Below are 51,320 nucleotides of genomic sequence, written 5' to 3'. Positions count from 1 at the left end.
GGCCGCTTTGATCAAGGCCGCCAAGGAAATGAGCATTACGTCTCCTGCTGGCACCAACTTGCGTTGCCCGCTGGGTGAGTTCCCCGCGATTCGTGAATACGGTTTTGTAGATGAGCCCGGTCGTTGGGACCACTGGCCTAGTGGCTTCGTGCTGACCTGGCCGAACGAGCTGGGCACTAACGGCACCATTGTGATCGACAAGGGCGACATCCTGCTGCCGCAGAAAAAGTATTCCTCCGAGCAGATTATTCTGACTGTGGAGAATGGTTATGCCACGAAGATCGAAGGAGGCATTGAGGCGCAATTATTGGACGAGTACATGAAGTCCTTCAATGACCCCGAAGGCTACGCTATCTCGCATATCGGCTGGGGTCTGCAACCACGTTGCCATTGGTCCACACTGGGTCTGTACTCGCGTGAAAACACCATTGGCATGGATGCGCGTGCGTTCGAGGGTAACTTCCTGTTCTCCCTGGGACCGAACAATGAAGCTGGGGGCAAGCGCACAACCGCATGCCACATTGATATTCCTTTGCGCAATTGCACGGTCAGCCTGGATGGCCGCGCTGTCGTGCGTGATGGCAAAGTACTGGACGGAGGCGTTGGTGAGTACGAATGAAGGAGCGGTGTACGCTCAACAAGGGTTTGGGTCGACGCTGGAGCCTAAAGCTCCTTACGGCTTGTTGATTATTGATCTGGTGAATGGCTTTGCGGATCCTGCCGTGTTTGGTGGCGGCAATATTCCTGAAGCTATCGAGAACACGCAGAAGCTGTTGGCAACGGCGCGTGAACAGAGCTGGCCGGTGGCTCACACCCGCATTGTGTATGCCGACGATGGTGCTGATAACAACATCTTCAGCATCAAAGTGCCCGGCATGCTGGGTCTGACCGAAGACGCGCACAACAGCCACATCGTGCCGGAACTGGCTCCCGCACCTGGTGAGTTCATCGTTCGCAAGAACGTGCCTTCGGCCTTCTTTGGTACGCCCTTGGCGGCGTGGCTAACGCAACGTGGTGTGCAAACACTGCTGGTTGCCGGCGCCGTGACCAGTGGTTGTGTGCGCTCCAGCGTGGTCGATGCGATGCAACTGGGTTTCCGCCCCTTGGTGGTATCGGATTGCGTGGGCGACCGTGCGATTGGCCCTCACGAGGCCAATCTGTTCGATATGCGTCAGAAGTACGCCACCGTGGCAACACGTGAAGAGGCGATGGCGTTGATCGGTCTTTAAAGTTGTTCAAGATTTTGAGCTTTCGAGAAGAACGATGTGTTTCATCACGACCTGGATGGGCGTCCGCGCTTGATGAGACATGATTCGTCGTTAACAAGTCTGTTTTGATAGCCTTGTAATTGAGTATCGATGGTCTGCCGCTTGGGGGCGGGCTATCGTACCTGTGCCCCTGGGAGCCGTATGGCTCTCGGGGGCTTTTTATGTCTGCTAGCCTTGTGGGTTTGCAAGGATTGCGGTGTCAGGGCTTTCTTCTGGACGTGCCGTTTGGGCTTTGCGTAAGAGGGGTGGATAGTTTTCTTGTGAGGCCCGTGTGCGGCTTGTCTTGGCGGGTCCCTTGCCCACGCTGCGCGTGGGTTCCCTTGTCAGAGTACCGGGGCGGGCGGGTCGTGAACTCGGAGCGCGGTTTGTCCCCCGGACAAACCGCAAGCGTGCTCCTCAAACAGCACGACCCTTGCATCCCACCCCGGCACTCTGCCCGCGGCAAGGGCCCCGACTCGCCCGCCAAGCCGCACACGGGCTTCACAAGAAAACAAGCAACATTGTTTAAAGCCCAAACGACACTGGCAGAGGTGGGATGAAAAGTAGGGGTGCAGATTGAATGGGTGGAGAAAGGAAGGGAGGGGGGCTGAAGAGCAGAACGATAGGCGCTTAGGAAATGCAGAAGAGCAAGGCACGAGGCCCTGTTTGTTCAAAGAGTCCGTAAGAGATTGGTAGATAAAAAGCCATTGTGAGCCGTTCAGTCGGCCTGCTGGGGTGTCAGGGCGGATCAGAGTACTTGCCGCGGGCAGGAGATAGCGTAGGGGTGCAAGCATCCTGCTGTTTGAACCCGACGCTTGTACTTGGTCCGGGGGACCAAGTACCGGGTGAGTTCAGGATGCGCCCGTAGCTATCTCCTGACAAGGGCACCGGTGCGCAGCACCGGCAAGTGCTCAGCCCGGACACCCCAGCAGGCCGACTGAATGGCGTTTTCACAGAGACCTTTTATCCCCGATCCTGACTAAGCTGAATGCCCTCCAAACCTGCGCTACCAGCCCTAAAGCCTCATATCTCTGACGTTGCGCCAGGCATCAGCCCTTTGCCCCAATAAATAAGCAAAAAAAAGCACCCCTCAACAAAGAAGGGTGCTCAAAGGAATCAGAAGACCTTCTGACTCAAGTGGCTCGGAAACAGCACACAAAAAACAGTTTTGAAACCAGAAGCAAACCCCGGACTTAGACCGGAAACACCAGATCATTCGCCAGGATGGACGTATCAAAAATCACCTGACGCTCCTTGAGCATCAAACGACCGTCCACACGCGTGAAGGTATCGAAATAATTACCCACCAGATGCACCGTGGAAGGCCCTTCCACCAAGGTCTGCATCAGCATGAAATTGCCTTCAGCCTCAATGTCGCCATTGTCAGCCTCGCTGATCACGCGCACATCCGTGACCAGATGCAGCATGTAGCGCGGGGCATACATCTGCGTGCGGGCAATGGCCACCGCACGATCGTGCATCATGTCGCGCCCTTCGGCATAGACCAGACCTACCGGCAAATTCAGATCCGCGTTCTCGCGAGAAGTGACTCGGTAAACCGCGTCCTCCACAAAAAACATGGGCCAGTCCTCAACATTGCCACGATCCAAAGTGGCACAGTACTCGGCATTGAAAAGCTCAATTTCCGCCTTTAACGCCAAAGCACGCTCAACAGAAACCTGGGCGGGTTTGAAAGAAAAATCCATTTTCATAAGTCAGCTCGTCTTACAGATCCATCACTTGGCGGTAATACTGGTACATGGAGCGAATAGCCGCTTCCGAGATCAGCGTATTGGACGTACCCAGCTTGCTTTCATCCAGCTTGATGATGTTCACCTCGCTGCTGGAACGACGTACCCCTTCCTGCACAAATTTCATGGCCTCGTTGTCTTCCAGACCCAGGAAACCGGCAGGACCCATCAGGTTGCCCTGACGCAGACGGTGACGAGTCATCTCCTCGGTATCGTCCTCATAGCCAAACATGGTCCATTGCATGATCAGACTGTTGGGGCCATTGGGCACGATCTGACGCACACCCAAGGTGTTCATCTCGCGCTGAACAATCAGGTTGGGCCAGATCGTCTGCATGGTCACCGACCACGGCGAATCAAACTCCTTGACGTAGTCCAGAAAACGCTCATCGCGCAAACGCATATCGTCCACAAAGGAACGCATTTCCTTCTTGTTGTCCTCACTGACCTCGGCGTACTTGTCCTCGGACTTGGCCGAAGCCATATAGCCATGACGACCATGCACAGGGTCCACATACATCTGCGACTTGTTGCCCGCTACCAGCAGACCGAACACCACCAGGAAAGAGTGCAGCAAGGTCGCGTGGTAAGGATCTTTCAGGTTCTCGTGGTACATCTTCCAGTTGCAAGGCAACTCGTTACGGTAGTAACCCAGAATCTTCAGCTTCTTGCCGGGAAACACCGCCTCGAAATCCTTCAGAATTTCAGGCGTCAGGTATTCCGTAATAGGCTCGACCTTGTCGCTGTAGGATGCAAAAATGACGCCGTTGTGCGTTGTCACATGCAGCTTTTTCAGACCATGCTCGGAGTTCTTGAAGCTGCGCGGCATGCCGCCTTCTTTATTCGCACCGCGCTTGAAAGGAATCCCTTGCAGATCACCCTTCAGGCTGTAAGACCACTGGTGATACGGGCACACAAATTCATTGGTGTTGCCCTGGTTGTGGCGGCAAAACTCGGCACCACGGTGTGCACAGCGGTTTTCAAACACGTTGATGCTGCCATCTTCCGCACGCGCCACGACTACTGGGGTGGAGCCCACATACGAGCGCTTGTAGTCGCCCGAATCGGGAATTTCCGCTTCCAGGGCCACAAAGTTCCAGGTGTCACCGTGGAAAATGCGCTCCATCTCGCGGTTGTAAATGTCGTTGCTGGTGTAGACCCAATCCGGAATGGTGTTGAGCACATCCTCGGGCCAGGTGCATTCCTCGACAGGGCGGTCTTTGGACCCGACCGTCTGGCCTATCACCGTTTGCGTCTGATACATGGGGTTCTCCTCTGATAACTCTTTAATGATTCGGGATGACGAGGCGGCGCAGGCCGCTTCTCTTTCTTAGACTTGGGCCGTACGAGCCGCTTCTTTCACGTACTGGCGCAGCTTGGTCGCCGGGTCCAGCACGATGGCCGGGTCCACAGGCAAGTTCTGTTCCATGACGCTGCGCAAAGCGCGTAGATCCGCGCCGGCATTGACGCCAATTGCGTGTCGCAAATGCTGGCCTTCAAATGCCAGCAACATGAAGCTGATGGCATCGCCCTGGCTGTCCATGACGCCGCGTACCTGATAGTTCAGATCCGGGCTGCCTTGGCCCAGCATTTGAATGTTGCAACCGAGCACATCCGTCCAGAACCAACTGACAGGTGCAGCAGGAGCATCCTGCCCGGCAATGGCGTGGGCCACCTGACGGGCTTGCTCGTTGGCGTTCTGCCAGGATTCGGTGCGCGTGCGCACGGCGGTATCGGGGCAGATCTGGGTGGCGCAATCGCCAGCGGCATAAATGCCCGCCACACTGGTACGGCCCTGGCGATCCACAATAATCCCGGCCGTCATATCGTCTACCGCGATACCACTGGCCCGCGCCAAGGCGGAGTTCGCGCTCAGACCGGCGGCCACAATGGCCAGATCGCCATTCAGGATCTGGCCATCATTTAGTTCCAGCTGAACGGGGTGCTCGTTTTCTGCCGCAAAGTGGGCCTGACGCACACCCTGACCCAGGCGCACGGTGATGCCTTGCGACTCGAAGCGCTCCAGCAACCATTGCGACAGCAGCGCAGGGGCGTTGCGGGCCAGCAGACGTTCATTCGCTTCAATGACAGTGACCTGTGCGCCGGTTTCGCTGGCGGTAGAAGCCAGTTCCAGACCCATGAAGCCGCCACCAATCACCAGGGCGCGCAAACCGGGATGCAGACGGGCTTGCAGGCTCAGGGCATCGTCCAGCGTGCGCAGATACAGGGCGTTGACCTGGCTGGCGGGCAGCAGAGCCAGTTCGCGGGCCGCGCCGCCTGTGGCCAGCACCGCGTGGTCAAAGCTCCAGGTCTGGCCATTGCTCAGGCTGGCCTGAAGTGTGGCGCAATCCAGAGACTGCACGCTGGTGCCCAACAAGAGTTCAATATTCTGTTCTTGATAGAACTCGGCTTTTTGCAAAAACACGCTGTCAGTGGTCGCGCTGGACTTGAGCACGTCTTTGGACAGGGGCGGACGCTCGTAGGGAAGGTGAGTTTCATCCCCTACCAAGGTGATGCTGCCGCTAAAGCCCAGGCTGCGCAGTTCGCGCGCCAGCACCGAAGCCGCTTGGCCAGCGCCGATGATCAGTACGGAAGTGTGGTGTGCCATGATGTTGCAGGTCTCGTCAGCAGAAAAAAGCTCAGGCCTGACTGAAGTCGGCCAGAATATCGTTGCCTTCAATGCGCAGCGGATAGACCTTGATGTCCACCGTGGCAGGGGCGTTCATGGCCTTGCCGGTGCGCAAACAGAACTTGGCCTGATGCAAAGGGCATTCCACGCAACCGTCCTCCAGATAGCCGTCGGACAGCAGGGCATATTGGTGGGTACAGACGTTGTCGGTCAGGTGGAACTCGTCATCCAGTTTGTGCAGGGCCAGTTTCTTGCCTTCCCACTCGATTGCCAGGGACTCTTCGTTGTCGATGGCATCGGTTTCGGAAATTTTTATCCAGTTCAAAGTTGTCTCCGGGTTGTGCTTTCAATTAGTCAGTATACTGTATAAATTATAAAATCAAATATCGTTTTTATAAGGGATTGCGCTAGTTGAGGCTTAAGCTATTGATGATGCTTTCCTTTATCTCATCAAGGACATGCGTCAGTAGTTTCCCTGCTTGACCAAAAATTAATTAATCAGCACACTTACTATTATCGAAGTGGTGAATGTCAATTTCATAGTGTGCTGACACTGCTTGGAACGTCCGTCTGGCCCCTCGGGGGGGACGGTTTGGCAAGGTTCGGGCAGTTGCTGTCGGGGCTGCAAGCCAGACTGGCGGGCAAACTACCCAGACCCCTATCGAGCAAGGGGTGTAAATACATTAAAAAATACAAAGAGGTGAGTGATGGAGCGTCGTAGTTTTCTGCTGAAATCGGCAACGGTTGCGGGTGCGGGTTTGGCAGCCGTAGCCGCCCCTGCAATTGCGCAGAACAGCCCCACCGTGCGCTGGCGTATGTCTACCGGCTGGCCCAAAAGCCTGGACACCATTTATGGTTCGGCCGAAGCGCTGTGCAAACGTGTCAGCGAACTGACCGAAGGCAAGTTCGAAATCCGCGCTTTCCCCGGTGGCGAGCTGGTGCCTTATGCCCAGAACATGGATGCCATTAGCAACGGCACGGTCGAATGCAACCACGTGCTCAGTACCGCTTTTGTGGGCAAGAACACCGCCGTAACGTTTGATACTGGCTTGTCCTTTGGCATGAATGCCCGTCAGCACAACTCCTGGGTGCACTTTGGTGGTGGCCTGAAACTGCTGCGCGAAATGTACAGCCAGTACAACATCGTCAACTTTGTGGCGGGTAACGTGGGTGTGCAGATGGGGGGCTGGTTCCGCAAGGAAATCAAGGACCTGGACAGCCTGCAAGGTCTGAAGATGCGTATCGGTGGCATCGGCGGCATGGTGCTGTCCAAACTGGGTGCCGTGCCCCAGCAGATTCCTCCTAGCGATATTTACTCCTCGCTGGAAAAGGGCACGATTGATGCGGCCGAGTGGATTGGCCCTTACGACGACGAAAAACTGGGCTTGAACAAAGTCGCTCCCTTCTACTACTCCCCCGGCTGGTTCGAGGGTAGTGCGTCCCTGACCTCTATGGTCAATAAAGACGCCTGGGAAGCCTTGCCTGCGCACTTCAAAGTGGCATTCGAGACGGCCTGTAATGAGCAGACCATGCTCAGCCTGGCCAAGTACGATGCCTTGAATCCCGGCGCTCTGCGCAAGCTGGTGGCCGATGGGGCCAAGCTGCGTTACTTCCCCAAGGACGTCATGAAGGCCGCCTACGACAAGTCCCAGGAACTGTGGAAGGAACTGTCGGACAGCAACGCCGATTTTGCCAAGATTTATCCAAGCTGGAAGGCCTTCCAGGAGCAGGAAGCCAGTTGGTTCCGGGTTGCCGAAAGTGCCCTGGACAACTTCACCTTCAGCGAGTTGGGCAAGCGCAGTTAAGCAGCACATTCTTAAGGTAGTGAAATGAGTCAGCACAGTCACCCGTCAAGCCTGGGTGGCCAAGGAGTGGGTGCGCGTATTCTTCGCAAGGAGGATGCGCGCCATCTCAATGGCCGGGGCAACTTCATCGGAAACATGACCATGCCGGGGCTGCAGGAAGTCGCCTTCCTGCGCAGCCCCATGGCGCATGCCCGGATCCGTCAGATCAGTATTGAAGACAGCGCACGTGCGCAGGTTATTACCCGTGCCGATATGCCGGACTGTCTGGATATTTACGCCGCTTCCACCTTGCCCAGTTATCAGGCCTCCAGCATGCCGCCGCTGGCCTCGGGCAGTGTGCGTTATGTGGGCGAGCCGGTTGCCATGGCCTTTGGTGAAAGCCGCGCCGTGGCCGAGGACGTTCTGGAGGAGATTGAAGCGCTGTACGACGAACTGCCGGTTTACGGCAGTGTGCCGGCCTCGCTGGCCGCGCAGGGTGATCTGTTGCATGAAGGCTGGCAGGATAATGTGTTTGTGACACTGCGCTCGGACGTGGCCTTTGAAGAGCATGCCGCCCGTGCCGATCGCGTGATCGAGCACTCGGTCAGCCTGTCACGTCAGTGCATGTTGCCGATGGAAGGCAAGGCCGTTCTGGCCTATTGGGATTTCCAGGCCGATCAACTGGTGGTGTATTGCGGCAGTCAGATCCCGCATATGCACCGCACTGGCATTGCCCAGTTCCTGGGTATGGATCAGGCGCAGGTTCGTGTGATTTCCCCCGATGTGGGCGGCGCTTTTGGTTATAAATGCGTGCTGCATCAGGAAGAGCTGTGCGTGGCCTGGTTGGCCAAGACCTTCCGCAAGCCCTTTCGTTTCATGGAAGACCGCCGTGAGCACTTGATTGCTGGCGCCAATACCCGTGAACACCAATACCGCCTGAAAGCACACATCAGCAATGAAGGCCGCCTGCTGGCGCTGGATGCTGAAATTGATATTGATGGTGGCGCTTACTCGGTCTGGCCCTTTACCGTGGGTTTGGAAGTAGGCCAGGCCCTGGGCAACTTGCCCGGTCCTTACGATTTTCGTGGCTACCGCTGCCGCACACGCGGTGTGGGCACCAACAAACCAGGCTTCATGCCGTACCGCGGCGTTGCCCGTACGGGTGTCTGCCTGGCCATTGAACAGATGATGGATCAGATCGCCCTGGCGGTCGGCAAGCCCTCCTGGGAAATTCGCTTGATGAACCTGGTGCAAGGCGAGCAAATGCCTTACGTCAACGTGGCCAACAAGCATTACGACTCGGGCAACTATCCAGAAAGCCTGCGCCGCGCTCTGGCTGCGGTGGATGTGGAGGCTGTGCTGGCTCGTCAGGCCAAGGGTGAGCCCGATGGTCGCCTGATTGGTCTGGGTGTGGCTTCTTATACCGAGCAGTCTGCACACGGTACGTCCGTGTTCGCCAGTTGGGGCACTGCGGTGATTCCGGGTTTTGATCAGGCTTTTGTACGCATGACCCCGGACGGTGGGCTGGAAGTGCGTGTGGGTGTGCATTCGCACGGCCAGGGTATGGAAACCTCGTTTGCCCAGATCGCCAGCGAAATTCTGGGTATTCCCGTGGCCAGGATCAAAGTAGTGCACGGTGATACGGGCCGCACGCCATTCTCTACCGGCACGTATGCCTCGCGCTCCCTGGTGATGTCTGGCGGTGCGGTGTCCAAGGCCTGTAAAGAGCTGCTGCCGCGCGTGCGCAAGATTGCCGCGCATATGCTGAAAGCCGATGTGGATAGCATTCAGCATCAAGGCGATATGTTCAGCGCCGAGGGGCGCCAGGTCAGCATCGCCCAAGTGGCGGATGCCTGGTACATCAATCCGCAGCATTTGCCCGAGGACGTGGACCCGCAAGGTCTGGAGCTATCCGTAGGTTACAAACCCAAAGTCGATACCGGCAGCTTCACCTACGCCAGCAATGCCGTGGTGGTGGCTGTCGATCCAAAGACTGGCGGGGTGGAAGTGCTCAAGTACGTGGTGGTGGAAGATTGCGGCGTCATGATCAACCCAATGATTGTGGAAGGCCAGACCATAGGCGGGATTGCCCAGGGGATCGGCACCGCCTTGTACGAAGAAATGCCCTACGACGAGTTTGCTCAGCCGCTGGCATCGACCCTGGCAGACTACGTCATGCCCGGTGCCTGCGAAGTGCCCAATATTCATATCGAACACATGGAAAGCCCATCGCCCAATACCGAGTTTGGTGCCAAGGGCATGGGCGAGGGCGGGGCGATTGCCCCTCCTGCCGCCATCATGTCGGCCATCAATAATGCCTTGCGCTCCACGGGAGCACAGGTCTCACATACCCCCGTGACACCGCATCGACTGCTAAGCGCCATTCGCGCTGCAGCACAGCCCGCCAATCAGCAAGATAAACAGCCCGTGTCGGAGGTTCAGGCATGAAGGCCGCCAAGTTTGAGTATGAACAGGCCCAGAGCCTGAAACAGATCCAGGACGCTTATGGCAGCGACCCTTCCGCAGTGCGCTTGATGGGTGGCAGCCAGTCCCTGGGCCCCATGTTGAATCTGCGTCTGGTGCGCCCTGCTCGAGTGCTGGATGTGTCGGCAGTGCCCGAGCTGCGACAGGTAACGGCCAATAAAGGGCAAGTGCGTATCGGCGCTGCTGTGACTCACGCCCAGATTGAAGATGGCATTCACGAACTGCTGCGCGGCCACATGATGCAGAAAGTGGCAGGCCGCATTGCTTACCGGGGTGTGCGTAATCGCGGCACCTTGGGTGGCAGCCTGGCCCATGCGGACCCGGCGGCAGACTGGGTGCTGACCTGTGCCGCCCTGGGCGCACGCATCAATGTGCGTGGAACCCAAGGCAGCCGTACGGTTCCCATGAGCGAATTCATGCTGGCTGCCTACACCACGGTGCTGGAAGCCGGTGAGTTCATCGAGTCTGTGGATGTACCTGAAGTGTCCGGTTCGGCCCGTTGGGGTTATTACAAATTTACCCGCAAAGTGGGCGAGTTTGCCGATGCCAGTTGTGCCTGCTATTTCGACCCGGCCACCCGCACGGCGCGCGTAGTGATTGGAGCCATGGAAGGCGCCCCGCGCTCCTTGCCCGAGCTGGCCGTGAACGTGGCTGCACAAGGGGCCGCCGTCCTGGAAGGGGACACGATTGCAGCGGCCTTGCAGCCGTATCTGGCACAACGGGATGAAGCTCATCAGGTGCTGTTCCGTACGGTAGTAGAGCGCAGCCTGAAGCAAGCGCTGGGTGTGAAAGGTTAAGACATGGCAGAAATCTCGATTCAAGTTAACGGCCGTCAGCAAAAGCACGAGGCCGAACCGCGCACCCATCTGGGTGATTTCATCCGCGAGAAAAGCCGTTTGACCGGCACCAACCTGAGCTGTGAACACGGTGTGTGCGGCGCATGTACGGTGCTGGTGGATGGCCGTCCAGTGCGCTCCTGCATCACTTTTGCCGGTGCTTGTGATGGCCACGAAGTCACCACCGTAGAAGGCTACGATGACGATCCGATCATGAGCCGTCTGCGTACGGCTTTCTCGGAAAAACACGCCTTGCAATGCGGCTTCTGTACGCCTGGCATGTTGGCGACCAGCCGCGACATCGTGCTGCGTTTGCCCGATGCAGATGAAGCCCGTGTGCGTATTGAGTTGTCCGGCAATATTTGTCGCTGCACCGGCTATCAAGGCATTACAGCCGCCATTCTGTCCGTGCTGCAAGCCCTGCGCGATCAGCCCGATGCCCAGGTAGAAGCCTTGCGCGCTGCCGTGGTGCAGAACGTGCAGCAAGACTGGAACCAGAACGGCTTTACGACTTTTGAAGCGGTACAGGAAGAAGTGCAGACGCCCGCTCCGGTGGCCGCTGCTGCACCTGCCGCGTCCGGCAGTGCCGACAAGGGCAAGGGCAAGGGCCAGGCTATTCAAGGTGGTTTTGATGCCCGTTTCCCGGCCGATCAGGTTTGGGCTTTCATGAAGGATTTGCCCAAAGTGGCGGGCTGTCTGCCCGGCGCGATTATCGAGTCCCAGGAAGGGGCCACGGTACAGGGCAAGATCGCCATCAAATTTGGCCCCATGTCGGCTGCCTTCAAGGGTAATGCCACGTTGGAAGAGGATAACGAACGCCGTGCTGCCGTGCTGCGCGGTGAGGGCGTGGACTCCTTGAGCCAATCGCGTGCCCGTGGCGATGTCAGCTTTCAGGTCAAGCCGGATGGCGAAGCGCGCAGCCGCGTGGAAGTGGAGCTGGTGTATTCGCTGCAAGGGCCGCTGGCGCAGTTTTCGCGCTCCGGGCTGGTTCAGGATTTCGTGCGCCGCATGATTGCGGAGTTCGGCAAGAACGTGAACCTGCGCCTGGAAAAACCGCTGGCCGAAGGCGAAGAGCCGGTGGTGGCCGAGTTCAATCCGGTCAAGATGTTCTTCAGCATTTTGTGGGACCGCTTCAAGGGACTTTTCCGGCGCTCATAAGCGCATAGACGACGCAAGACGATAAATAAAACGGGGGTAAGGAGATGACGGAGCGTAAAGCTTTGGGGGGACGTGTGCGCCTCGCAATCGGGGCCACCTTCTTGTTGAGCACCTGGGGGGCGGCAGCCGAGCCCTTGAATGTAAAGCTGGACTGGACCCCTTGGGCCGTCCATGCACCGTTTCATCTGGCCGTGGAAAAGGGCTGGTTCAAGCAGGCTGGCCTGGATGTACGGCTGGAAGATGGCAACGGTTCTGTCACGGCGGTGCAGATCGTGGGTGGCAGTGATCGCTTTGATGTGGGCCAGGCAGCGTTGGCCTCTATGGTGATTGCACGCAGCAAAGGCTTGCCAGTCAAAGGGCTGGCCACCTTTGCCACGTCCAGCGATATCGGCGTGCTGGTGCCCAAGGATTCGGGCATTAATGGGCCGGAGGGTTTGAAGGGACGCAAGATCGCTTATACCGCCGGCTCTCTGGAAGCGCCTTTTGTCGATGCGTTTCTGGCAGCGGGCGGCTTGCGTCGCAGCGATGTGGATCTGCTGAGTGTGGATGCGGCTGGCAAGGCAGCGACCTATGCGGTGGGGCGGGCTGATGCCGTGATCTCCACCATTCCATTTGTACTGGCTTCGGTGTCGCGTCAGCGCGCCTCCAATGCCATTCCTTTCGCCCAGCACGGCCTGGATATGGTCAGCTTTGGCCTGTTCACCAGCGAAGCCAAGCTAGCCAGCCGGGGACAGGAGCTGGCGACTTTTTCCAATGTGGTGGCCAAGTCCTGGAACTACATTTACAGCGGTCACGAACAAGAAGCGGTGGATGCGATTGTGGCGCAACGCCCCAATGCGCGTTTGGACAAAGCCATTTTGCTGGACCAGCTGAATATTCTTAAAACCTACTTTGGCCCGGCTGTGGAGCAAGGCAGTATCGGCGTGAACCAGCCTGCGGACTGGGACAAGACAGTTGCCACGCTGGAACGGGTAGAGCTGATTCCTGCCGGTCAGAAGGCCACGGACTATTACCAGTCCGGCGTGGTCACCCCGCAATCCCTGAGCAGTCTGGAGCTGAAGTAATGGCGGCGCGGGTACTTTCTCAAGATGTGCGCAAGCGCTTTGAGGGCGCGCGTGATGTGCTGGCGCTGGACGGCATCAATGTCGATATTCAACCAGGCCAGTTCATCAGCATTCTGGGCCCCAGCGGCTGCGGGAAAAGCACCTTCCTGCGTTGCGTGGCCGGGCTGGAAAACATCAGCAGCGGCTCCCTGACGGTAGACCAGCAACCCGTCAGCGGCCCGCCCGACCAGGTGGGCATGGTGTTCCAGCGCGATGCCTTGCTGGAGTGGCGCAGCATACGCGACAACATTCTTTTGCCTTTGGAGTTTGCCGGCAAGCGCACGGCCGATTACCTGGACAAGGTGGACCAATTGTTGGCCTTGACCGGCCTGTCCCAGTTTGCCGACAGCTATCCACGCCAGTTATCCGGCGGCATGCGCCAGCGGGCCTCCATTTGCCGTGCTTTGGTGGATGATCCGCGCCTGCTGCTGATGGATGAGCCTTTCGGTGCGCTGGATGCACTGACGCGCGACAACATGAACGCCGAATTGCAGCGCATCTGGATGAAAACGGGCAACACCACCTTGTTTGTGACGCACGGCATTGCCGAAGCCGTTTTCCTGGGCGATACCGTGCTGGTGTTCTCGTCTCGTCCAGGCCGCATTCTGGAGCAGATCAAGATCGACTTTCCTCGTCCGCGCCCGCTGTCCTTGCGCGAGACCCCGGAGTTCGGCCGGCATGTCGCTCATATCCGTCAATTGTTCGGCATTGCCGATGGTGCAGGAGACAGCCATGAATAAAGCCTTGCGTTCCATGCCCAGCTGGTTGGCGGGCGTGGTCTCTACCGTCGTGGTGCTGTTGGCATGGGAATTAATTTGTTGGCTGGGTCAGGTGCGGGAAGTGATTTTGCCGCGCCCCTCGCTGATTCTGGAGGATTTGTATGGCGAACTGGGTTGGTACATGGGTCAAGCGTTATACACGCTCGGCATCACGCTGGCTGGATTTGTATTGGCCGCCGTAGGCGGCGTGCTGATTGCCGTCGCCCTCGTGGGTTCACCGCTCTTCGAGCGTTTTTGCTATCCCCTGATTGTGGGTTTCAACAGCATTCCCAAAGTGGCTTTGGCACCGCTGTTCGTGGTCTGGATGGGTACCGGCTACGAGCCCAAGGTGGCCATTGCTTTTCTGATCGCCGTCTTTGCCGTGATTGTGGATACGGTGCAAGGCTTGCGCTCGGTCTCGCCCGACATTCTGGACCTGGGCCGGGTTTTGAAAGGCGGGCCGGTTGCCCTGTTTTTCAAAGTGCGCCTGCCCTCTGCGCTGCCATCGATCATGGCGGGCCTGAAAGTGGCTCTGTCCCTGGCTTTGGTAGGGGCCATTGTGGGCGAGTTCGTGTCCTCCCAGCGTGGCCTGGGCTTTGTGATCATGAGCGCCCAAGGGGTGTTCGACACGGTGCGGGTGTTCTCCGCCCTGTTCATTCTGGCCGTCATGGGACTGGCGCTGTACTTCCTGCTGGATGCAGTTGAAAAGCGTGCCACCCGTTTTCGGTCTCATTAGATTCCAACTAACTTCAACGCAGAAAATCTGGGGGATTGATGCAATCTTTACTCAAACTATCCAGGGCGATCGACAGCCTGAATCAGCTATGTGGCCGGGTGGTCATGTGGGTGGTTCTGCTGGTTGTCTTGATCAGCTCCTATAACGCCATCGCACGCAAGTTCTTTGACTCCAGCTCCAATGCCTGGCTGGAGGTGCAGTGGTATCTGTTTGGCGCCTTGTTCCTGCTGACGGGCGGCTATACCTTCTTGCGCAATGAGCACGTGCGTGTGGACGTGCTGGCCTCGCGCCTGTCCGAGCGCAAGCAGATTGTGATCGAAGCCGTGTGTGTGGTGCTGTTCATGCTGCCGGCCTGTATTGCCATCATGGCCTTGTCCTGGCCGGTGTTCATGGACTCCTATCTGACTCAGGAAGTGTCTTCCAACTCCGGTGGTCTGATTCGCTGGCCTGCCAAATTGATTATCCCCATCGGTTTCGCCCTGATTTCCTTGCAGGGGATCTCGCACCTGATCAAGTGCATTGGCTTCTTGCGCGGTGCCAGCCCCAACCCCAACAAGAAGCTGCAGGAAAAATCGCCCGAAGAGCTGCTGGCTGAAGAAATTGCTCGGCAAGCCGAGGCCAAGTTAGCGCATCAACACAAAGGCTGAACCAGATCATGATGGATTTATTTGTCGCCAATATGGCGCCAGTGATGTTTGCGTCACTGATTGTTTTCTTGCTGCTGGGCTTTCCGGTTGCCTTTGCGCTGGCCGCCAACGGTATGGTGTTCGGTCTGATCGGTGTGGAAATGGGCCTGTTCAACTGGTCCCTGTTCCAGGCGCTGCCGCTGCGTGTGTTTGGCATCATGGCCAACGATACTTTGCTGGCCATTCCCTTCTTTACCTTCATGGGGCTGATTCTGGAACGCTCCGGCATGGCAGAAGACCTGCTCGATACGATTGGTCAGCTGTTTGGTTCCATGCCCGGTGGTCTGGCCATTGCCGTGGTGTTTGTGGGTGCCATGCTGGCTGCAACCACAGGTGTGGTGTCAGCCTCGGTGATCTCCATGGGCCTGATCTCCTTGCCCATCATGTTGCGCTACGGTTATAGCCGCAGACTGGCCACGGGCGTGATTGCCGCTTCAGGCACCTTGTCGCAGATTATTCCGCCGTCGCTGGTGCTGATTGTGCTGGCTGACCAGTTGGGCCGTTCGGTAGGCGATATGTACCGCGGTGCCATGGTGCCTGGTCTGGTGCTGACAGGCGCTTATCTGCTTTACATCCTGATTCTGGCCGTGCTGCGTCCCAAGGATGTGCCACCGATTCCTGCCGAACATCGCACTTATTCGGAGGCCAATGGCCGTTCGGGTGCGCGCTCCTTGTGTGTGCTGCTGCTGATCTCGCTGGTGGCCGGTTATATCTTGGACGAATTTTGGGTTGACCCCAACGGCCCTGTAGATGAGAAGGTCATTATCTGCATTTTGCTGGTAGGTGGTGTGGCGTTCGTGTTGGCTCTGATCAATAAATGGCTGAAGTTGGGCTTTTTGTCGGTGCTGGCAGAACGCGTGGTGTTTGTGATGATCCCGCCCCTGGGCCTGATCTTTCTGGTGCTGGGCACCATTTTCCTGGGTATTGCCACCCCCACGGAAGGCGGTGCGATGGGCGCAGTCGGTGCCATTCTGATGGCGGTCAGCCGTCGTCGTCTGAGCACCGATCTGCTCAAGCAAGCTATGGATACCACGGCCAAGCTGTCCTGCTTCGTGATGTTCATTCTGATCGGTTCCACCATCTTCTCGCTGACTTTCCGTGGCGTGGATGGCGACTTGTGGGTGGAGCACCTGCTGATTGACCTGCCTGGCGGTGAATACGGCTTCCTGATTCTGGTCAGTGTGCTGGTGTTTGTACTGGCCTTTTTCCTGGATTTCTTCGAGCTGGCGTTCATCATCGTGCCTTTGCTGGGGCCGGTGGCCGACAAGATGGGCATCGATTTAATCTGGTTTGGCGTGCTCTTAGCCGTTAATATGCAAACATCCTTTATGCATCCACCATTTGGCTTCTCACTATTTTATTTACGCTCGGTGGCGCCCAAGGATGATTACATCGATAAAGTGACCAAGAAAAAGATTCCGGGTGTGGCCACAGGCGACATTTACTGGGGCTCCGTACCGTTTATTTGTATCCAGATCGTGATGATTGCTGTGGTGCTGTTGTTCCCTGGCATGGTGACGCATTACAAGGGAACGGGCGCCCAAGTTGATCCCAATACAGTCACGATCGACATGCAGGACGAATACGGTGCCGACCTGAATCCGTTTGATGATTCGGGCGAGGGTGGCGGTATGCCGGTATTCAAATAAACACAGGAAAGACTGGAGACACATATGGAGAGCCTGGATGTCAGGGTATTGCGCCAGTTGCACGAGTGGCGCGCACAAGGACGTGATGCCATTTTGGTTACGGTTGTGCAGACCTGGGGCTCGTCCCCCCGTCCAGAGGGCTCCATCATGGCTCTGGAAAAAGGTGGGGCTGTGGTCGGGTCGGTCTCGGGTGGTTGTATTGAGGACGACCTGATCCGTGCCTATCACGACCCCGCAGGGGCGGATAGGCGCCTGCATGGCGATGGCTGTCCTCAGATGCTGACGTATGGCGTCAGCGCGGATGAGGCGCATCGCTTTGGCCTGCCTTGTGGTGGCACGATCCGTTTGCTGGTGGAGTTCAATCCCTGCCCGCAAGCCCTGTCGGAATTGCTGAGCTTGCTGGAGCAGCGCCATCTGGTGCAACGTCATGTGGATCTGCAAACTGGCCGTGCCTGGGGCAGTGCCACCCGCGTTCCGGCTGCCTTGCATTTAAGTCAGGACAGCCTGTCGGTGACTTTTGGCCCGTCCTATCGGCTCTTGCTGATCGGTGGTGGGCAACTGTCCGAGTACGTGGCGACCATTGCCTTGTTCAACGGCTTTGATGTGACGGTCTGCGATCCGCGCAGCGAGCATATTCAAGGCTGGAGCGTAGCGGGTGCGCGTGTAGTTAAGGGCATGCCGGATGATGAGGTCATTGCCTGCGTGCCGGATCGGCGTACGGCCATTGTGGCCCTGACGCACGATCCCAAGCTGGATGATATGGCCTTGCTGGAGGCGCTCAAGAGCAGTGCCTTTTATGTGGGGGCGATTGGTTCGCGACGTAATAACCAGAGCCGGCGCGAACGCTTGGCCGAGCACTTTGATCTGACGGCCGAGGAAATCGACAAGCTCAAAGGTCCGATTGGTTTGTATATAGGTAGCAAGACCCCGGCAGAGATTGCCGTCAGCATCATGGCCGAGATCATTGCGATCAAGAACGGGGTGGAGGTACCGCGTGAGCTGTCCGTCGGCTCTGTCAAGGATAGACAAGAACAGCCGTTGGCCTAGGTGGTGGCTGTTGCGACAGTTCTGCATTCAGACTTTTCGCACTAAGATAAGAGAACGGGCGGCGACCCGTTCTTTTTTTGTCTCCGGGCCGCCCAGGACCTGACGCCTTCTGTTTTCAGCAGGCCGCCAGCGGGTGACCAGCCCGTGCAGCGTAGGGACGTTTTGATTTCTGCCTTTGTGAGCCTGCCATGCCCTTTGTGTCCCAATATGGTTTTTTGCCCCTGAGTGCCGCGCCCGGAAAACAGGCCCTGTACAGTCCGGCACAGTGCGCCAGCATGGATGCAGCCGCTCCGGCTTTCGGGGTATCCATCGAGCAATTGATGCAGGCCGCTGCCAGTGCGGTGGCGCGTACCGTGCAGCGCCATTGGCCGCAAGGAGCGGTGCTGTTCTTGTGCGGGCCGGGTAATAACGGCGGGGATGCCTTGGTGGCGGCGCAAATTCTGCGCGAGCAGGGGCGGGTGGTTTCCGTGTTCAGTCTGGTGGACCCGTCTGTACGGCAGGGTACGGCCGCCTGGGCGCAAACGCAATGGCAGGGTCGCTGGGAAAGTCAGTGCCCGGACTTTCGACGCTTTTCGGTGGTGGTGGATGGTTTGCTGGGAGCAGGCCTGGATCGTGATGTAGAGGGCGAGACAGCCGCCTTGATTCAGGCTTTGGCGGCTTCCAAGGTTCCTGTATGTGCCATTGACGTGCCATCGGGCCTGGATGGGGCCAGCGGGCAGGTGCGCGGTGTGGTCGCCCCTGCCACGGTGACAGTCAGTTTTGTGCGCTACAAGCCGGGCCATGTGCTGTATCCGGGCCGTGCCTTGTGCGGCAAGCTGGAGCTGGCCGAAATCGGCATGCCAGCGCCGGCCTTGCAAGAGGCCAATACCTGGTTGAATGAACCTGCCTTGTGGCATGCTCATCTGCCGCAGTTGGGTGCCCAGAGCCATAAATACACGCGTGGGCATGCTTTGGTGGTTGGCGGCGAACGGATGACCGGAGCCAGCCGTCTGGCGGCTCGTGCAGCACAGCGCGCTGGAGCCGGACTGGTCAGCATGGCTGTGCCACCCTCGGTCTGGTCGGTGTACGCCGGGGCACTGGACAGCATCATGGTGGCCCCCTTGGATAACACTCTGACCACGGACGAGCGCATTCGCGCCTGGCTGGTGGGGCCGGGTGCGGGACTGGGCGAGGAAACCCGTCGCCTGACTTTGGCTTTGCTGGCAACGGGGCGACCTTGTGTTCTGGATGCGGATGCCATCAGCAGCTTTGCAGCACAGCCCCAGGAGTTATGGGATGCCTTGCATGAGCAGTGCGTATTGACTCCTCACGCGGGCGAGTTTGCCCGCGTTTTTGAGGAAGCGCCTGATCGTCTGGAAGCGGCACGACTGGCTGCTACCCAATGTGGTGCCGTGCTGGTGTTGAAGGGAGCAGATACTGTTATTGCCGCGCCCGATGGGCGGGCCTTGATCAATGCCTGCGCACCGCCGTGGTTGGCCACCGGGGGCAGCGGGGATGTATTGGCGGGTCTGGTCTGTGGCTTGTTGACCCAAGGCATGCCTGCTTTTGAAGCGGCGGGGGCGGCTGTCTGGCTGCATTCACAGGCCGCCCTGGAGTTTGGTCCCGGACTGATTCCGGAGGATTTGATAGAGGTGCTGCCCCGTGTTTGGCAGCGCCTTCTGTCCAGAGCCTGAGACTTACTTGCGTGGGGCGCGCTGGTAGGCCAATGCCACAATCCCGCTCAGCACCACCGCGCCACCCAGCAATTGGGTGGAGTTCAAGGTCTGCTTCAGAATCAGCCAGCCCAGAATCAGCGAGGCCACCGGCTCCATATTCATGAAGGGCGCATTGCGTGTCATGTCCAGGCGGGGAGCCAGCACAAACAGGGTCACAAAGCCCGTGGTGTACAGCACACAGACCAGCGACAGGGCAATCCAGCCTACAGCGTCGTGGGGCAGCGAAGAGCCACCGGGCAGCAGTCCCAGAGGGCTAAGTGCAATCAGGCAGACCAAAGTTTGGCTGATGGTACAGAAACTGCGTACCAGGCCGGGCAAGGGCGCCAGTTTATTTTCTGTAATCCACAGGCCAATCGCAAAGGTCAGGGCGGTCAGCAGGCTGCACACCACGCCCAGGACCCACTGCCCATCCAGCGTTGCGCCCTTGATCAGACTGGGAGCGTCCAGCGCCAACAAGAGGCCGATCAGAATTGCCACCATGATGATGGAGGTTTTGCGCGTGGGTTTGTGCCCGCCCAGTATCCAGGTCAGTAGCGCCAGCAGAATCGGGTACATATTGGCCACCAGCAAGGCCAAGGCGACGGGGATACGGGCAATGGAGGAATAAATCAGCATGCACTGCATGGTGATCAGCCCGCCCAGCATCAGTTGCCAGCCCAGATACTGACGGGGCACATACAGGGCTTGCTTGCGCCAGATCAGCAGCATGCTCAAGGCCAGGGTGGCCGCGGCCGAGCGAAAAATAACCGAGATGATTAGCCCGGTGCCATGGTCCAGCGCCACTTTGGCCGCGATATGGTTGGCGGCGAAGGAGCTGCCCAGCATTAACAGCAACATAATGGCAAGGTGACGGGGCAGTAAGGCAGGGGATGTTGCGGGGGGCATGCTACTTTTATTTCAAGTTTAAAGAATGGGCGGATGCTTTATTGTTGTCCGCCCTGTCACTTGCTGCAAGTATTGATTGCGAAACATGCCCAGGCCTGGTCCCGAGGGCGGTGCTACTATGTTGAGCGATGTCCATGTCCACAGAGATGCCTTCATGAAAATCGACCCCGCTAAAAAGCCGACGATTCCTCGTTCTACGGGACAAGCGCCGTCCTTTTTCTGGCGCAGCTTGATGGCGGGTGGGGCCTTGCTGGCTGGCCTGACAGGCTGTGCCCTGCCTTCGCTGGAAGGACGTAGCCAAAGTGAGGCTTTGCCGCTGGATCAGGCTAAGGAAACCATGATTGGCCAGGCAGTGGCTCCCATGGCACAGGAGCATCCCGGTCTGACAGGCATTTATCCCTTGTTCGATCCGCACGATGCCTATGCTGCCCGTGCCTTGTTGGCCTTTGCCGCTCAAAAAACGCTGGACGTGCAGTATTACATCTGGCGGGGCGACACCACCGGCACCTTGATGCTGGGCACCTTATTGCAGGCTGCCGAGCGTGGCGTGCGTGTGCGCTTGTTGATTGATGACAACGGCATCACCGGGCTGGATGATATCTTGGCCGCTTTGGACGCTCACCCCAATGTCGAGGTACGGCTGTTCAACCCCTTTGTGCTGCGCTGGCCCAAACCTCTGGGTTTTCTGACGGACTTTTCCCGTCTGAACCGGCGCATGCACAACAAGTCTTTTACCGTGGATAACCAGGTCACCATTATTGGTGGGCGCAATGTGGGCGATGAGTACTTCGGTGCGACTCAGGACGTCTTGTTTGCGGATCTGGATGTGATGGCGATTGGCGCGGTGGTGCAGGACGTCTCCAAGGATTTTGACCGTTACTGGGCCAGTCAATCGGCCTATCCGGTGGACAGCCTGATCAAAACGGGTGGTTCGGAAGCTCTGATGAAGTTTCAGGCCAAGTTGCAGGAAGCCGAAGCGCAACCACGCGCCAAGGATTACCAGCAGGTGCTGCGTGAGTCGGACCTGGTCAGCCATTTGGTGCGTGGTGAGCTGGATTTCCAGTGGGCGCGGACCACCATGATCAGTGATGATCCGGCCAAGGCCTTGGGCCCGGTCAACCCGGAGCAATTGATGGTCTGGCAAATGGACCATGTGCTGGGCAAGCCCACCAGCCAGGTGGACCTGGTGTCCTCGTACTTTGTGCCTACCGCTGCAGGTGTACGGGCCTTTGAGGACATGATGAAGCGGCCTGGCATGAAGGTCCGTATCCTGACCAATTCCCTGGCTGCAACGGACGTGACGGCCGTACATGCAGGCTATGCGAAACGACGTAAAGCCTTGTTGGAAGCCGGGGTGCAGTTACTGGAGCTGCGGCCCACCATGGACAAGCCTACGCGTCACGGCTCCGGGCCTTTTGGTAGCTCGGGTTCGGCCCTGCATGCCAAGACCTTTGCGGTAGACGGCAAGCGCCTGTTTGTGGGCTCTTTTAATTTCGATCCGCGTTCGGTCAATTTGAATACGGAGCTGGGCTTTATTATCGAGAGCCCCGAAATGGCGCAAGCCCTGTCCAAGAGTTTTGAGGACGTCCTGCCTTACCGCAGCTATCGTGTAGAACTGGATGAAAAGGGTGATCTGGTGTGGATTCAGTTGAACGAAGACGGCACCCAGCGCTTTTTCACCTCCGAGCCGAATGCCAGTATCTGGCGTCGAGCCGGGGTAGGCGTCTTGTCTATCCTGCCGATCGAGTGGCTGCTTTAAGCCGATTCAATTATCGGTAGCGGATCTGAAATGCCCCCAAGGAGTCAGCTTGATCCTTGGGGGCATTTTCTTGTCGTTACTGGTTTTATTGACTAGACCTTGAGCTTTTGCACGGCCTGTCGGCGTGTCTGAATCCAGTCTGCGTAGCGATGCAAGCCATGTTTTTCCATGTGTTGCTCGGCCAGATTCCACTCCTGCAAGGCTTGCGCGTTCTCGCCCAGCGCCATCCAGGCGTCTCCGCGCACACAGTGCAGCTCGGTGCCCAGACTATTGGTGTCATAACGCAGACCTTGAGCGGCAGCCTTGTCCAGCCAGGGCATGGCTTCATTGCTGCGACCCAGACGTATCATGGCGCGAGCAATGCGGCTCATCAGGCCATCGGTGCTGATGGGTAGACCGTACTGTGCGATCTGTACGCAATCGAGCAGGGACTGCAGGCTGGTTTCTCGGCCTTGCAACATCACTTGGCAATAGTGCAGGTAAGAGCGACTAAGTGCAGACCAGGGCTCGGGGTTATGCGATTTTTGCAGCTCTTGCAAGGACAGCTCGGCCACTTGCTGACAGTCTTCCAGCTGTTCCATCAGGTAGTAGGCCTGCATGACGAACAAGTGCGTAATGGCGCGCAGTGAAAAAGCGGTATCCACACGCAAGGATTGCAAGGCCAGATGGACATGCTGCTGAGCGGCATCCATATTGCCTTTCAAGGCCAGGGCGACGCTCAGGGTTCCAAAGGTAATGGACTGAGGAAAGTGCTCGGCAATGGCCTGACGACCGTTCTGCTCCTTCAGGTCATCAAAGACGGCCAGGCTCAGGTTCAGCGTCTGGATGGCATTGGTGACATTCCCTTTCCACAGCTCGTGCTGGCCAATGGCGTACAAGGCCCAGCTGCGGTTCTGATCGTGGCTGGTTTCATTGGCCAGAGCCAGTAACTGGCGCGCTTTTTGCAGGGCTTGCTCGAAATTGCCCTGGGCTTGAAAGGCTGTCCAGGCTGTCCACAAGCTGATCATGACCTGATCCGAGTCATGCTCGTCATGCAGCTCATGGCCCAGCTCGTAGGCCATGGCTGTAGAGGCGGAGGCGGGGCCGTACAACGAGGACTCAATCGCGCCTTGCAACATGCGACATTCAAATTGCAGGGTTTGGCGAACCTGCAAATCTTCAATCAATTCGCTGCGGTTCAAGGAGCGCTGCAGGTATTGGCTGGCCTGGCGCAGGTCGTCCTGTGCCAGCGCTTCGCGGGCCGCACGCTGCCACCAGAAGGCGGCTTCCGGACTTTCCGCTTCGCACAGATGCAGGGCAATGTACTCGGGCGCGTGACGGCGGCGTATGCCGTGCTGGGCGATGGCGTAGTGGGCCTGACGCAGTTCTTCCTGCATCGCTACACGTTCCAGCGCTTGGGAGACCAGCGGCAGACAGGAGACATGCTTGTCATGCACATCGATCAGATCCAGCGTTGCCAGCGTGTCCAGTCCACTGCTCAAGGCGGTGTTTTCCAGGCGCAGCATCAGAGCCAGCTCGTCGATGGAAATAGGCTGTGCCTGCAAGGCGATGCTGGTCAGGATGTGGCGTGTTGCGGGCAGGAGGCTGTGGTACTGGGTGCAGACCAGGTCAGTCAGGCACAAGGCATCGCTGCATTCACTATTGAGCTCATGGCAGCGCAGCAGCTCGTTGGCATGGCCCGGATTGCCTGCGCTTAAGCGGACCAGGCGGCTGCGTTTATCGCGCGCCAGCCTTTGCCCCCGTTGGCCGCTTAACAGGCTGTTGATGCTGGAGCGATCCAGTGTACGCAGGCTCAGGTGCTCGGCACGTTCCAGTCCATGACCGGGTTTGCGGCTGGTCGTCAGCAGCAAGGTGGGGTGACGCGGTGCCGTGTGCGCCAGCAAGCGGATCAGGCGCTGGGTAGGCGGGTCGGCCCATTGCACGTTTTCAATTATCAGCAAGCGACGGCGTGGCGAATTGCCTGGGCCGCTGAGCAAATTGAACAATAAATCCATATGAGCCGTGGAAGGCTCGTTCAGGTCTTGCTCGTCCGGGCCGCTATTTAGCCATTGATGCAGGGACTGGGCCTGTTTGGGGCTGATTTCCAGTGCCTCTTGCAAGGTTTGCACGGAGAAGGGATCGCGCTGCTTGCCGTTTTGCGCGGTGAGGTAATCGGCAATCTGCTCGTGCAGCCAGAGGCGAATCGGATGCCAGGCCACACGACGCTTGTCTTCACGACAATTGAGCACAATGCAGTGGTGGGCGGTTTTCTGCACATAGTCCGCCAGAGACTGCACCAGCAGACTCTTGCCGATATGAGCCCGACCGTGAATGGCAATGTGATGCAAGGCACGGTTGGGACCGATATGCGACCAGGCTTGCACCAGATGGTCGAACTCTTGCGAGCGGCCATAGACGCGGCTGGTTAAACGCGTAGGGTCTGCGTCGGAAGGGCTCAGATTAAGCCATAGCGCTTCGCTCTGGCGGCCCAGCGGGCCTTGCACATCCTTGGTGTCCAGACGCAGAGCGGCCTGCACGCTGATACGTGGTGTGCCGGGGCTGGCTTCCCAGCTCAAGGGCAGCACCACTTGTGCCAATTGGCCCCAGGGATCGGGGTAAGCGCTTTGATCGTCCATGGCCAGATCGGCGTGGAGGGCGATGCTCAGCTTGACGTTTTCATCCATGCGCAAGGTTGCCGCAACCCGTGCCAATGCGGCTGCTTGCGCAACGGGCGACTCCAGCAACTCGGGATAGCCAAAGTAGGCAATCAACTGATTGGGACCGGCCTCACAGGGCCAGCCGCCATGCTGTTCAATCAAGATTTGCAAGGTCTGGCGACATTGTTCCAGCAGATGGCCGCCGCGCTCACGAGCATGCCGGTGACCGGGCTCAAAGCGCAGGCAAAAGCCGACCGCGGCCAAGGGGCGCAGGCGCAGGGAGACCATCGTGGGTAAGGATTTGGCAGGGCTGATCGAGCGTGCCGGCAAATCCACCAGACTGCGTGTCTGGGCACTGGGTTCGCAACCCAGGCGGTCGGCCAGCAAGACCGAGCACTGCTCGTAGGCGTGCAGGGCAGCTTCATGCTGGCCTTCCTGTTTCAGCAGCCGAATCAGCTCTTGATGCAGTTTTTCTTCTTCTGGCCAGATCAGGAGCCAGCGTTTAAGGTAACTGATTGCTTGCGGCGTAGGCAGCGTGCTCAGGCCAGACTGTATGTAACGGTCACGGCATTGCGACAGAGTTTGACGAATGTTTTGCTGTGTATCCTGCAACCAGTCCTGTAACTGCTCGCCATGGTGCAGTTTTACCTGCCCTAGCAAGGGGCCTTGATACAGGTTCAGGCGCTCCAGATCGTTAAGCGATGGCTGACTGGGGTGTTGCAACAGGCTGAGCACATCCACCTGGGTGTGGCTGGGGTCCAGGGCCAGGGTGTCATTGGTAATGTGCAGGGCCTGATCACACCCCTCAAAGGCGCGGCGCAAGGCGTGCAGCGCGTGGCGTAAACGAGCGCGGCCCACACTGATGGGGTCTTCATGCCAGATCGTTTCAGCCAGACGGCTGCGACTAATCGGCTTGCCCTGGGCCAAGGCCAACATGGACAATAAAATACGCGCTTTATCGTAGTTAATGATTTGTGCGCGGCATTGTCCTTTCACCAGCAGTCGGTAGGTACCGAGCAGGTAAATTTGGGCCAAGTGCGAGGCGGAGGAAGGCAAAACATCCATGGGCTCGGGCTCGTATCAAGAGTTAAGCAATGATTGGGATAATGTATCCGATCCGTTTAATTTTCGTTTACCAACTTTTGCAAAAATAAACGCTTTGCTTGTTCAAGATTAAACCTTTTTGGGATAACTCCGGCTTAACTCATCGCAGGCTATGATGTGGACTTGTCACTTTCCTGTGCTTGCTTGCCTCTTGGTATGGTCGATCCCACACGTTCATCGCTGCGCAAACAGTCCAAATTACCTCTGTCGCTCAAGGTGAAATATACCTTGCGAGCGCGCCTGGAGCGTGGCGAATGGCCGGTAGGCACGCGTATTCCCACGCTGGAAGAGTTGATGCAGGAATATGGCGTCTCGCGCGCTACCGTGCGGGCGGCGCTGGATGAGCTGGAACACGAAGGCCTGATCGAGCGCACACGCGGCAAGGGCACATTTGTGATTGGCGACGTCGCGCAAGACCATTGGCTGATGTTGCCCACCAATTGGGATGCCTTGATTGAACATCTGACGCGTCTGGATTCGGTCATGGTGGAGCTGGGCAATGGTCTGGGAGCCTTGCCCATTGAAATTACCGGGCAGTCCTTGCCCGATGAGTATTGGTGGACCAGCCGTGTGAATTACGCTGATGGCGTGGCTTACAGCCTGAATACGGTCTACGTGTTGAATACTCTGGCCCAGACCTTGCAACCGGAATTAAGTCAGGAACCAGTGCTGCTGGTGCTAAATCGTCTGGCTCGCGAGCAGATTCATACTATTCGTCAGACACTGACCGTACGGGTTGCCGATGCGGATTTAGCACGCCATTTGAATATGGACATAGGCATGCCTGTGGTGCGGGTAATTCGCCTGATTGTGAACCGTGCAAATCAACTGGTTTATGCGGCACAGGTCTTTTATCCCGCTAAATATCTCAGCATTCAGACCGAGCTGACACCTGGCCTTTAAGACTGCCATCCCAGGCGCGCTGCGCCTTTACGACACTCCTAGGTAAAAACACCAAGTTATGCCGCTGGATAGCGAGGTGTACACTTTTTCCATAAAGTCCTAAAAATAGAACTTTATAACTTTATAGGGAAGGCACTGTTCTGGTGCTGGATGTTTTTATTGTTTGGAGGAGTTTTACGTGAAGATAACCATGCTTGGCACCGGCGCTGCGTTGCCAGATCCCGATCGTGCTCAGTCGTCCATTTTGGTGACGCTGGAGAATGGCAAGAATTATCTGTTTGATTGCGGCGAAGGGTCCGCGCGTCAGATGGTGAAGGCCAATATCAATCCAGCCGATGTGCCTTGGGTGTTTTTAAGCCATCTGCACTATGACCACGTTTGCGGTCTGCCTTTTTTTGTACTGTCCAGCTGGGTTTTTAACCGTGAAGGCAAGCTGAAGGTTTTTGGCCCCAAAGGCACGCAGGATTTTGTGGATCATTCCTTCGAGAATGGCGCGTTCCGGGTGGATATTCAGGCTCGTGCGGCTTATCCGGCTCGTCAGAAAAATATTGAAGCGGTGCGCCCCGAGGTCTTCGAGGTGGAGCCAGGTCTGATGTACGAGGACGAGGACGTCAAAATCTACATTGATGTGGTGGACCACATTCCTAGCGAAATTACGGACTGCTTTGGTATTCGTATGGAGGCTGAAGGCAAGGTTGTGGCGTTCAGTGGCGACACGGCTCCGTGTGAGTCCATGATTCGCCTGGCGCAGGATGCGGATCTGCTGATACATGAGTGCACTTTTCCGGAGTCTTTCCTGAAGCATCGCGCGCAGTCAGGGGTAGGCACGTTTGCCCATACCAGTCCTTTGCAGTTGGGCGAGATCGCTCGTAAAGCCAATGTGAAGAGTTTAGTGGCCACGCATTTTGGACATTACGACTCCACCAGTCCGGTGATTAAACGTGCGGCGGGCAATCATTTGCCGGTTGATTTGATGGGGCCGGAGCGTCTGGATGAAGTGGCTCGGGATATTCGCAAAAGCTACAAAGGCGATTTGCGCTTGGCAACGGATTTGATGCGCATAGACCTGTAAAAGGCGCGCGGGGGAGACAAGATGCAAGCAATTAAAAAGACGGTGGTGGGTTTGGTGGCTGCGCTTGGTCTGGCTGCGGCAGGTCCGGTCTGGGCGGATTATCCCGATCACCCTGTGCGAGTGGTGATTCCTTACCCTCCGGGAGCGGCGGGTGACATTATTTTCCGTATCTTGCAGCCCGAACTGTCGAAGGAGCTGGGGCAGACGGTAATTACGGATTACAAGACCGGCGCGGGCGGCAATATTGGCACGCAGATGGTGGCGCGCTCCAAGCCGGACGGCTACACCTTGCTGTTTTCAGCCACCAATAATTTTGTGATCAATCAGTTCTTGTACAAGAACATGGGTTATGACCCGTTCAAGGATTTGTATGTGATCAACAAGGTGGCGGATGCGGCGGCTTTTGTTTATGTGAATGGAGATTTGCCGGTCAAGAATATGGCTGAATTCCGGGATTATGTTCAGCAGCGCAAAGGGCAGGTGAATTACGGGACGCCAGGAGCAGGCACAACGCCGGAGCTGTCGGCCTGGAAGCTGTCCGAGGCTCTGGAGGGCGACATGCTGGGTATTCATTACCGAGGCTCGGCGCCGGGGATTCAGGCTTTGTTGAGCAATGAAGTGCAGATGTTTGTCAGCAGCTATGGTTTGGGGGCGGCTTTTTTGCCTGAAGGTCGTTTGAAGGCCTTGGCAGTGGCCTTGCCAGAGCGCTTCCCGGCTTTGCCTGATGTCCCCACGATGGAGGAGCTGGGCTACAAGGACGTGGTGATCAGCAACTGGTGGGCGTTGGCTGTTCCTGCCGGGACGGAGACGGAGATCGTGAGCAGGATTGAAGGGGCTTTGGAGAAGGTTCTGGCTGATCCGGCTATTCGCAGCAAGCTGCTGGATCAAGGGTATTTGCTGTCCAAGGTTTCTGCTGAGGAGTTTCGGAAGGGACTGCCTGCAGAGGCGGATTATTGGCACGATATCGTGACTAAGGCTGGGATTAGTTTGGATTGATATGTCGCTTGAGTACAGGGTTGGCTTGATTGGGACTGGGTGTTTTGTCGAGCCTTGTATGCGAGGGCTTGTTTGAAGTGGGAGGGCGCTGGTTTTGACAGGAGGAGGCTTTCTTCTGGACGTGCTGTTTGGGCTTTGTGTGAGGGTGGCGGGTAGTTTTCTTGTGGGGCCCGGGTACGGCTTGTCTTGGCGGGTCTCTTGCCCACGCTGCGCGTGGGTTCCCTTGTCAGAGTGCTGGGGCGGGCGGGTCGTGAACTCGGAGCGCGGTTTGTCCCCCGGACAAACCGCAAGCGTGCTCCTCAAACAGCACGACCCTTGCATCCCGCCCCAGCACTCTGCCTGCGGCAAGAGCCCTGACTCGCCCGCCAAGCCGTACCCGGGCCCCACAAGAAAACAAGCAACATCGTGTACATAGCCCAAACAGCACTGGAGAGTAGAAATGGTTTGGACTTGTTGAACGGTGGTTTCGTTTTTCTTGGGACGCTTCAGACAGGTTTTGAGCTTGGTTTGAGTACGTGGGTCATAGGCGAGGTGACTGGAGTTGAGGAAAAAAGGGGGGGGGATTAAGTAGCTTTTTTACGATGCTGGAGGAGGCTTTAAGGTTTTGGGGCGCTACTCTTTTGGCTTTGGCTTTGGCTTTGGCTTTGGCTTTGGCTTTGGCTTTGGTTGTTGTTGTTGTTGTTGTTGTTGTTGTTGTTGTTGTTGTTGTTGTTGTTGTTGTTGTTGTTGTTGTTGTTGTTGGCCACTTCTGGCGCCATAGCTTTCACACCTTAAACAGGGCGTAAAAGTAGCAAACCTCATATCGCATTGAGCCATTCAGTTGGACTCTTGAAAAGAAGGGAACAGAGTAATGTGAGTTTGCCGGTTGGTGCAGGTGTAGTGGTGTTCGGGCGATTCAGAGTACTTGCCGCGGTCAGTTTGGGAATTCGGGATGCAAGCCCTGTGCTGTTTGAGCGGGGCGTTTGTACTTGGTCCGGGGGACCAAGTACCCCGCGAGTTCACAGGGCGCCCGGATTCCCAAACTGACAAGGGCACCGGTGCGTAGCACCGGCAAGTGCTCAGCCCGAACACCACTACACCTGCACTAACCGGCTCCCTGCTCCTGCTCCCTTCTTTGTACGAGCAGCCTTCTCACCAACCGTTGAGTCCTTACCCCAAAGCAACTCACGAAGAAAGCCTGCTCTCAGTAATCCCCTCGAACCTATACAGCCTCAAAAAAAACAGCCCCTGAAACCAGGGGCTGTAATTCCAACAATTACTGATCAGAACGAATATTGTTATCCCGCACAATCTGCTCCCAGCGAGCGTTACGCTGCTGCACCCATTGGGCTGGAGAAACCTTGGACGAGTCGTAGGCCTGAATATCCAGCATCCGCAAAGTCTCGGCGGTGGACGGACGTTTCACGATATCGCTGAGCAAGTCGTTCCATGCCTTGATCTTCTCTGGAGGCGAACCCTTGGTGGTGAAAACCAGATACGAGAAGCTCTCGTTAAAGTTTTCCAATCCAGGCAGCTTTGCTTCGGCCAAAGTAGGAACCTCAGGCAGTAAAGGATTGCGCTTGCCGCCAGAAGTCGCCAAGGGAGTCAGCAAACCTTCCTTGATCGGACCCAAGACACCGGCAATCGTCAAAAAGCCGCTGTCCAGACGCTCGCCATACATATCATTGACCACAGCGCTATTGCTGCGATACGGAATGTGATCCAGCTTGATACCGCTATCTTGCGTCAAGGCCGACATCATCAAATGCCCAGGCGAACCCATACCGGCCGAGCCGTAATTCATGGGCTTGGCGCGGGCGCGCTCCAGAAACTCGGCAGGTGTTGTGATGCCGGTCTTGCTGGGAACCACCAGAACCTGGTCAAAAGTACCCAGTAAAGACACCAGATCCAGGGACTCCCCGATCTTGAACTTGCTGTTGACGTAAATATGCGGGTTGGCTGTGGCAACCGTATCCAGTGTCAGCAGCAAGGTATTGCCATCTGGCTTGGCCCGGCCCACTGCCTCTGCAGCAATCGTACCGGCTGCACCCGCCCGGTTCTCCACCACAATCGTTTGGCCCGTGGTTTCAGTGGCTTCGCGGGCCAACATGCGACCCAGGACATCTAGCGGGCCTCCTGCCACGGAACTGACCACAATGGTGGCCACCTCGGCACTCTGGACTGGCGTAGCCAAAGGTAAGATCAGCGCACAAATGCTTACTTTGCGCAGCAAGGAAAGGGTGGGCATAGATGTCTCCAGATAGGGGTAATTAACAGTGTTCAGCTCACGCTATCGCCAAAGGCAAGGGACTGGTTTCGCTGTGAGCCATCATGGTATCGATCAATTGACACAAAAGCGTTGTTTTTAACGCTTGCGCGTCAGGTTCATTCCACAAATTATGTTGTTCCAGCGGATCGGCTTGCAGATCGTACAGCTCGCCAATTTGACCGCCTTCATACAGGCTCAGACGGTGCTGCTGCGTGACCAGCGAACGCAGCTTGGTGCGAATGGGCGTATTGAACAGCTTGCGCTGGTTTTCTTCTTCGATCAGTACGCCTTTGCGCCATTCCACAGGCTCCTTGTGCATCACTTTCAGCAAGGAGCGACCCTGGATGCCGTTGTAGGGCAGCTGGCCGGCACGTTCCAGCACCGTAGGCGCGACGTCAATGGTAGAGCAGACCGCCTCACTTGTGCCTTGAGTTTTCGCATCCTTGGGGTCAAACCAGATAAAGGGGCTGCGAATAATGCTTTGATAATGCACAGGGCCCTTCAGCATCAATTGATGGTCGCCCATGAAGTCGCCATGATCACTCATGAAAATGACGATGGTGTTTTCCGCCTGACCAGTGCGCTCCAGATGGTCCAGAATGCGCCCGATCTCGGCATCAATATGCGTGATGGAACCGTAGTTCAGCGCAATCGCCTCGCGGGCCTCGCGCTCGGAACAGGCAAACAGCGTAGGAGTGTGCTTGATGGCTTTGCCTTCATCGCGCAGCTGATGCAGCAATTGCAGATGGGCAGGCAGGGGATGCGGACCCAGGTGGAAGGAGTCGGGCAGGCTGACCTCTTCAGGCTTGTACATATCCCAGTACTGACCGTGCGGAGTGAAGGGATGATGCGGGTCCGGGAAGGAGCACTGAATAAAGAAGGGCTGTTGTTCCTGGGCATATTTGTCCAGCACAGCGCGGGTCCGTTCACCAATCCAGGCCGTGGTGCTGTACTCTTCTGGCACACGGGTACGCCAGGCCTGGCCAATGCGGCTTAACTCGTAGTCCGGAGTCGGTATGGCGTTTTCAGGGCCGGACAGGGCGGCGATTTCAGGATGTTCATCCTGCAGCCAGCGGCCATAGTCGCCCCAGACCTGATCGCCGTGATCAATGGCCAGGTCCACGTGCTCGTAGCCGTAAAAAGGTAGCTGAACACCGTGATCGGCGCGATCGCGCCACCATTGGCCACATTCCTGGCCGTAATCGTTGGTAGGCAGAGGAGGGCGAGCTTCTCCCTTGGTTGGAGGATCATCCGGCCGTGGGTAGAGCGGGGGCGTATCCGTTATATTTTGCAGGTGCGCCTTGCCGACCAAGGCTGTGCTCCAGCCTGCCTGGCGCAGTACATCGACAAAGGTGCTGGAATCCAGTGGCAGGGGCACACCATTGTGACGGGCGCCGTGCACCGAGGGCATGCGACCTGTCATCAGGGACGCACGGTTGGGCATACAGATTGGGGTGGCGACGTAAAATCGGTCAGCACTCCAACCGCGAGCGGCTAACGCATCCAGATTGGGCGTTTTAACTTCTTTATTGCCGTAACAAGCCAAATGGTCTGCGCGGAGTTGATCCGCAATGATCAATAAAAAATTGGGTACTGACTGAGACATGAAGTGCCTATTTTGTAGCTTTGGGTATCCCCATTATGGAAGCGGTAGCCATAATGTTAAATTGAATAACTTGCAGGTATATATACCTCTTTCATATAGGTAAGTCATGAGCTGGAGTGAACGCATTCGCTTGAAGCATCTGCAGGTTTTAATTCGTTTGTGCGAAGAAAAAAGCATGAGCGATGTGGCCCGGCAGTCCAATATGACTCAGCCTGCCTTGTCAAAATGGCTCAAGGATTTTGAAGACAATATAGGCATGCCCTTGTTCGAGCGTCATGCTCGCGGCATTGAGCCTTTGCCAGCCGCCCTGGCGCTGGTTTCCCAGGCCCAGGGGGTGTTGAATCGCCTTGACCGCATGAATGCAACTCTGGAGCAATACAGGCAGGGTTTTCGCCAGCAATTTACTTTGGGTATTTCGCCTATGGTGGCTGCGGTTTATTTGCCGCAGTTGCTGGTGTATTTGCACGAGCGCGATCCACAATGCCATATCCGTATTCAGGAAGGCACGCTGGATATTTTGAGCCGTAATCTGGAACAGGGCGAACTGGATCTGGTCATTGGCCGTGTAGATGAAGCAGGCCGTAACCCGGCGATGGCGTATTTGCCTTTGGGTATGGTGCCTTTGGGGGTAGCGGCTTGCCGCAAGCATCCTTTGGCACAACAAGATGAAGTGACCTGGGAGCAGACGTTGGAGTATCCCTGGATATTGCCACCACGAAACAGCCCGATGCGGCGCAGTTTTGAACTGGGCCTGGATGCCAAGGGCTTGCCGTATCCCACCTGCGCCATTGAGTCCGCCTACGCACACACCAATGCCCGTGTGGCAGTCAATAGCGACTTTTTAGTGCCCATGACACGCAGCATGGTGCCGGTCTACCCGGAGCTGTGTATCTTGAACCTGGACTGGAGCGACCCGCGCTTGCATGGTCAGTTGGGTCTGTTGTGGCGCCCGCAGGATTCGGGCGAACCGATGTTGGAAGAGGTAATTAGCTGGATGAGTAAGCAACCTCAAGTGGTGTGATTGTAAGTCGGGGTCAGCGCGGGCTGACCCTGAAAGAACTGACAGCTTGTTTTTCAAACTCATGTAACTAAAAATTGCCGTTATGTTACTTTGTTTCTTCTTAGCGAATTGATTGATGGGAACAATTCTGGAAGGCTGGAAAAACTTGCAAGCGATCAGTATTAGCTCGGTGCGCGACACACTGAGCGGGAAATATCATTCTCGTGACTTCATTCATGCCCGAATGGAGTATTTGCGCAGCCGTGTCATTCTGGTCGGCTTGTTATTTGCTTTGTTGACCCCCCTTTGGACTTTGATGGACTGGCTGGTCTTGCCCAGCTGGCCCGCGCATTTGATGGCGATACGGGTTTTAAGCCTGGGGGGATTGATCTTGTGCGTATGGCTGGCTTTCAATGGCCACCAGCGCATTACCCGCATTTATGTTTTAAGCGGCCTGGTCTTTATTTTGCCGGCCTCTTTTTACGCTTATATGCTGCTGACCCTGTCCGGGGCCGGCCAGTACGTTGTACTGGGGTATGGCTTTATTCCTTTCCTGCTGGTGGCCACCTTAAGCATTTTTCCTTTCACTTTGCTGGAATCAGCCTTGGTGGGGGGCGCGTTAATTGCTTTGCAGGTTTTGGCCAGTGTCAGTTCGGGAACCTGGCTAAGCATGAAAGGTTTACAGGATCTTTGGCTTTTGACAGCCTTGCTGGTCGTCGCTTTAACAGCCAATTATTTCCACCTGGGACTTTTGCTGCGTTTATATCGGCAAGCCACACACGATACCTTGACCGGCTTGTTGAACCGGGGCGCGATTAGCCGTCAGCTGGGACAGGGACCAGTGCATGAAAGGCTGCATGTGCTGATGGTGGATCTGGATCATTTCAAGCAGATCAACGATACCCACGGTCACTCGGTAGGGGATGACGTGCTGACGCGTACTGCCTCTTTATTCAAGGCGCAGCTGGGGCCGGATGATCTGGCGGCCCGTTATGGTGGCGAGGAGTTTGTGCTGATTCTGGCCGGACGTAGTGATGCACAGGCCTTGAGTTTTGCCGATCTGCTTTTGAGCCAGGTACAGGCACAAACCTTTTATAACCACGACCGCGAGGCTTTTCAGATTACGGCCAGTATGGGTTTGGCGGTGTGTCAGCCCGGTCAGGTGATTGAGGATGTCCTGATGCAGGCTGACCAGCGCTTGTATCAAGCCAAGCGCGCTGGTCGTAACCAGGTGGTAGCGAGGGATTAAGCCTGCCGGGTGAAGCACAAGGAAACGGGGTCTGGAGCGTGTACCGCTCCAGGCCCCGTTTTCTATTGACGGCTTAGTAGCGCAGGGTTTGGCTATCCTGGCTGGCCTTGTCGATGTCCTGAGCGCTGATGGCATCGCTCTTGCACTTGAAGGCAGCAAACATCTCCAGCTGATCCGAGTGATGGGCGCTGGCTTCGCCTTCAGGATTGATGAAACCGCTTTGACCGGGAGCCATAACCGAGCACATGCGCACGCCGGTGGGGTCCAGCACATACTGGAATCGGGCGCTGCCGGTGTTCAGATAAGGCATGATGCGGCGCTCGTGTGCAGGGTCAGACCAAGGCACCCCAATCGCATTGCGTGCGGCGAACAGCATGGATACGGCTGGAGCACGCCATTGCTGGGCTTGTGCACCCTGTGATTTCTGTAGCGAGGCAGCAGCTTGCTCCAGTGCGTCCAGCACCAGTTCCTGGGCCGGGCGACCTTGCAGGAAATCAATTGTTTGTGGCACACCAGCAGCCGGGCCCTGGATGGCATTCCAGATCAGCTTGGCGGCCGCAGCGGGCTGGGCACTGCGCGGATCATCCATGGCCGGGTACAGGCTTTGTGTGTAGGTGTTGTAGACGCTGTCAGGCAAACGACCTTTCAGGAATACGGGCACTGCGGCTTGCATCCAGGCCTGCATCACGGCTGGGGCGCTGCCTTCGTACTGTTTGCCATTGCTGGCCACGTGCAGCTTGTAGTCCCAGCCTTTCAGTTGTTCGGCAGCCTGACGGGCCAGGGCACTGGCACGTGGCAGCTTGGCAGCTTCCTGGATGATGGGGGCGAAGTAGCGCGCATTCAGATCAGAGCGGGCACCCAGGGAGTCAATGCCCCAGATTTCTTCGTCACTCAGGCGCTGCTTGGCCTGTAGCGGTGCCAGCAGTTCCTGCACACGGTCCACATAGGAGAAGTTGGAGTTGTCTGCCAGCAAGGCACCGTAGGCCTTGTTGTTCCAGCTGGCGATATAGCCTTGCTGCGGGTTCAGCACTTTGGGGTTGTGATCAAAGCTCAGGAAGCCTTGCCATTCCATACTGCCGTCGCCCGCTGCAGGGAACTGGATCGCCTGATTGGCTGGGCGCTTGGGCAAGAGGCCCAGGGCTGCCGCACCGATATTGTTCTGGGTGTCGGCATAGAACCAGGTAATGGAAGCGCTGACGCGCGAGGCCTGAGCCATGAATTGATCCCAGTTCTTGGCCTTGGCCGCATGGGCCCAGCCCAGCAAGGTTTCAATTTCCCGGCCTTCCCAGGTGCGACGGTTGGCGTAGGCGGTGTTGTTCTTTTTGTCCCAACTGCTGACATAACCTTGAGCTGCGCGGTAAACGTCCTGCGTCACATCGTCCTGACCACGCACCTTGATGCGTACCTGCTTGTGCTCCATGGGGTGCCAGGCATTGTTGTACCAGTAACTATGCGGGTCACCGTCTTTCAAGCGCAATTGGTAGACGTCATTGGTGTCCAGTGAACCCACGGTGGAGCCCCAGGCAATCTGGCCATTGGTGCCGAACAAAATAGCGGGCAGGGCAACGGCCGTGCTGCCGGTCAGGTCGTAGCCGGCACCGTGCAGGCCGACGCTATAGGTAATGGACGGGGTGTACCAGCCTTGTTGCGGGCCGTTGTACAGCACGGCATGACCGTGGCTTGTCTTTTCGGGGCCCAGCAACCAGGCATTGCTGGCAGTAGGTGTGCCTGCGGCCACGGTGGGGCCCAAGGCCACGGCTTGCTTGTGCAGGTAGTCCTGCGCCGCTTGTGCGGACAGAGCCTGCAAATGCGTAGGCAAATCGGCCAGCGCTGCCTTGGCGTCAGGCTGCGGAATAATGGTGGGGGCAGTCGGGTCGTTCAGCCAGCGTAGTTGTTTGTAAAGCTGTTCGCCACGTTCCGCGCCCTGGTCTGCTTTCAGGGTTTCCAGCAGACTCAGGTTGGCCACTTCGGCCGTGCCAGCAAAGAAGCGGTTCAGAATCAGGCCCACCCAGACCATGGCAATGTCTTCAGGCTGCCACTCAGAAGGCTCAAACCCTTTGTCCAGAAACTCCTTGGGCATCAAGGTGTCGCGCTGGGCTTTCACCTCGCGAACGCGTTGGGTGAAACCAGCGGCATAGCCCTCGAACATGGCGCGGTCCTCTTGGGACAGAGCGGCCAATTGCTTGCGGATAGAGTCCGGATCGATATTGTTGTGAGTGACTTTATCCAGCTCCAGGAAGTCCGGTCCCAGAACTTCTGCCACGGTTCCCCAGCCAGAGCGCTTGGCAATTTCCATCTGGTATAGACGGTCTGTAGCCACGGCATAGGCATAGCCATAGAACAGGCCATAAGTGCTGTCGGCATAGATATGAGGAGTGCCGTAGCTGTCGCGCTTGATGGTGACGCTGCGCTCACTTAAGGGGGCGCTGGCACAGGCGGCCAGCAAGACGCTGGTGGTCAACACGCCAAGAGTCAGTCGGGATGGAAAGCGACGGGGAAAAGTCAAAATCTTGTCTCCAAAAGAATAGCCTGGAAGGCTACGTTTTTTTATCTCTTGAGAATATAACGTCAAAATTCTTTAGGCATTGATATTTCCAGGTGAAAACTTATAGAGGATTTCCCCAGTAGAAGCGGGGTTTGGGAACGAAACTTGCTGGTTCTTTGGTGAACACATTTATTGGGGAGCCTTGTTATGGAACGCATTATTGCGGCGGAATTCGATACGTTTGATCAGGCCCAACAAGCTGCGAGAGTCCTGCAGGGGCTGGGCTTGGAAAGTCAGGATCTGCAGATTTTCTACCTTAAACCAGGAGGTCAGCATGCGCAGTATCCGATTGGAGGTGACAGAACTTTGGACAAGGCTGCCCGAGGAGGTGGTTTGGGTGCCATCCTGGGTGTCGTTCTAGGGGCCGTCTTGGGGATCGCCCTGGGCTGGTGGTTATTGAGCATGACAAGCTGGCCTCAGCTGCTGTTGCTTGCCTTTGCGGCTTTGGGGGCTTACATCGGTGCCATGGTGGGCGGGATCGTGAAGCTGGGTGGCCATAAGCCTGAAAAAGAGCCTTTAAATCGTGTTTCGGGCGTCATGTTGGCGGCGCGTCTGGGGTCGGCTGAGGAGGCGGTACTAGTGCGCGAATTGCAGCGCAATGGGGGCTACGCGATTGAATGGGCCAACGGCAATTGGAGTGATGGCCAATGGCAGGACTTCAACCCAACGCGCACCCCTCAGTTATACGATTTACCCTCGGCGGGGCAGAAAGTTCACGAGACTCGCAGTGGCTGATTGCCACTTTGGCGCGGTGACTCCAGAGCAGTAGCTCATAAGCCTTTCTAGCGTTTTTAGCCGTTTGCTTCCCCTTTGCCGGATATGATGGAGCAGTTTATGAAAACCATGATTCGGCGCGTGCAGGAACCAGGCGGGGTGGTTGCGTTTTAATCCTTGGGCTTATTAAGTGTAGTCACTGTATATCGGTAGTTATCTTCGTTTCAGGCTATCTACTTTTTCTGCTCATTTCTTCTTGATCTCCTTGCTGTAACGGCTTTCTGCTTGGCTTGTTGTGTTTTATGCTTAAAGTGTTCAAGGGTATATCCCTAGGTCTTGGCCGATTTACTCCAAAAAATACCATGTGTACACTTTAAATCACTAGAACAAGACAAGTTGCTGAGTCGTGTTTCGCCTCACAAGCCCACGGAGAAGACAATGAACAAGACATTTGCAGGGGTAGCACTGGCAGGAACGATGATGTTGCAAACCTTGGGGGCCACCGCTGCCGCCGAGGGGGTGATCAAGATCGGGGAGCTGAACAGCTATAAATCCCAGCCCGCGTTTTTGGGGCCCTATCGAAACGGGATGGAGCTGGCGGTTGAGCAGATCAATCAGGCCGGGGGAATTCACGGCAAGCAGCTGCAATTGATCATCAAGGATGACAACTCCAATCCCGGCGATGCGGTACGTGCGGCCGAGGAATTGATCTCGCGTGAAAAAGTGGATGTGCTGACCGGGACCTTCCTGTCCAATATCGGTCTGGCCATTACCGACTTTGCCAAACACAAAAAAGTATTCTTTCTGGCCAGCGAGCCGTTGACCGACAAGATCGTCTGGGCCGATGGCAACCGCTACACCTTCCGCCTGCGGAACTCTACCTATATGCAGGTAGCCATGCTGGTGCCCGAAGCCGTCAAGCTGAACAAGAAGCGCTGGGCGATTGTGTATCCCAACTACGAGTATGGACAGTCCGCCGTGGCCACTTTCAAGACCTTGATGAAAGAAGCCCAGCCCGATATTGAATTTGTGGCTGAACAGGCTACCCCGCTGGGCAAGGTCGATGCCGGTGCCGTGGTGCAGGCCTTGTCCGAAGCCAAGCCTGATGCGGTCTTTAACGTACTGTTTGCGTCCGACCTGGCTCGTTTGGTCCGTGCCGGTAATCAGCGCCAGTTCTTCAGCCCTGCCTTGCCGGTAGTCAGCATGTTGACTGGCGAGCCGGAGTACCTGGACCCCTTGGGTGAAGAAACGCCGGAAGGCTGGATTGTGACGGGCTACCCCTGGTACGCCATCGACACGCCCGAGCACAATGCCTTCCTGAAAGCCTATCAGGACAAGTACAAAGAGCACCCTCGCCTGGGCACGATTATTGGTTACAGCACGATTGTGTCGATTGCCGCCGGTATTGAAAAAGCCGGTTCTACCGACACGGAAGCCATGATCAAAGCCTTCCGTGGTCTGGATGTGGTCACACCTTTTGGCCCCATTACTTACCGTACGCAAGATCAGCAATCCACCCAGGGGGCGTATGTGGGTGTGCTGGCCAAACAAGACGGCAAGGGCATCATGACCAATATCCGTTACGCCGATGGCAAAGATGTACAGCCTACGGATGAGCAAGTCAGCCAGTGGCGTCCTGCCGCGGCCAATCAATAATTCCAGGAACGCAGTATTTCGTAGATCGGCGCACCGTCTGGTGCGCCACTTCTGACGCGAGGCAGTAATGGCCTTATCGGGTTTATGGGTGCAGTTCCTTAACGGGCTGGCCGAGGCATCGTCTTTGTTCCTGGTGGCGGCGGGTTTGTCCCTGATCTTCGGGGTGACACGCATCGTCAACTTTGCACACGGTTCCCTGTATATGCTGGGCATCTACATGGCGTACTCCACCGTGCAGTTCATGGGGGGCTCGGCGCTGGGGTTCTGGGCAGGCTTGATTGTGGCGGCCTTGCTGGTCGGCGCTTTGGGAGCCGTGCTGGAGATCGTGCTGCTGCGGCGTATTTATAAAGCGCCCGAGCTGTTCCAGTTATTGGCCACTTTTGCCCTGGTGCTGGTGATCAATGACGGGGCCTTGGCCGTGTGGGGGCCGGAAGATCTGCTGGGACCGTTGGCTCCGGGTTTGAACGGTTCTATTTCCATTGCAGGTCGCTTCTTTCCAGTCTATGACCTGGTGCTGATCGTGATCGGTCCGGTGGTGCTGGGCTTGCTGTGGCTCTTGCTGACCCGTACCCGATGGGGTGTGCTGGTGCGCGCCGCGACCCACGACAGACAAATGCTGGGTGCGCTGGGTGTGAATCAGGCCTGGCTGTTTACGGGTGTGTTTGCCTTGGGTGCCTTCCTGGCGGGTTTGGGTGGTGCCGTGCAATTGCCGCGTCAGCCCGCCAATCTGCTGCTGGACCTGAGCGTGATTGGGGATGCCTTTGTGATTGTGGTGGTCGGCGGCATGGGCTCCATCCCCGGTGCTTACGTGGCTGCGCTGATCGTCGCTGAATTGAAGGCCCTGTGTATTGCGCTGGGCACGGTCACCTTCTTTGGTGTGGACTTTGCCTTTCCGAAGTTGACGCTGGTGGTGGAATTCATCTTCATGGCCGTGGTGCTGGTGTTCCGGCCTTGGGGCTTGTTTGGACGTGCTCAAGCCGTCAGCCGTAACTCGGCCCCTATCGAAGCGCCTCTTCGTGCTGGTAGTGGAGCGTTCCAGGTCATGGTGCTGGTAGTTCTGGGTGTGATGGCGGCCTTGCCTTTGATGAGCGACTGGTTCCCGTATGCGCCCGTGCTGGCTCTGGATATTCTGGTTTTGTCCCTGTTCTCCTTGAGCCTGCATTTCATGATGGGGCCAGGGGGCATGAACTCCTTTGGTCATGCTGCTTACTTTGGTCTAGGCGCTTATGCGGCTGCTCTGTTGTTCAAAGCGGCGGCCTTGTCCATGGGCTGGTCCCTGGTTCTGGCTCCAGCTGTCGCAGGCTTGGGTGCGCTGATCTTTGGCTGGTTCTGCGTGCGTCTGTCCGGTGTTTACCTGGCTATGCTGACCCTGGCTTTCGCACAGATTATCTGGTCGATTGTGTATCAGTGGGACAGCTTTACGGGTGGCTCCAATGGCGTGGTCGGTGTCTGGCCTGCGGAGTGGCTGTCGGGTGATCGCTACTATTACTTTGCCTTGCTGCTGGTGGTGGCAGCGGCCTTCCTGTTGCGTCGCATCTTGTTCTCCCCCTTTGGTTACGCCATGCGTGCCAGCCGGGACTCGGCCTTGCGGGCCGAGGCCATTGGTATCCCCGTCAAGCGCGTGCAGTGGCTGACCTTTATTCTGGCAGGTACGTTTGCCGGTCTGGCCGGTGCCTTGTTTGTCTTTTCCAAAGGTAGCGTCTCGCCTGAAGTGATTGCAGTGAACAAGTCCGTGGATGGCTTGGTCATGGTCTTGCTGGGTGGTTTGCAAACTCTGGTTGGGCCAGTGGTGGGTGCAGCCGTATTCACGTTGCTGCAGGACTTCTTCCTGGGCATCACGCAGTATTGGCGCGCCTTGTTTGGTGGCGTGATTTTGCTGCTGGTTCTGGCTTTCCCGCAGGGTATTGCCGGCTTTTTCAAACGCTGGGCACATCGCCGCGTAGCACCGGAGGCATCGTCATGAGTTTGCTGCAAGTACGAGATCTTAAAAAAGCGTTTGGCGGCAATCTGGCCGTAGACGGTATCGAGTTTGATGTGCAGGCCGGAGAGTTCCTGGCCCTGATCGGCCCCAATGGGGCTGGCAAAACCACCACCTTCAATATGGTGGGCGGGCAATTGACGCCTACAGCCGGGTCAGTGCGTTTGGGCGATCAGGAACTGGTAGGGCTGGCCCCGCGCAAGATTGCTGCCTTGGGGGTGGGCCGTACCTTTCAGATTGCCGCAACTTTTGCGTCCCTGACGGTGGTGGAAAACGTGCAGATGGCCTTGCTGGCTCATCAGAAAAAACTGTTTTCCTTCTGGCGTCGGGCGGCTCAGTTCGAACGGGCTCGTGCGCTGGATTTGCTCGATCAAGTAGGCATGCTGGCGCAGGCCGAACGGCCTTGCAGCGAGCTGGCTTACGGGGACGTGAAGCGGGTGGAGCTGGCGATTGCGTTGGCCAACGACCCCCGTCTTTTGCTGATGGACGAACCCACGGCAGGCATGGCACCCAAAGAGCGTAATGAGCTGATGCGCCTGACCAAAAAACTGGTGATCGAACGCAATATGGGTGTGCTGTTTACCGAGCACAGCATGGACGTGGTGTTCGAGCACTCGGACCGCATGTTGGTGCTGGCCCGTGGTCGGCTGGTGGCAGAAGGGGATGCAGACTATATTCGTCAGCATCCCAAGGTGCAGGAGGTGTACTTTGGCACAGGCAAAACATTCGAGAATAAGGAGCCAGCATGACGCAAGATTTAGTAGCCGGTTCTGAGCGAGTTGCCACAGGCGTGGCCGACAAGCAGCCTTTGCTAAGTGTGGATGGCTTGAATGCCTGGTACGGTGCCGCGCATATCTTGTTTGACCTGTCACTGAACGTGCAACGTGGTGAAGTGGTCGCCTTGATGGGGCGTAACGGCGCGGGCAAGTCCACTACCTTGAAATCCATTATGGGTTTGATGGAGCGCTGCGACGGTCACATTGAATTCATGGGCCAGGCCATTCACTACAAGCAGCCATTTGAAATCGCACGTGCGGGTTTGGGCTTTGTGCCCGAAGACCGGCGTATCTTTACCGACCTGAGCGTCACGGAAAATCTGGAGGTGGGACGTCAGCCAGCACGGCGCTGGCCCGATGGTACAGCAGCTCCGCACTGGCAGCCCGAGCGCTTGTACAGCTTGTTTCCGAATCTGGGTCAAATGCAGGACAGGCCCGGTGGGCAGATGAGCGGGGGCGAGCAACAAATGCTGACCGTCGCGCGCACCTTGATGGGCAATCCTTATCTGGTCTTGCTGGACGAACCATCCGAGGGCGTGGCTCCCGTGATTGTGGAGCAGATGGTGCACATGATTCTGGAGCTGAAGCAGGCCGGAGTCAGCATCTTGCTGTCCGAGCAGAATTTGCATTTTGCCGAGCTGGTGTCGGATCGGGCTTATGTGCTGGAAAAGGGGCAAATACGGTACAGTGGCGCCATGCAGGAATTAAGTGCCAACGAGCAAGTGCGGCGCACTTACCTGTCCGTCTAACTTTGGGCCTCCCAGTAATGGAGGCCAGACCGGCTTCAGGAGAACACCATGGCAGATGCAAGTCCCAATCCTCAGGCAGTGATTGATTTCTGGATTGAATCAGGGCCAGAGAAATGGTTTCGCAAGTCCGATGACTTTGACCGGGAATTTCGCGAACGGTTTTTGGATTGGCACGAACGTGCGGCCAAGGGCGAGCTGGATGATTGGGCACAGACGGCAGAAGGAGCCTATGCCTTGCTGATTCTGCTGGATCAGTTTCCGCGCAACTCTTTTCGCAATACCACGCGCATGTATGCGACCGATGAGAAGGGGTTGGCGATTGCCAAGGAAATGGTGGCCAAGGGGCTGGATAAACAGATTCCGGTGGAGCGTCGGGTGTTCTGCTACCTGCCGTATTCCCATGCAGAGAACCTGGCCGATCAGCAAGAGGCCGTGCGTCTGAATCAGGAAATTGGCCGTCCCTGGCTGGACCACGCTGAGGAGCATCTGGATGTGGTGGAGCGCTTTGGGCGCTTCCCGCACCGTAATTCGATCCTGGGGCGTACTACCACGGCGGAAGAGCAGAAGTTCCTGGAGGCCGGTGGTTTTTCCGGCTGATGGGTTTTGAGTCCGGGCCAGGCTGGGATCTTGGGCTTGGCCTGGGCCAAGTCTGAAGGCGATGCACCATGAAACAGAGGCGGCCAAGTGAAAACTTGAAGCCGCCTTTGGTTCGTTTACCCCTTATCTAAACACTATCTGCGGACCAGCCCAGTCTACAAGTGTCCCTTTTGCTCCCGTATGGTTGCAATCTTGTCTTTCAGTCCTGTCCAGGCTGGTTTGTCCGGAGCAAAACGCGCCCGCATATAGTTGAGCAAATCTTCCATCTGCTCGTCATTCATGCTGTTCTTGAAACCGGGCATGGAGCCCAGAGCAGGCTGTGCCGGACGGGTAATGCCGTGCATCAATACCTGAATCGTATTGTCCGGATGCTCGCTGTGCAGATTGCTGTTCAAGGCAAGGGACGGGCGGGCACCAAATAGCACCGGCCCACCGCGCGGGTCGTGACAGACAGCGCAAGCGCCGTTGAACAGGTTTTCGCCCGGCATCAACATCACTTCCTTATTGCTGCGGCTGTTCTGCTCCAAAAGCGCGGCCTGGGCGGCGTGCGTTTGTTCTTGTTCGCTCTCGACCGGGTTCAGGCTGCTTAGATAATGCGCCATGGCGCGGACATCGGATTCAGGCAGTTCTGCCAAACCCGCCACGACCGGTCCCATTGGTCCTGCTGCCACGCCATGACGGGGCGAATAGCCGGTACGCAAGTACTGGTATAGCTCCTGCTCTGTCCAGGGGATGGGGGCTTTGGACAAGCTATTGAGTGCAGGCGCTTCCCAGTTGTCCGCAAAACCACCGGCCAGGAAATTCGCTTCACCCCCTTTCTCGGCACCCAGCATATTGCGCGGGCTATGGCAGGCCGCACAGTGTCCGCTGCTGTTAACCAGATACGCGCCCCGATTCCATTGCACGGTTTGCGTGGGGTCCGGCACGTAGGCATTCGGATCACGGTGAAACAGCAGGTTCCAGCCCGCTACCAAAGGCCGCATATTCATGGGGAAGGGCAGTTTGGTTTCAGGCACTTCGGATTTCACCGGCTCTTGCGTCATCAAGTAGGCGTACAGGGACTGCATGTCCTCATCGCTGATCTTGGCAAATGCCGTGTAAGGGAAGGCCGGGTAAAGGTGGCGACCGTCCTGATGAATACCTTCGCGCATGGCGCGTTCAAAGGCTTTGTAGCTCCAGCTGCCTATGCCGGTTTCCTTGTCCGGGGTGATGTTGGTGGTATAGATCGTGCCAAAAGGCGTATCCAAACCCAGACCGCCCGCATTGGGTGTGCCGCCTTCAGCAGTGTGGCAGACCATGCAGTCGCCCGCAATTGCAACCAGGCGGCCGCGTTCGATGGCAAGCTCTGAAAAGATGGAGGTATCCACCTGGCCGACCGGTGCAATGGCAGGTCGCCAGGGCAGGGCACTCAAGACTGTGCCGGTGGCGACCGCGGCCAAGGCACCCCACCAGGCTTTGCGTTTTTTGCTGCTGCCTGTCTTATCGGCCTGATAGCCCAGTGCCAAAGACTGTTCGCTAAAAGGCGCGCTGGTCAGACGTATGCCACTGGCATTGAAAATTGCATTGGCAATGGCGGCAGCGGCAGGCAGTTCCACGCCCTGATTCCAGGCCAAAGGCTGGCCTACAGCAGACTCCCGTTTGACCAGCTGAACGGCTGGCTTGTCGGCTGTTTCTTTGACGGGGCTGTCGCTATGACCTTCACCGCCTTTGCCCACGCCGTTGTTTAGCAGTTGCTGCGCCCAACGACTCAGTCGGTCGGCCAAGGCAGGCGCGGACTCCGTGGCCTGCTCGGGAGTGCCCAGCTCGGTGCTGTCGTGGCCAATGGTCAGCTTGTCTATGCTGAGTGTGCCTTGGCGGGTATCGACGCTAACATCCACGGCCCAGGCGGACCACTGCTCGCGTGCAGCTTGCCCGGGGACGTGTTCAACAATATGGCTGTAGGCCAGCCCGCGACCCTTGCGTAAAGGGCCTTGATGGGCGGGCAAGGGTTCGGACCAGTCCGACTGTTCGGCAACCCGTTGCAGCAGATCTCGACCTTGGGGACTACTGACTTGTTCCAGTCGTGCCGCCAAGGGGTCCAGTCCCAGGCTGTGGCAGTCTTGATCGAACTGCGACTCTTGAGCAAAGATCGTGGCCTGGGCCAGGCTGTCGGGGTCGCTGCTGGCGGCTGCGCCATCATAGTTAGGTGTAGGGGCGGAGAAGTAATCGTTTTTTACGGCCGGGCCGCTGCTGGGCAAACCTGGCTGACCACAAAGAATGGCCGCCAGAGAAGGGCGCGCACCGGACAAGGTATTCAGTTGCCAGCGGGTGGCCCGCAAATGGGCATTCAGATCGTTTGGCTCTGCAGTGCCTTTAAAGACACTCAGGCGAATGATGTCTGCACTGTGGCTGGCACGAACTTGTACGGCCTGGGGGCGCCCAAAGGCCATGACTGCCGCATCCATGGCACAGTCGTAAGCATCGGCCTGATTGCCGGCAATATCCTGCAAATGGATCTGTTCGCTGGGCAGGCCGCTCAAGGCTTGCAGCTCAATCAGCAGGGCCGCGGGGCGCTGCGTATGCGCCCAAACATAAAGCTGTTTGTCGTGATAACAGGCACGGGCCCAGGCAGTTTCCTGATGCTCGGCGGCAGATTGCCATTCATAGCTTTGATCGGGGGTGCTAAGCGTAGCAGCAACATCCTCATTCGCTGGAAGCGTAGCCTGGTTTGCCGCTACGGGCGTAGCCCAACGTGCATCCAGCAAAGCAGCGCCTTGCTGAGCCTGCTCGGCTTGCACCGCCAGCACACCCAGAAAATTGCCCATACGCACACAGGCCACGACACCAGGCACTTGCAGGGCGGCCTGCTGGTTTACGGTCTGTAATTCAGCACCCAGATACTGCCCGTTTTCGTAGGACCAGTAAGGAGGGCGTACAACAGCGCCATGCAGCAGGCTGGTGCCATCAGGCAGTTCCGGCCACAACGCTCGGGAAAGGTCTTGTACTGAATGACTCATGGCCTAGCCTTTGCGACGCGTACAGCGGCTTGCATGATTTCTACGTGCGTGCCGCAACGGCACAGGTTATAGCGCAGCTCGTCCCGAATTTGCTCTTCGGTGGCTTGCGGATTGCGTTCCAGCAGGGCCTGCACGGTCATGACCATGCCATTGAGGCAATAGCCGCATTGTGCGGCCTGGCAGTCAATAAATGCCTGCTGAACATCATTAGGCTGGCCGTTCCGGGCCAAGCCTTCCAAGGTAGTGATCTGGCGGTTTTCTACCAGGCTGACAGGCACAACACAGGAGCGGGCGGCCACACCATCGACCAGCACCGTACAGGCGCCACATTCACCCAGGCCACAGCCGAATTTGGGGCCATTCAGTTCCAGGTCGTTACGCAATACATAAAGCAGCGGCGTATCGGGTTCCACCTCGATGATGTGGGTCTCTTGATTGACCCGCAAAGTATGCGGGCGAGTACAAGGGTTCATGGATTTCACCTTTGGTAGATCGCACCTTGTTGTCGGACAGCGTGTGCGGTGCTTTTATCAGCTCGGTATTGATATGCTTAAATTAAGTGTATACACTTTAATTTATCGAGTAAATAGATTCTACTACTCCCTTGAGGTATCAATCAAAGCCCTCTTGGGAAGCCGTTCGAAATTCGGTCTAATCTTATTTAATATAGGGTTTACACTGATTATTAAGCCCTTGATTTTCTCTTTATAGTAGTTGCGATAAATGGGTTGAAGCGCACTGCATTTGTTTTTATTAGGGCGTGTACGCTAGTAATCAATGTTTTGCCAGGGGGCGTTTCAGGCAGGTTTTCAGGGATGGAGCCCTGATGGCCGGTTTCCAGCCCCTTATATAAAGCCCAGCCAGGAGAGTGTGATGTCTTACGATGCGCCGCGCCACCAGCAGCAAGACTTGCTCAGGGCGTCTGGCACCTTGCTGATTTTAGCGGCACCGGCGCGGCCTCCCAAGCCTTCGCCCGGCCAGCCCGGCGTGGTGTCCGAGTATTTGCAGGCGCACGACGATGTCTTTGTCGCCGTGTCCGAACAGGGCTGGGTGCGCGCTTTTAATGGGCACGTGGATCTGGGTACCGGCATTCAAACTGCACTGAGTCAGATTGTGGCCGACGAGCTGGATGTGCCCATGGCACGCGTGCAAATGGTGCTGGGTCATACCGATGCGGTGCCCAATCAAGGCCCCACCATCGCCAGTGCTTCGATTCAGATTCATGCTGTACCGCTGCGCAAGGCGGCGGCTCAGGCACGTCAATTGCTGCTGGCACAAGCCGCAGAACGCTGGGCACTGCCTGCCGATCAATTACGCGTGGAAGACGGCACCATCATTGCCCCGGACGGGCGCAGCCTGACTTACTGGAAACTGCTGGAGGGTCTGGAACTGCGGGCCTATCTGGATAAAGAAACTCCCACCAAACCGGCCGAACAATTGCGCATTGTAGGGACAGCCCAGGCGCGTGTCGATATTCCGGGCAAGGTCGCAGGGCAGTGGGTGTATGTGCACGATGTGCGCGTGCCCGGTATGTTGCATGGCCGCGTTGTGCGTCCTCCTTATATAGGGCGTGATAGCGGCGACTTCATCGGTCGCAGTCTGGAGTCCGTGGACGAGGAGTCCATCCGTCATATTGGCGACGATGTGCGAGTCGTGGTGATTGGCGACTTTATTGGTGTGGTCGCGCGTCGTGAAGAACACGCCATGCGTGCTGCCCGCGAATTGAAAGTGCGCTGGAAAGCGATTCCTCCGCTGGAGGATATGAGCAATCTGGAGCAGCTGATTCGTCGTCAGCCCATGACAGAGCGTTTGCTGGCCGATAAAGGGCCGGGTTTTGACGAGCTGCCGCCAGAAGGCAAACGCTTGAAGCGTAGCTATGTCTGGCCTTTTCAACTCCACGCCTCTATTGGTCCGTCTTGCGCGGTGGCGGACTATCAGCCCGGTCATAGCCGGATCTGGTCAGGCTCGCAGAACCCGCATATGTTGCGCGTTCATTTGAGCCAGTTGCTGGACGAGGACGAGGCCGGTCTGGAGATCATCCGTCACGAAGCGGCCGGTTGCTATGGCCGTAATTGTGCTGACGATGTGTGTGCGGATGCCTTGCTCTTGTCCCAAGCCGTAGGTGCGCCGGTGCGTGTGCAACTGACGCGAGAACAAGAGCACGGCTGGGAGCCTAAAGGCGCTGCTCAGTTGATGGATGTCGAAGGCTCCATTGATGCCCAAGGGCAACTGCGTCATTACGATTTTGTGACCCATTACCCCTCCAACGATGCGCCGAATCTGGCGCTCTTGCTGACGGGGCGGGAGTCGGCGGCCCCCCGTCAATTGGAAATGGGGGACCGTACGGCCGTACCGCCTTACAGCTATCCCAAGCAGCGCATTGTGTGTCAGGACATGCCCGCGATTGTGCGCGCTTCCTGGTTGCGCGGCGTGTCGGCCATGCCCAACTCTTTTGCGCATGACTGCTTTCTGGATGAGCTGGCAGTGGAAGCGGGTGTGGACCCCTTGACCTATCGCCTGCGTTATCTGGATCAGGATGAACGTGCTCAGGAACTGCTGCAGGCGGTGGCGGATAAGGGGCACTGGCAGATTGGGCAGCGTGGTTCGCGCGGGCAGCCGGATGAGCAAGGCTATCTCTACGGTCGTGGCTTGTCGTACGCCCGTTATATCCACAGCAAGTTTCCTGGTTTCGGGGCGGCCTGGTCAGCCTGGTTACTGGATTTGCGGGTCCATATAGAAACGGGCGTGATCGACGTGCAGAAGATTTATGTGGGTCAGGATACCGGGCAGATGGTGAACCCGGCCGGTGTGCGCCACCAGATTCACGGCAATGTGATTCAGTCCTTGAGCCGCACGTTGTATGAACAGGTGCGCTTTAACGCACAGGGCGTAGTCAGTGCGGAGTGGGGTGCCTATCCCATTGTGGATTTCCCGCGTATCCCGCCCATAGAGGTGATTTTGATGGACAGGCAGTCCGAGCCGCCTATGGGGTCGGGCGAATCCGCCTCCGTACCCTGTGCCTCGGCCATTGCCAATGCTTTGTTTGATGCAACTGGCCGACGTTTTCGGCAGGTGCCTTTTACACCGGATGTGGTCCGGGCCGCGCTGGCTGCTACGCCTCAAATGGCCTAGGCAGCAGCAGTTTTCATGGGTCGGGCTTAGGGCCTGACGGTTTCAATCCAAGGACAGATTAATGAGTACCTTTCTTTACGGCGGCCATGTTCATGCCAATGGCATTCGTCAGCATTACTTGCGTTACGGTGGTTCCAGCGAGGGTCGCGATCAGCGCCCAGCCGTCATCATCGTTCCCGGCATCACCAGCCCGGCGGTGACCTGGGGCTTTGTGGGCGAGCAGTTCGGCAAGCACTTTGATACCTACATTCAAGACGTGCGTGGTCGCGGCTTGAGCGAAGCGGCTGAAGGCATGGATTACAGCCTGGATGCGCAGGCGGATGACTTGATTGCACTGGCTCAGGCGCTGGGCCTGACGGACTACATTGTGGTTGGTCACTCCATGGGTGCCCGCATTGGTTTGCGTGCCGCTCACAAGAACAGCGATGGCCTGAACCGTCTGGTGATGGTTGATCCGCCAGTGTCCGGCCCAGGTCGTCGCGCTTATCCCTCCAAGTTGCCCTGGTACGTGGATTCCATGGCCATGGCGCGCAAGGGTTGTACGGCTGAGGATATGCGTGCCTTTTGCCCGACCTGGACCGAAGAGCAATTGCAATTGCGTGCCCAGTGGCTGCACACCTGCCATGAGCCTGCGATTCTGGCCAGCTTTGAGGGCTTTCATACCGACGATATTCATGTCGACTTCCCGCATTTGACCGTGCCTGCCTTGCTAATGACAGCCGAGCGTGGTGACGTGGTGCGTGACGAGGATGTGGCCGAGATTCAGCAGCTGGCCCCTGGCGTTCAGCACGTTCGCGTGCCTGATGCCGGTCACATGATTCCTTGGGATAACGAAGCAGGCTTTTACGAAGCCTTCGGTGACTTCCTGGGCCAGCGTTTGGTGTGATGTTGAAAGGGCCGCACGGGCGGCCCGTCGTGATGCAAAGGTTCCGCGTCAGTGTCGGAACCTTTCACAAGGAGAGACAAGATGGCAGTTAGTGATTACCAACTTATCGAGGCATGGCAAGAAGTGCTACGCCTGTCCAAGCTGCAGGCCGGTCAAACCGTGACCTTGCTGACCAGCTCGACCACGCATCCGCAAACCATGCAGTGTGCGCAGATTGCTGCTCAGTCCATGGGTGCGATTGTGAATCGCC

At 57.1% G+C, this 51,320-nt stretch carries 38 protein-coding genes and 2 pseudogenes; 29 read left to right on the top strand and 11 right to left on the bottom strand.

Annotation, left to right across the window (positions count from 1 at the left end):
• Together N879_RS07725 and N879_RS07720 are read left to right on the top strand one after the other, a co-directional pair.
• Positions 1 to 619: pseudogene (locus tag N879_RS07725) on the top strand (2,5-dihydroxypyridine 5,6-dioxygenase); the annotation flags it as partial.
• Between the two features lie 7 nt (positions 620 to 626).
• On the top strand, positions 627 to 1,229 hold the full coding sequence (locus N879_RS07720; RefSeq protein WP_009460848.1) for an N-carbamoylsarcosine amidohydrolase: 603 nt from the start codon (positions 627 to 629) through the stop codon (positions 1,227 to 1,229).
• 1,211 nt (positions 1,230 to 2,440) lie between these two features.
• Here N879_RS07720 and N879_RS07715 read toward each other — a convergent pair.
• From N879_RS07715 to N879_RS07700, 4 genes are all read right to left on the bottom strand, one after another.
• Positions 2,441 to 2,959 (bottom strand): aromatic-ring-hydroxylating dioxygenase subunit beta, encoded by a 519-nt coding sequence (locus tag N879_RS07715; protein WP_009460849.1) that lies wholly within the window; start codon positions 2,957 to 2,959, stop codon positions 2,441 to 2,443.
• Between the two features lie 13 nt (positions 2,960 to 2,972).
• A complete protein-coding gene (locus tag N879_RS07710; protein WP_009460850.1) occupies positions 2,973 to 4,262 on the bottom strand; it encodes an aromatic ring-hydroxylating dioxygenase subunit alpha in 1,290 nt (429 codons plus the stop codon).
• Positions 4,263 to 4,328: 66 nt separating this feature from the next.
• Positions 4,329 to 5,606, bottom strand: coding sequence for an NAD(P)/FAD-dependent oxidoreductase (locus N879_RS07705; protein WP_009460852.1), 1,278 nt, complete (start codon positions 5,604 to 5,606; stop codon positions 4,329 to 4,331).
• A gap of 31 nt (positions 5,607 to 5,637) precedes the next feature.
• Complete coding sequence (locus tag N879_RS07700) at positions 5,638 to 5,952, bottom strand: non-heme iron oxygenase ferredoxin subunit (RefSeq protein ID WP_009460854.1); 315 nt, start codon at positions 5,950 to 5,952, stop codon at positions 5,638 to 5,640.
• Positions 5,953 to 6,334: 382 nt separating this feature from the next.
• Between N879_RS07700 and N879_RS07695 the strand changes: the two genes are divergently transcribed.
• The 11 genes from N879_RS07695 to N879_RS07645 all read left to right on the top strand — a co-directional run bounded on the left by N879_RS07695 (position 6,335) and on the right by N879_RS07645 (position 19,541).
• Positions 6,335 to 7,432, top strand: a complete 1,098-nt coding sequence (locus N879_RS07695; RefSeq protein WP_009460856.1) for a TRAP transporter substrate-binding protein — start codon at positions 6,335 to 6,337, stop codon at positions 7,430 to 7,432.
• Between the two features lie 24 nt (positions 7,433 to 7,456).
• On the top strand, positions 7,457 to 9,859 hold the full coding sequence (locus N879_RS07690) for a xanthine dehydrogenase family protein molybdopterin-binding subunit (protein ID WP_022983298.1): 2,403 nt from the start codon (positions 7,457 to 7,459) through the stop codon (positions 9,857 to 9,859).
• Positions 9,856 to 10,692 (top strand): FAD binding domain-containing protein, encoded by an 837-nt coding sequence (locus N879_RS07685; protein ID WP_009464042.1) that lies wholly within the window; start codon positions 9,856 to 9,858, stop codon positions 10,690 to 10,692. Before N879_RS07690 ends, N879_RS07685 begins: the two co-directional genes overlap by 4 nt.
• 3 nt (positions 10,693 to 10,695) lie before the next feature.
• Positions 10,696 to 11,889 carry a xanthine dehydrogenase family Fe-S subunit gene (locus N879_RS07680; RefSeq protein ID WP_009464040.1) on the top strand — a complete coding sequence of 398 codons (1,194 nt, stop codon included), beginning with the start codon at positions 10,696 to 10,698 and terminating at the stop codon, positions 11,887 to 11,889.
• 44 nt (positions 11,890 to 11,933) lie between these two features.
• Positions 11,934 to 12,953, top strand: a complete 1,020-nt coding sequence (locus N879_RS07675) for an ABC transporter substrate-binding protein (protein ID WP_009464038.1) — start codon at positions 11,934 to 11,936, stop codon at positions 12,951 to 12,953.
• Positions 12,953 to 13,732 (top strand): ABC transporter ATP-binding protein, encoded by a 780-nt coding sequence (locus N879_RS07670; RefSeq protein WP_009464036.1) that lies wholly within the window; start codon positions 12,953 to 12,955, stop codon positions 13,730 to 13,732. Before N879_RS07675 ends, N879_RS07670 begins: the two co-directional genes overlap by 1 nt.
• Positions 13,725 to 14,486 (top strand): ABC transporter permease, encoded by a 762-nt coding sequence (locus tag N879_RS07665; protein ID WP_009464034.1) that lies wholly within the window; start codon positions 13,725 to 13,727, stop codon positions 14,484 to 14,486. Before N879_RS07670 ends, N879_RS07665 begins: the two co-directional genes overlap by 8 nt.
• Positions 14,487 to 14,524: 38 nt before the next feature.
• Entirely contained in the window at positions 14,525 to 15,133 is a 609-nt protein-coding gene (locus N879_RS07660; RefSeq protein WP_031232495.1) for a TRAP transporter small permease subunit, read from the top strand.
• An 11-nt stretch (positions 15,134 to 15,144) separates the two neighbouring features.
• Positions 15,145 to 16,821, top strand: a complete 1,677-nt coding sequence (locus N879_RS07655) for a TRAP transporter large permease (protein WP_031232493.1) — start codon at positions 15,145 to 15,147, stop codon at positions 16,819 to 16,821.
• Positions 16,822 to 16,845: 24 nt separating this feature from the next.
• On the top strand, positions 16,846 to 17,868 hold the full coding sequence (locus N879_RS07650; RefSeq protein ID WP_009464028.1) for an XdhC family protein: 1,023 nt from the start codon (positions 16,846 to 16,848) through the stop codon (positions 17,866 to 17,868).
• Between the two features lie 188 nt (positions 17,869 to 18,056).
• Positions 18,057 to 19,541, top strand: coding sequence for a bifunctional ADP-dependent NAD(P)H-hydrate dehydratase/NAD(P)H-hydrate epimerase (locus N879_RS07645; RefSeq protein WP_009464026.1), 1,485 nt, complete (start codon positions 18,057 to 18,059; stop codon positions 19,539 to 19,541).
• Between the two features lie 3 nt (positions 19,542 to 19,544).
• Here the strand turns inward: N879_RS07645 and N879_RS07640 are convergent, their stop codons facing one another.
• Positions 19,545 to 20,468: an EamA family transporter gene (locus N879_RS07640; protein ID WP_022983297.1), complete on the bottom strand. Its 924-nt coding sequence runs from the start codon at positions 20,466 to 20,468 to the stop codon at positions 19,545 to 19,547.
• Positions 20,469 to 20,622: 154 nt separating this feature from the next.
• Between N879_RS07640 and N879_RS07635 the strand changes: the two genes are divergently transcribed.
• Complete coding sequence (locus N879_RS07635; RefSeq protein WP_009464024.1) at positions 20,623 to 22,227, top strand: phospholipase D family protein; 1,605 nt, start codon at positions 20,623 to 20,625, stop codon at positions 22,225 to 22,227.
• A 92-nt stretch (positions 22,228 to 22,319) separates the two neighbouring features.
• Here the strand turns inward: N879_RS07635 and N879_RS07630 are convergent, their stop codons facing one another.
• A complete protein-coding gene (locus tag N879_RS07630; protein WP_022983296.1) occupies positions 22,320 to 25,928 on the bottom strand; it encodes a BTAD domain-containing putative transcriptional regulator in 3,609 nt (1,202 codons plus the stop codon).
• 195 nt (positions 25,929 to 26,123) lie between these two features.
• Here N879_RS07630 and N879_RS07625 point away from each other — a divergent pair, with 195 nt between their 5' ends.
• From N879_RS07625 to N879_RS20645, 4 genes are all read left to right on the top strand, one after another.
• Positions 26,124 to 26,870: a GntR family transcriptional regulator gene (locus N879_RS07625; protein ID WP_009464020.1), complete on the top strand. Its 747-nt coding sequence runs from the start codon at positions 26,124 to 26,126 to the stop codon at positions 26,868 to 26,870.
• A 178-nt stretch (positions 26,871 to 27,048) separates the two neighbouring features.
• Entirely contained in the window at positions 27,049 to 27,942 is an 894-nt protein-coding gene (locus tag N879_RS07620) for an MBL fold metallo-hydrolase (RefSeq protein WP_039942783.1), read from the top strand.
• 21 nt (positions 27,943 to 27,963) lie between these two features.
• Positions 27,964 to 28,938, top strand: coding sequence for a Bug family tripartite tricarboxylate transporter substrate binding protein (locus N879_RS07615; RefSeq protein WP_009464016.1), 975 nt, complete (start codon positions 27,964 to 27,966; stop codon positions 28,936 to 28,938).
• A 581-nt stretch (positions 28,939 to 29,519) separates the two neighbouring features.
• Positions 29,520 to 29,723: a hypothetical protein gene (locus N879_RS20645; RefSeq protein ID WP_200914594.1), complete on the top strand. Its 204-nt coding sequence runs from the start codon at positions 29,520 to 29,522 to the stop codon at positions 29,721 to 29,723.
• A 470-nt stretch (positions 29,724 to 30,193) separates the two neighbouring features.
• Here the strand turns inward: N879_RS20645 and N879_RS07610 are convergent, their stop codons facing one another.
• Positions 30,194 to 31,165, bottom strand: coding sequence for a Bug family tripartite tricarboxylate transporter substrate binding protein (locus N879_RS07610; RefSeq protein WP_009464013.1), 972 nt, complete (start codon positions 31,163 to 31,165; stop codon positions 30,194 to 30,196).
• 37 nt (positions 31,166 to 31,202) lie between these two features.
• A complete protein-coding gene (locus N879_RS07605; protein WP_031232491.1) occupies positions 31,203 to 32,792 on the bottom strand; it encodes a sulfatase family protein in 1,590 nt (529 codons plus the stop codon).
• 106 nt (positions 32,793 to 32,898) lie between these two features.
• On the opposite strand from N879_RS07605, the gene N879_RS07600 reads away from it, so the two are divergent.
• Both N879_RS07600 and N879_RS07595 read left to right on the top strand, forming a co-directional pair.
• Positions 32,899 to 33,813, top strand: a complete 915-nt coding sequence (locus N879_RS07600) for a LysR family transcriptional regulator (protein ID WP_009464011.1) — start codon at positions 32,899 to 32,901, stop codon at positions 33,811 to 33,813.
• 115 nt (positions 33,814 to 33,928) lie between these two features.
• Positions 33,929 to 35,041 (top strand): GGDEF domain-containing protein, encoded by a 1,113-nt coding sequence (locus N879_RS07595; RefSeq protein WP_009464009.1) that lies wholly within the window; start codon positions 33,929 to 33,931, stop codon positions 35,039 to 35,041.
• A 73-nt stretch (positions 35,042 to 35,114) separates the two neighbouring features.
• On the opposite strand, the gene N879_RS07590 is transcribed toward N879_RS07595, so the two are convergent.
• Positions 35,115 to 37,547: a penicillin acylase family protein gene (locus N879_RS07590; RefSeq protein WP_009464007.1), complete on the bottom strand. Its 2,433-nt coding sequence runs from the start codon at positions 37,545 to 37,547 to the stop codon at positions 35,115 to 35,117.
• 186 nt (positions 37,548 to 37,733) lie between these two features.
• Here N879_RS07590 and N879_RS07585 point away from each other — a divergent pair, with 186 nt between their 5' ends.
• The 6 genes from N879_RS07585 to N879_RS07560 all read left to right on the top strand — a co-directional run bounded on the left by N879_RS07585 (position 37,734) and on the right by N879_RS07560 (position 44,056).
• On the top strand, positions 37,734 to 38,321 hold the full coding sequence (locus tag N879_RS07585; RefSeq protein WP_009464005.1) for a hypothetical protein: 588 nt from the start codon (positions 37,734 to 37,736) through the stop codon (positions 38,319 to 38,321).
• A gap of 417 nt (positions 38,322 to 38,738) precedes the next feature.
• Positions 38,739 to 39,956 (top strand): ABC transporter substrate-binding protein, encoded by a 1,218-nt coding sequence (locus N879_RS07580; RefSeq protein ID WP_035273686.1) that lies wholly within the window; start codon positions 38,739 to 38,741, stop codon positions 39,954 to 39,956.
• Positions 39,957 to 40,023: 67 nt separating this feature from the next.
• Complete coding sequence (locus tag N879_RS07575) at positions 40,024 to 41,919, top strand: ABC transporter permease (protein WP_022983293.1); 1,896 nt, start codon at positions 40,024 to 40,026, stop codon at positions 41,917 to 41,919.
• Positions 41,916 to 42,683, top strand: coding sequence for an ABC transporter ATP-binding protein (locus tag N879_RS07570; RefSeq protein WP_009463995.1), 768 nt, complete (start codon positions 41,916 to 41,918; stop codon positions 42,681 to 42,683). The genes N879_RS07575 and N879_RS07570 overlap by 4 nt, the downstream gene beginning before the upstream one ends.
• Complete coding sequence (locus N879_RS07565; protein ID WP_009463993.1) at positions 42,680 to 43,459, top strand: ABC transporter ATP-binding protein; 780 nt, start codon at positions 42,680 to 42,682, stop codon at positions 43,457 to 43,459. The genes N879_RS07570 and N879_RS07565 overlap by 4 nt, the downstream gene beginning before the upstream one ends.
• A gap of 48 nt (positions 43,460 to 43,507) precedes the next feature.
• On the top strand, positions 43,508 to 44,056 hold the full coding sequence (locus N879_RS07560; protein ID WP_009463991.1) for a DUF924 family protein: 549 nt from the start codon (positions 43,508 to 43,510) through the stop codon (positions 44,054 to 44,056).
• 155 nt (positions 44,057 to 44,211) lie between these two features.
• Here N879_RS07560 and N879_RS07555 read toward each other — a convergent pair whose 3' ends face one another.
• Positions 44,212 to 47,052 (bottom strand): c-type cytochrome, encoded by a 2,841-nt coding sequence (locus tag N879_RS07555; RefSeq protein WP_082453626.1) that lies wholly within the window; start codon positions 47,050 to 47,052, stop codon positions 44,212 to 44,214.
• Positions 47,049 to 47,525, bottom strand: coding sequence for a (2Fe-2S)-binding protein (locus N879_RS07550; protein WP_009463902.1), 477 nt, complete (start codon positions 47,523 to 47,525; stop codon positions 47,049 to 47,051). The genes N879_RS07555 and N879_RS07550 overlap by 4 nt, the downstream gene beginning before the upstream one ends.
• 400 nt (positions 47,526 to 47,925) lie before the next feature.
• On the opposite strand from N879_RS07550, the gene N879_RS07545 reads away from it, so the two are divergent.
• From N879_RS07545 to N879_RS20385, 3 genes and pseudogenes are all read left to right on the top strand, one after another.
• Positions 47,926 to 50,184: a xanthine dehydrogenase family protein molybdopterin-binding subunit gene (locus tag N879_RS07545; protein WP_022983291.1), complete on the top strand. Its 2,259-nt coding sequence runs from the start codon at positions 47,926 to 47,928 to the stop codon at positions 50,182 to 50,184.
• 61 nt (positions 50,185 to 50,245) lie between these two features.
• Positions 50,246 to 51,070, top strand: coding sequence for an alpha/beta fold hydrolase (locus N879_RS07540; protein WP_009463900.1), 825 nt, complete (start codon positions 50,246 to 50,248; stop codon positions 51,068 to 51,070).
• A gap of 81 nt (positions 51,071 to 51,151) precedes the next feature.
• Positions 51,152 to 51,320 (top strand): annotated as a pseudogene (locus N879_RS20385) (2,5-dihydroxypyridine 5,6-dioxygenase); the annotation flags it as partial.

This window comes from Alcaligenes sp. EGD-AK7 (genome assembly GCF_000465875.3).
In the GTDB taxonomy this organism is placed as follows: Bacteria; Pseudomonadota; Gammaproteobacteria; order Burkholderiales; family Burkholderiaceae_B; genus Alcaligenes; species Alcaligenes phenolicus.
Note: the sequence above shows the minus strand (reverse complement) of the source record. Positions and strands in the feature narration are given on the sequence as shown.

Bases quoted from the DNA above. Each gene is read 5' to 3' on its own strand.
- N879_RS07715 (WP_009460849.1), bottom strand. From the start codon at position 2,959: ATGAAAATGGATTTTTCTTTCAAACCCGCCCAGGTTTCTGTTGAGCGT.
- N879_RS07710 (WP_009460850.1), bottom strand. From the start codon at position 4,262: ATGTATCAGACGCAAACGGTGATAGGCCAGACGGTCGGGTCCAAAGAC.
- N879_RS07705 (WP_009460852.1), bottom strand. From the start codon at position 5,606: ATGGCACACCACACTTCCGTACTGATCATCGGCGCTGGCCAAGCGGCT.
- N879_RS07695 (WP_009460856.1), top strand. From the start codon at position 6,335: ATGGAGCGTCGTAGTTTTCTGCTGAAATCGGCAACGGTTGCGGGTGCG.
- N879_RS07690 (WP_022983298.1), top strand. From the start codon at position 7,457: ATGAGTCAGCACAGTCACCCGTCAAGCCTGGGTGGCCAAGGAGTGGGT.
- N879_RS07685 (WP_009464042.1), top strand. From the start codon at position 9,856: ATGAAGGCCGCCAAGTTTGAGTATGAACAGGCCCAGAGCCTGAAACAG.
- N879_RS07680 (WP_009464040.1), top strand. From the start codon at position 10,696: ATGGCAGAAATCTCGATTCAAGTTAACGGCCGTCAGCAAAAGCACGAG.
- N879_RS07675 (WP_009464038.1), top strand. From the start codon at position 11,934: ATGACGGAGCGTAAAGCTTTGGGGGGACGTGTGCGCCTCGCAATCGGG.
- N879_RS07670 (WP_009464036.1), top strand. From the start codon at position 12,953: ATGGCGGCGCGGGTACTTTCTCAAGATGTGCGCAAGCGCTTTGAGGGC.
- N879_RS07665 (WP_009464034.1), top strand. From the start codon at position 13,725: ATGAATAAAGCCTTGCGTTCCATGCCCAGCTGGTTGGCGGGCGTGGTC.
- N879_RS07660 (WP_031232495.1), top strand. From the start codon at position 14,525: ATGCAATCTTTACTCAAACTATCCAGGGCGATCGACAGCCTGAATCAG.
- N879_RS07655 (WP_031232493.1), top strand. From the start codon at position 15,145: ATGGATTTATTTGTCGCCAATATGGCGCCAGTGATGTTTGCGTCACTG.
- N879_RS07650 (WP_009464028.1), top strand. From the start codon at position 16,846: ATGGAGAGCCTGGATGTCAGGGTATTGCGCCAGTTGCACGAGTGGCGC.
- N879_RS07645 (WP_009464026.1), top strand. From the start codon at position 18,057: ATGCCCTTTGTGTCCCAATATGGTTTTTTGCCCCTGAGTGCCGCGCCC.
- N879_RS07640 (WP_022983297.1), bottom strand. From the start codon at position 20,468: ATGCCCCCCGCAACATCCCCTGCCTTACTGCCCCGTCACCTTGCCATT.
- N879_RS07635 (WP_009464024.1), top strand. From the start codon at position 20,623: ATGAAAATCGACCCCGCTAAAAAGCCGACGATTCCTCGTTCTACGGGA.
- N879_RS07630 (WP_022983296.1), bottom strand. From the start codon at position 25,928: ATGGATGTTTTGCCTTCCTCCGCCTCGCACTTGGCCCAAATTTACCTG.
- N879_RS07625 (WP_009464020.1), top strand. From the start codon at position 26,124: ATGGTCGATCCCACACGTTCATCGCTGCGCAAACAGTCCAAATTACCT.
- N879_RS07615 (WP_009464016.1), top strand. From the start codon at position 27,964: ATGCAAGCAATTAAAAAGACGGTGGTGGGTTTGGTGGCTGCGCTTGGT.
- N879_RS20645 (WP_200914594.1), top strand. From the start codon at position 29,520: ATGCTGGAGGAGGCTTTAAGGTTTTGGGGCGCTACTCTTTTGGCTTTG.
- N879_RS07610 (WP_009464013.1), bottom strand. From the start codon at position 31,165: ATGCCCACCCTTTCCTTGCTGCGCAAAGTAAGCATTTGTGCGCTGATC.
- N879_RS07605 (WP_031232491.1), bottom strand. From the start codon at position 32,792: ATGTCTCAGTCAGTACCCAATTTTTTATTGATCATTGCGGATCAACTC.
- N879_RS07600 (WP_009464011.1), top strand. From the start codon at position 32,899: ATGAGCTGGAGTGAACGCATTCGCTTGAAGCATCTGCAGGTTTTAATT.
- N879_RS07595 (WP_009464009.1), top strand. From the start codon at position 33,929: ATGGGAACAATTCTGGAAGGCTGGAAAAACTTGCAAGCGATCAGTATT.
- N879_RS07585 (WP_009464005.1), top strand. From the start codon at position 37,734: ATGGAACGCATTATTGCGGCGGAATTCGATACGTTTGATCAGGCCCAA.
- N879_RS07580 (WP_035273686.1), top strand. From the start codon at position 38,739: ATGAACAAGACATTTGCAGGGGTAGCACTGGCAGGAACGATGATGTTG.
- N879_RS07575 (WP_022983293.1), top strand. From the start codon at position 40,024: ATGGCCTTATCGGGTTTATGGGTGCAGTTCCTTAACGGGCTGGCCGAG.
- N879_RS07570 (WP_009463995.1), top strand. From the start codon at position 41,916: ATGAGTTTGCTGCAAGTACGAGATCTTAAAAAAGCGTTTGGCGGCAAT.
- N879_RS07565 (WP_009463993.1), top strand. From the start codon at position 42,680: ATGACGCAAGATTTAGTAGCCGGTTCTGAGCGAGTTGCCACAGGCGTG.
- N879_RS07560 (WP_009463991.1), top strand. From the start codon at position 43,508: ATGGCAGATGCAAGTCCCAATCCTCAGGCAGTGATTGATTTCTGGATT.
- N879_RS07555 (WP_082453626.1), bottom strand. From the start codon at position 47,052: ATGAGTCATTCAGTACAAGACCTTTCCCGAGCGTTGTGGCCGGAACTG.
- N879_RS07550 (WP_009463902.1), bottom strand. From the start codon at position 47,525: ATGAACCCTTGTACTCGCCCGCATACTTTGCGGGTCAATCAAGAGACC.
- N879_RS07545 (WP_022983291.1), top strand. From the start codon at position 47,926: ATGTCTTACGATGCGCCGCGCCACCAGCAGCAAGACTTGCTCAGGGCG.
- N879_RS07540 (WP_009463900.1), top strand. From the start codon at position 50,246: ATGAGTACCTTTCTTTACGGCGGCCATGTTCATGCCAATGGCATTCGT.